The sequence below is a fragment of the Halomonas sp. M20 genome (genome assembly GCF_020622265.1).
Classification (GTDB): domain Bacteria; phylum Pseudomonadota; class Gammaproteobacteria; order Pseudomonadales; family Halomonadaceae; genus Modicisalibacter.
Genome location: NZ_JACNMQ010000005.1, coordinates 114,350 through 172,020, shown reverse-complemented (window position 1 = coordinate 172,020; position 57,671 = coordinate 114,350). Strand labels below are relative to the sequence as shown.

Below are 57,671 nucleotides of genomic sequence, written 5' to 3'. Positions count from 1 at the left end.
GCGTGGATGGCTACCCGGTGTTCACCCGCAAGGCCAATACCGATGTCGCCTATCTGGGCTGCGTGCATTTCCTGCTTTCGGAAAACACGCGCGGGCGCATCTTCCCGCAGTTCGCCACCCATAACGCTCATACCATCAGCACCATCCTGGAACTCGCCACCGAATCCACCCGGCCGTTCGAATTCCAGCGCCTGCATGGCATGGGCGAAGCCTTGTACGAAGCTGCGCTCAAGCGCGCACCTTCGGGCACTTACTGCCGCATCTACGCGCCAGTCGGCGCCCACAAGGATCTGCTGCCCTATCTGGTGCGCCGTCTGCTGGAGAACGGCGCCAACTCCTCCTTCGTGCATCAGCTGGTAGACCCCAAGGTGCCAGTGGAGTCGCTATGCGTGCACCCGGTTGAGACTCTCAGGCAGTACGACACCTACTACAATCCGCAGATCCCGCTGCCCCCGGATCTTTACGGCACCAAGCGACGCAATTCCAAGGGCATCAACCTGAACATCCGAAGCCAGTATCAGCCCTTGATGGACGCCATGGCCGAGTTCATGGACAAGACCTACGAGGTTAAGCCGCTGCTGGGTATCGACGTGGCCGATGACAAGGCACAGCGTCACGAGGTCAAATGCCCGTTTGATACATCCCGTCAGGTGGGCAGCGTGCAGTGGACCAGCGAAGAACAGGCGCGCAAGGCAATCGATGTCGCCTGGAGCGCTTTCCCGCGCTGGCGGGATACGCCCGTCGAGGAGCGGGCGCAGATCATCGAGCGCTTTGCCGATTCCCTGGAGGCTCACACCCCGGAACTGATGACCCTGTGCTGCCGCGAAGGCGGCAAACTCTTGACGGATGGGGTTGATGAGATTCGCGAAGCGGTCGATTTCTGCCGCTACTACGCCACTCGTGCCCAAGAGTTGTTCGGAGAGATCACGCTGCTCCCCGGCCCTACCGGTGAGGTCAACGAGCTCTCCATGAGCGGCAAGGGCGTTTTCGCCTGCATCAGCCCCTGGAACTTTCCGGTGGCGATCTTCTGCGGCCAGATGGTGGCCGCGGCGGTATCCGGCAACAGCGTCCTGGCCAAGCCTGCGGAACAGACTTCCCTGATCGCCCATCGCGTGGTCGAGTTGCTGCACGAGGCCGGCATGCCTCGGGACGTGGTTCAGCTACTACCCGGCGATGGCCCCACGGTCGGCAGCGTGCTCTCCTCGGATCCACGTATTACCGGTGTCGCTTTCACCGGGTCCACCGCCACCGCGAATCTCATCAATCGCGCCCTGGCAGCAAGAGAAAACGCCCCCTTGCCGGCGCTGGTCGCGGAGACCGGGGGGCTCAACGCCATGATCGTCGACTCCACGGCCCTGCCGGAACAGGTGGTCGTGGATGTCGTTCGCTCCTCGTTCCAGAGTGCCGGACAGCGCTGCTCGGCGCTGCGTATTCTCTATCTGCAGGAAGACGTGGCGGACCGGGTCATCGAGATTCTCAAGGGTGCCATGGCGGAACTTAGTATTGGTGATCCGCGCAACCTGGGCACCGATGTGGGGCCGGTGATCGACGACGAGGCACGCGAAGGGCTGCAAGCCTATATCGACAAGCTCAAGGGCGAAAATCGGCTGTTGGCAGAAACACCGTTGACCGGCGATCATATCGACCAGGGCAGGTTCATCGCACCGACCGCCTTTACCGTATCCGGTATCGAGGAGATGGAGAGCGAGCAGTTCGGGCCGATATTGCATATTGCCCGCTACAAGTCCGCGGATATCGACAAGGTCATCGAAACCATCAATGCCAAGGGCTATGGCCTTACCTTTGGCGTGCATAGCCGTAACGACTCCTTCGCCAAGACAGTTGCGGACAAGGTGCGTGCGGGCAACGTGTACATCAATCGCAACATCATTGGTGCCGTGGTCGGTGTGCAGCCTTTTGGCGGCCAAGGATTTTCCGGTACCGGCCCCAAGGCCGGCGGCCCACACTATCTATTGAGCTTCGCTACGGAAAAGACCCGTACCAACAATACCGCCGCACTGGGAGGAAATGCCTCGCTGCTTGCCCTGGGCGATGAATGAAGCCCGAGAGTAGAGATGACGAACACCCTGATGCAAAATCGAGAATAAATAACAACGGCTAGGAAAAACCCATGATCGAAAATAGTATGTCCATCGTCATAACCTTCGCCCTTTACCTGCTGCTGATGCTGGCAATCGGGTTGATCGCCTGGAAGCGCACGAACGACCTCTCGGACTATATTCTGGGCGGGCGTTCGCTGGGCCCCTGGACGACAGCGATTTCCGCCGGTGCCTCGGACATGTCCGGCTGGCTGCTGCTGGGCCTGCCCGGTGCCGCTTATATCAGCGGGCTTTCCGCAAGCTGGATCGCCATCGGCCTATTGGTGGGCACCTGGCTCAACTGGCTGATCGTGGCCAGGCGGCTGCGCATCTACAGCTTCGTGGCCAGCGATTCACTGACGCTGCCTGAGTTCTTTGCCCAGCGTTTTCGCGATAACTCGCATTTGCTGCGGGTCATTTCAGCCATCTTCATCCTGCTGTTCTTTCTGTTCTACACAAGCTCCGGGCTGGTGGCCGGCGGCAAGCTGTTCGAGACGGTGTTCAGCCTCGATTACCGTATCGCCGTCACCGTAGGCACGATCGCCATCGTCTCTTATACCTTTTTCGGGGGGTTTCTCGCGGTCTCCTGGACCGACCTCATTCAAGGCTTGATGATGGTGGCGGCGTTGGTGGTGGTTCCGGTGATCGCTCTGGTGGATATGGGCGGCTTTTCAGAAGCGGCCAGCCGTATTACCGCGGACAGCCCGCAGCTACTTTCCTGGTTCAAGGACGCCTCCACCGGGGAAACGCTATCGTTTATCGCGATCATAAGCTCCCTGGCCTGGGGTCTTGGTTATTTCGGACAACCACACATCCTCGCGCGTTTTGCGGCCATTCGTAGCGACAAGGATGTTCCTGTCTCGCGTCGTATCGCGGTGATCTGGTCCGCTATCGGTCTGGCCTGTGCCGTGGGTGTCGGCTTGCTGGGGTTGGCCTATGTGCCTCGGGATCTGGCTGACAGCGAGACCGTCTTCATGGTCATGGTCAATGTCATCTTCCACCCCCTCGTTGCGGGGATACTGCTGGCAGCCATTCTTGCAGCGGTCATGTCCACCGTGGATTCCCAGCTGCTGGTCTCCTCTTCGGCGCTGACCGACGACTTCTACAAGGCGATCTTCCGTAAGGATGCCTCTTCCAAGGAACTGGTCTGGGTGGGACGTTTTGCGGTCATCGGCATCGCCGTCATTGCTTACATTCTGGCGCTCAACCCGGACTCCACGGTGCTCGGGCTAGTCTCCTACGCCTGGGCCGGTTTCGGTGCCGCTTTTGGCCCGGCACTGATCATGGCGCTGTTCTGGCGGCGCATGAACCGCTGGGGCGCCCTTGCGGGGATCATCGTCGGAGGTGTGACCGTGGTGTTGTGGAGCATGGTCTCCGGGGGAATCTTCGATCTCTACGAAATCGTGCCCGGCGTGATCCTTGCCTACATTGCCATTGTCGTCGTCAGCATGGTCACGGGAGAACCGAGTACCGAGATCACGGCGGAGTTCGATAGCGTAAAAGCCACTTGAACCGAAAGGTAGCGGCGCACGAAAAGCGGGGCCAGGTTTCTGGCCCCGCTTTTTTATGACATCGTCTTGTCGACTTTTACTAGCTTCTTATCAATACGATTACATAAAAAAATAACAGCAGTACCCAGCACTGGGGAGCACCCAGCAGACTCTGCATCCAACCTCTTCGCACCAGCCCCATGCCATGAAAGAAGCCTGCCCCGACCGCCCAAACGCCCAGCAACCATATTGGAAGACGCCAGCCCAGGCTCAAGCCGCTGATGATCGCGGGATTGATCAGTAGCCATAGCGCCATGAATGACGCTGTCAATAACGATAGTAATTTACCCTGGCTGCCATAAGGGCTCCGGCGACCATACCTGTGTTTTGCCCTAATCATTGAAGCGGCTCCTTTCGCCACAATATTCAGCTATTTATGTACTAGTGAACGACAGAGCTTGTATTCCAGGCAATAAGGAAAAAGTGCTAATGAGTCCAATTAAACAACTTTAATAGTTTGATAACAAAAATCTACATGACAAGACGAACAGTGTTTCCTATACTTGTAACACGTAATGAAACAGCGTTTTTATTGGCAGTTGTATCAACGCACTCGCGTCTTGTGAGACGCGAAGAGCTCAAGGAGATTTTCATGTTCAGGACTAAATTGGTTTCTAGCGCAATCTTGGTTGGCGCCTTGTTCGGTGCTTCTCAGGCAGCCATGGCTTATGAAACAGGTGACATCCTGGTCCGAGGCAACGTAATCAAGGAAGACCCGGATAGTGGCCGGATCGATACCGACAAGACTTACGGTGGCAGCGTCGGTGTCATGGTCATGGATAAGCTGGGCGTAACCTTGGGTAGCAGCGGTGAGTTCGAGCACGATATCGACAGCGGTGACAGCTTCAGTAGCCAGCCCATCGATCTGATGGCTCAGTTTTATCCGCTCGGTGGTATGGACGCCCGTATTCAACCTTATGCTGGCCTCGGTGCCAACTACACACGCTTCTCTGACGAAAGCGATGGGCTTAGCCTCGACAACACCTGGGCACCCAAGGCCGAGCTAGGGGTCGATCTGATAATTACCGATTACCTGGCAGTCAACGGTTTCGTCAACTACACCGACATCAAGGTCGATTATTCGCAAGACACTGCAACTGGCCGCGTAAGCGATGATTTCGACTACGATCCCGTTGCCATAGGCGCTGGCGTAACATTCAGCTTCTAAGTAAGAGTTTTCTTTTTTTTGAGCGTCGGGCTTCGTGCCCGGCGTTTTTTTTGCCTGTCAGTTCGGCACAGGATAGATAGGAACACCCCAGCAAGGCACTCAAGCCTCTGTCACGATGCGGTCAATATCCGCAACTGCCTTGACCACCAGCGCCCGGGTGCTGGGCCTGGTTTGCTGCAGATAGACCTCGACGGCAGGCGCCACCTCACAACTGGCAGGTAACGTTGCCTTGGCGTCCACCAGCGCTTGCAATCGGGGAATGAAGACATAGCGTAGCCACTGAGGCAGTTCCATGGTGTCCACGCAGAAAGGCTCCTGGCTCTCGAAGGCCGCCGTCTCGGGCTGAGGCGTCCTCCATAGATCGACGCTACTCAGCGTCGCTTCAAGGCGCTCGAGTGCTTGAGCAAGTTCGGTATGCGGCGTCATGGCGACTCCGGATCAAAAATGTGCACCCATTATCCCTTGCGTAGAAAGCACTGGCCAGATGCGCTCCCCTTTTGTGCAAGAACGCTTACCAAGGTGCCTGGGTTGCCAATACCTTGCGCAGAAAGCTCTTGGTACGCTCGTCCTGAGGCGTCGAGAAGAGCTGCGACGGCGGCCCCTGTTCGACGATATGACCATCGCTCATGAAGATGACGCGATCCGCCACGTCTCGAGCAAAGCTCATCTCATGAGTGACTACCAGCATGGTCTGGCGCTCCCTGGCCAGCTGCTTCATTACCCCAAGCACCTCTTCGACCCATTCCGGGTCCAGGGATGAGGTCGGCTCATCGAACAGAATCACTTCTGCCTGGGCTGCCATCGCCCGGGCGATGCCGACGCGCTGCTGCTGACCACCGGAGAGCGAGGCAGGATAGGCGTTTGCCTTGTCTGACAACCCGACCCGTTCGAGAAGTTCCCCCGCCCGCTCCCGGGCCAGGGGTTTCTTCCAGCCATTGACGACGATCAACCCCTCGGCAACATTGTCGAGGGCCGTCTTGTTGGCGAATAGCGCGTAGTTCTGAAACACGAAGGCGGTTCGCCGACGCAGTGCGAGAATCTCTTTCCTGCTCGCCCGGGTCACATCGACACTCAGATCGCCTATCTGAATCCGGCCGCCGTCGGGCTGCTCCAGGAAATTCATGCAGCGCAGTAAGGTCGACTTGCCGGTTCCCGAAGGCCCGATCACGACGATGATCTCGCCCTGTTCGATAGACAGATCGACCCCGTCGAGAATCGTCTCATCGCCGAAACGCTTGATAAGACCTTGTAGCGCAATCATCGTTGGTAGGCCTTGTTGAGTCGGGTTTCAAGACTGCGCTGCAGCCAGGCCAGCAGCTCGACGACCCCCCAATAGATCAGCGCCACACTGATGAAAGCCTCGAAATAGAGAAAGCTGCCCGCCGCCTCCTTTTGCGTGGCCCCCATCAACTCGGTAACGCCCAGAGTAAATGCCAGAGAAGTCGCCTTGATCATGTCGATGAAGTAGTTCATCAGCGTCGGCACCGCTACCCGTGTCGCTTGAGGCAGTACGACACGACGCATCGTTTGCCCGCGGGTCATGCCAATGGACAAGGCTGCATCGGTCTGGCTACGATCGATGCCGACGATGGCGGCGCGAATCGACTCTGCCATATAGGCGGAAAAATGCAGCGTCAACCCCATGATAGTGGCGGTAACACCGTTGATTTGCGTCAGCGCGCTCATCAACTGGGGCAGCCCGTAATAGAACAGGAACAGCTGCACCAGTAGCGGTGTACCCCGGAAGAATGAGATGAAAAGCAGCGTGAAGGCATTGAGACCGGGGATCTTCAACACCCTCACCACCGCCATTAAACACGCAAGAATCAGCGCCAGCACCATCCCCGCAGCAGCCATTTCCAAGGTCAAAGGCAAATAGCTGAGCAGGATCGGCATCAGGCCCAGCATGTAGTCGATGTCCAGGGCATTCATCTAATTGTCGATCCTTGATTTTTGCAAAAGACATGGCCGATCAAGAGGTAATGGAGCCTGGCAAGAGGCTCATGGCTGGGTGATATCACTGCCGAACCACTCCTGGGATATCTTGCCGAGGGTGCCGTCTTCCTTGAGCGCGTTCAGCGCCTGATCGACGCGATCACGCATCTTGCGGCCTTCTTCGTCGTCTCGGAACGGCAGTGCATTGCGTATCTCCGAGAAAGGCTCGCCCGCCAGTTCAAGTGGCAGCGGTTTTTCCTTGATCACCTGGCTGGCGCTGACCCGGTCCATGACGAAGGCGTCGACCCTACCCAGCGCAGTATCCTGTTCGATGTTGCTATCGTAGGTGCGAATATCGATCTCATCGGAATAGGGCAATTCCCGCAGCAGCTGTTCGTAGTTCGAGCCCAGGTTGACCGCCACGGTCTTGTCACGCAAATCCTCGACCCCTGCGATATCGTCGTTACCGCGCCTCACCACGACTTGCGCGCCATCGTAGACATAGGGTTGGGTAAACACGTATTTCTGCTGCCGCTCCTCGGTAATGGTAATTTGATTGGCAATGGTATCGATACGCCCTGACCCGAGCATGCCGAACAGCCCCGAGAAGTTGGCGGTGACGTACTCGACATCGATCCCCAGCCGCTCGGCCACCGCATCCATAACGTCCACTTCAAAGCCCTTGAGGGTATCCTGCTCGACGAAGGTGAACGGAAAGTACCCCCCGGACATGCCGACCTTGAGCGTCTCGTCGTCATCTTGAGCAATGGCTTGCCCCGTTACGCCAAGCGAGGCACAGAGCAGCGCGGTTCGCAGCATATTACGCATGGTTATCTCCACTTGCTTGAAATCGAATAAGGAAACCGTTTGAGTATTCCTTTTGGTTACATAGCCTAAAGAAAAGCAGTGCCGATGACCAATAGAGTCTTTCAATTTTCCAGATCGTGCCTGGCCTTTGTTCAGTCATTCACACAAACCGTGCATCATCCTGTGGATAACCCCTGAAGTACTTTCGTTTGCTCCCGCATCATAACGACTTGTAAAAAACGCTTATTTTTTGATCAACCAACGACTGGTCAATAAATGCTTGTCGAGCTACAGTGCGTCCCTGACCATGGAGGATGCCATGCAACCGATACATTCTCTCGGTGATTTCTTTGGGCGCATTGGAGCACCTTCTCGCTTTTATGCCCTGGGCCGGCAAGTGACGCCCTGCCCTGCCTCTACTCTGGAAGCTTTCGAGGCAGGCGAACTTGCCTGGCCCTGGCCTTGGCTGGATCGCGCTCAGCTGGCCTGTGTCTTTCAAGTTGGCAATAACGACGATCCACTGATCTGGTTCTTGTCCTTACCCCTGGACGAACAGGGGCTACTGGATCCCGCACCTCGGGACGCGTTTCTCCAGCGATTGCTGGAGACGATCGGGCGCACCGCGTCACGGCAAAGCGATGACTCCGCCGAGCACGTCAACAATCTGATGCAAGACAATCCGTTGACGTTTACCCCCCACATGACCCAACGCGCCCTGTTGCATGCCTACGTAAGCGACGATCTGAACCGAGAGGCAAGCGAATATTTTGAGTTTGCCGAAGCCTATCTGACAGGCCAGCTAGCTGAAGTACAATGGCAAGCACTGGGGCTGCAGGGGCTTGCGGATTTCGTCGTGCGCCACGATGCCCAGCAAGGTGATGAGTTAGCCGCACAGCTCGACGCCTTGCCCCTGGAAGTGTTACGCCCGCTATGCCACTGTCTGGAGCACAGGTCTTTATCGACGGTATTGACGCAAGCATTGATTGCCCGGGGCGAACGCGCCGCTCAGGAAGGCGATATCGAGACTTTCTGTGACTGTGTCCGCGCCGTTGGCCAAGGCGATCGAGACATCGTGGGTGCCTGGTACGATGAATTGCTCGAGGATCAGGCAGCCTGCGGCCCGGACCTGTTTGCCGCCATCGCCGCACGGGGATGGCCACAACTCGAGGATGCGCAGCGTCTGCCACGCTTCATCGAACGACTGGCCGAAAATGAACACGCCGACTTTGCCGCCCTGATTCGCAGTCTGGCCGTGATTCCGCGCTTGCGCCTGCCTTTGCTGATCAGTTTGCGTCAGGCCGCCCCAGAAACACGGACTCGGCAGCGGTTGAGCGAACTTAGTTCTGGAAGAAACTGAATTATGAAAGCATTACCCTATCAAGCCAAGGCCGTCGTTGGCCGTCGAGAGATGGTGGAACTTCCCGAACTGGGCCTGGCCTTGTGCTGCAAGATCGATACTGGCGCGCGTACCTCCGCGCTGCATGCCGAAGACATCGACAGTTTCGAAGACAATGGCCATATGTGGGTCAGCTTCGTTACACGAGGTGGCGGGCCGGATAGCCCTGCGCACCCTGTCAAGATGCACTTGCATGACCGACGAAGAATCACCAGTTCCAACGGTCATTCTCAGTGGCGTTATGTAGTGAGAACTCATATGCTGCTGGGTGAGCTGGACTACCCAGTGGAACTGACTCTGGTCGACCGCCGCGAGATGCGCCACCCCATGCTGCTGGGACGTCGTGCGATGCGCCGTCTATTGGTTGCTCCGGGAGCGGCATTCCTGCACGGTGAACCCTGAGGAAGCGCCCATCGATTTGTTTGGCACTTCCTTGATGCTCTTTCTTGTCGGCTTGGAGAATTACATGCATATCGCCCTGCTATCGCGTAACCGCAACCTGTACTCTACGCGCCGCTTGATCGAGGCTGCGGAAAGCCGTGGTCATAGTGCTCGAGTAGTGGATACCTTGCGCTGCTACATGAACATCGCTTCCCATCGCCCCTCGATTCATTACAAGGGAGCGCAGCTGGAGCCCTTCGATGCGGTCATTCCGCGCATCGGTGCTTCAGTCACCTTTTATGGCTGTGCGGTACTGCGTCAATTTGAAATGATGGGCACTTACGTACTCAACGACAATGTGTCGATCACGCGCTCCAGAGACAAGCTGCGCTCTCTGCAGTTACTCTCTCGCAAGGGGCTGGGATTGCCGATCACAGGGTTTGCCCACTCACCTGACGATATTCCTGATCTGATCACCATGGTTCGGGGTGCCCCCCTGGTCATCAAGCTGCTTGAAGGTACACAGGGTATTGGTGTGGTACTGGCAGAAACCAATCAGGCCGCTGAATCGGTGGTTCAAGCCTTCATGGGCATGAAGGCCAACATCATGATTCAGGAGTACATCAAGGAGGCCAAAGGGGCCGATATCCGCTGCCTGGTCGTTGGCGACAAGGTGGTAGCGGCAATGAAACGCCAGGCAGCCGAAGGCGAGTTTCGCTCCAACCTGCATCGCGGCGGGAGCGCCACCGTGATTCGCATTACCCCGGAAGAGCGCTCGACGGCGATTCGAGCTGCCAAGGCCATGGGTCTGCAAGTGGCAGGTGTTGATCTACTGCGCTCGAATCATGGCCCGGTGATCATGGAGGTCAACTCCTCCCCGGGGCTTCAAGGTATCGAAACCTCCACCGGCAAGGACATCGCCGGATTGATTATCGAGCATATGGAAAAACATGCTGCCACGCCACGCAAGAAGCCTTCGAAGCCCAAAGGGTAGGTCATCGTTGGAGAGATTGAAGGGAGCCAAAAGATATAAACGTGCAAACAAAAAAATTCTTCATACAAAGGCTAGTAAAACACTGTTTCCCATCGCACAATCTGCATCACCGCAGGAGGTGATAGCTCATGTTTCTCGATAATCGCCAGGTGGCGATGGATAGTGTATTGGAAGCGCTGGCAGATAGTCTCGATTATTTTCAAGACAATCTCGAACGTCTACGCCCTTCGCTGCGCGATGCGCTGAAGCCGCATTACGAAGAGCGCGACAAGGCGATGCGCGAACTGCAAGCCCTGGCCAAGCAGCATCTCAACCTACTTCCCCGAGATGCGGATGTCGAACGTGACGATTATCTGTGGCTATGGAGTCGTCTCAAGAGTTTTGTCAGCGACGACGGCCAGGTACTGGTCAACGAGTTGCTGGAGCAAGAGCGCGTGCTGATGCAGGCCTTGGCCACGCTGCATACCCACCCGCTTCCGGATCCTATCGAGCCTATCATCGAGCGTTGCTGGAAGGGTTGCCGCGCACTGATACGCGAGCTGTATCGTTTGCAGAAAGACAAACCTAAACCGCGTCGACGGCGCTGAGCCATCCCGCTCTTTTTTCAGGTTTTCAGAAGATATGGGGTGGCTTTCTCTTCCAGGAACAATGTCATGCGAAAAACAGCGTTACTGTGTTTGACGTTGTTGACCGCAACGCCTGGGCTAGCGAGTCCAGCTGAGGGCACGTTCGGCTATCGCCAAGGCGTTCTCTCCTATAGCAAGTGCCTGCTTGGCCAACGTGACGATACACTGCCCGATAAAGCCTATATCGCACTTCTGGAACATGCCGACGAAGCGCTGGATCGCTCGCTCTATTCTGTCGTGGACAAGACGCAGCTACCCGCTAGCGGCAATCGCCACGACTATTTCAGCTTTGCCCCTTACTGGTGGCCCAATCCCGAAACCGACAACGGTCTGCCCTATGTCCAGCGGGATGGTGAATACAATATGGCGACTAAGACCAACGCCACGGACAAGCAGCGCATGATCAGCTTTGCCAAGGACGTACGCCAGCTGGCCCTTGCCTACTATTTTTCCGACAATATCGACTACGCCAATAAGGCCGCCCGGCAGATGATCAACTGGTTTGTCACGCCAGCCACCCGCATGGCGCCGAACATGGCCTACGCACAAGCCATTCCGGGGCGAGTCGATGGCCGCGATATCGGCATCATCGACAGCCGACTGCTCATCGACGTTGCCAACAGCGTGGAACTCCTCCGCGACACCCCCGCCTTGAGTCAAGACGAGTACACATCGATCAAGGGTTGGTACGCCGATCTTCTCGACTGGCTGCTTGAAAGCGGCAACGGCCGCGAAGAGGAGCAGGCAGATAACAACCACGGCACCTGGTACGACGCTCAGGTGGTTGCCTTTGCACTTTTCACCGATCAACCCGAGCTGGCACGAAAACAGCTCAATATTACCCAGCAGCGCATCGCCGAACAGTTCGATGCCCAAGGGCGTCAGCCGAGAGAACTTGAACGTACGCGCCCTTGGCACTACAGCAATTTCAACCTCGAAGCCTATGCTCGACTGGTCGACTATGCCCACAGGCTTGGCCTGCCACAATGGCAGGACGCAAATGTCGAGCGCGAACTGCGCCGCGGCTTCAACTTTGTTGCCGAGCACGTGCTACAAGATGAACCCTGGCCCTACCAGGAGCTCGATGGTTTCGAGCCTGGGACCGCTCTTGGTACCATGATGGCGGCCGCGCTGTTGTTCAACGACCCGGTGATAACCCAGGCAGCGGCGCAGCTTGCAAAGCAACAGCCAGGCGCAGTGGAACAACTGCTCTACTCTCCCTTTCCTGCCCTACCGAGAGTGACGGGGTGCATTCTACCCACGGCTAGGTAAAGGCATTAAAAAGGAGTTACCTGCAGCGGCTCCCGCGGCCCCAGAAAGTAGGGTTGGCGATCCCACAGGTAAAGATCGCCCAAGGTGCCGGCCCGTGCAAGCCACTCCCGAATTCTCAGACGCCAAGTGCCGGCGGTAGGATAGGTCGGAATTGCGCAGCCCTTGGCGTTCAACCCCAAGGCGTCGGCGATGAACAAGGCTCGCGGCAAGTGCCAATCCTGAGTGATGAGCAATACCCGATCCACGTCGAAGATCTTCTGGGCCCTGACCAGGCTGTCAAAGGTACTGAACCCGGCATAGTCCAGGGTCATATCCGCGTTACGCACGTTCGCCGAACGCAGATCCCGCCACATGGTCACCGGCTCGTTATAGAAGCGGGTACGATTGTCACCGGAGAGCAGCAGATGCTGTATGCGCTGCAAGCGCAGCAGGCGTGAGGCAGCGTCGATTCGCGCCGTATAATAAGGGTTGCGACCACCGCCCCGGGCCCAGTAGGACGTGCCGAAGACGAGGCCAACCGGCTCGGCGGAGCACAGGAAAAGATCGCTCTCGATGCGATCCTGGGTGCGCGCCACTATCCAGATATTGGCCGCAAGAATTGCGCCGCCAATCAAAAAAACCAGGGCAGTCAATCCAAGCGCACATTTTTTTAGTATCGACACTGCTGCCAGCCGCATCGCATTTCTCATCCAAGTCTACTCAAACGGCTGGGATAACAGTGATAAGTAAAACTCACAACTCTATGATTAGAACATGCCCAGTTCCAGCCGCGCCTCCTCGCTCATCATCTCCCGGTTCCAGGGAGGGTCGAACACCGTCTCGATATGCACCCGGGATATTTGCGGAGCGCCGAGAATCTTGCGGCGGGCGTCTTCTGCAATGACATCTCCCATACCGCAACCCGGAGCCGTGAGGGTCATGCGCACGGTCACGATTCGTTCTCCGGTCAAAAGGTGCTCGATGCGACAGCCATAAACGAGCCCCAGGTCGACGATGTTGACCGGAATCTCGGGATCGAAACAGGTACGCAGCTGATCCCAGACGAACTGCTCGATCTCCTCCTCACTGGCCTCGGGGGACAGCGTGGGCCGTGGCAAGGCCGGAAGACCCAAGGCATCGAAATCCCTGCCCTCGATCAAAAAAAGCCGCCCTTCGTGGGTAACGCTGATGGTGCTGCCCTTTGCCTGCATCACGGAAACGATGCTGTCTTCGGCAATTGTGACACTCTTGCCAAACGGGATCGAGATTGCCTCGACATCGCGCTGCAGGGGTAGCTGCTGCCCTTTGTAAAGTCTTTCTTGCTCCATGTCCGCTCCGTTTAACGCACCATGCCGATGACACGCTCGAGGGACTCGACGAAAAGATCGATTTCCTCGAGGGTGTTGTAGGCAGCAAAGGATGCGCGACAGGTCGCCTCGACGCCGAAACGCTGCAATAGCGGCTGCGCGCAGTGATTGCCGGTACGCACCGCCACCCCAAGCTGATCGATAAGAAGCCCGATGTCCTGAGCGTGAGCCCCTTCGACGACAAAGGAGATGACGCCGGCCTTATGGGGCGCAGTGCCCAGAATACGCATTCCCTCGATAGCCGTCATCTTCCGGGTGGCATGGGCCAACAGGTGTTGTTCCCAGGAACCGATCATGGCGATGCCGATATCGTTGACCCAATCGAATGCGCGGCCCATGGCGATGACCTCGGCAATGGACGGCGTACCCGCTTCGAACTTGTGCGGTATATCCGCGTAGGTGGTACCGGCATCGAAAGAGACCGTGCGGATCATCTCGCCGCCGCCTTGCCAGGGGGGCATGGCTTCGAGCAGCTCCGCCTTGCCATAAAGGACGCCAACCCCGGTCGGCCCATAGACCTTATGGCCAGAGAAGGCATAGAAATCCGCATCGATATGCTGTACATCCACCGGCTCATGAGGGGCCGCCTGAGCGCCGTCCACCACGATCAACGCGCCCTGCTGATGCGCGATAGTCGCCATCTCACGCACCGGGTTGATGGTGCCGAATGCATTCGAGACATGATTGACCGCCACCAGCCGCGTACGCTCGCTGAACAGCTCCCGATAGGCAACCATATCCAGTGCCCCCTGCTCATCCACCGGTATCACCCGAATGACGAGTTCGAGCTGCGCGGCAAGCAGCTGCCAGGGAACGATATTGGAGTGATGCTCCAGCTGGGATATCAGGATCTCGTCCTTGGGCTTCAGGTTGGCCCGGCCCCAGCTGTTGGCCACCAGATTGATGGCCTCGGTAGTACCGCTGGTGAAGATGATCTCGCGCCGGTCCGCGGCATTGATGAAATCCCGCGCCTTGTCCCGAGTCTGCTCGAAAGCCGCCGTCGCCTCGTCCGCCAGGGTATGCAGGCCCCGATGAATATTGGCATTGTAATGACGATAGTAGTGATCCAGCGTCTCGATGACCTGGCGCGGGGTCTGGCTGGTAGCCGCATTGTCCAGGTAGATCAGCGGCTTCCCATGTACCTGGCGCTCGAGAATGGGGAAGTCACGGCGCACCTGTATAACGTCTAGCGTCGGCTCGCTCAATGCGCTCATTACGGTCATGATGAACTCCTTGATTAAGCCTGGTCCGCGGTGGCCACGTCGACCAGATCACCCAGATTGAAACGCTCGGGCAGCTTGCCCGCGACGGCACGCTCGACCCGCTCGGCGACCGTATCCAACGCGACCATGTCCATGACCTCGCCGGCAAAGGCCAGGGTCAACAGGCCGCGGGCTGTCTGCTCGTCGATGCCCCGAGTGCGCAGCGCAAAGACCGCCTCTTCGTCGAGCTGGCCCGTGGTGGCGCCATGAGAGCACTTGACGTCGTCCGCATAGATTTCAAGCTCCGGCTTAGTATCGATCTCAGCGCGATCGGACAGCAGCAGGTTGGCGTTGCTCTGATGCGCCTCGATCTTCTGACTATCGCGCTTGACGATGACCTTGCCGTTGAACACGCCCCGCGCCCGATCGCCGAGAATGCCCTTGTAGTTCTCGTTGGAGAAGGTATGCGGCGCGTTGTGGTTGACCAGGGTGTGGTTGTCCACGTGCTGGCGGCCTTGCGCGAAGAACAATCCGAAGTAGTTGGCCTCCGCGCCTTCGGCATTGAGATCCGCCACCAGGTCGTTGCGCACCAGGGCACCGCCCAGATTGATGTTGAAAGAGGTGAACCGGCTGTCGCGGCCCTGATCGATATGCAGACTGGCAACGTGGGCGTCTTGTAGAGATCCTTCCTGCAGAATGTAATGTGAGAGAATCGCTCCTCGTTCGAGCAACACCTCGCTTACCACGTTGGTAAAATTGGCAGCCTCTGCTTCACCGACATAGTGTTCGATAATCGTGGCCTGGCTGCGAGCGCCGGCTTCGATCAACACTCTAGGATGGCTCATCACTGGCTGCGCATTGGCACGGGAATAAAACTGAAGGACGATGGGTTTTTCGACCACCACTCCTGAACCGATGCGAATCACCGCGCCTTCATCGGCAAAGGCAGTATTCAATGCCGTAAAGGGTGAGAACTCCACGCCAGCCAGACGCCCCAGGCTGCCACCCACGGCCTCGTGATTGGTATTCATCGCACTGGACAAAGGCTCGACGCCGAGCCCTGCAGGTAAGTCCGCCATGTCGGACAGTTTGGCGGAAAACACACCGTCGACAAAGCTCAAGCGGATCGCGTCAAGCGGCAAGCCCAGCGTTGCTGCCGTGGCGGGTGAAAAATCAGCATTTTGCGCCAGCGCGAAGTCGCCTTCGCTGATGCGACGCACGTCGGTGTATTTCCACGCTTCATCGCGCTTGGTAGGAAAGCCCAGCGCCTCGAAACGAGCCGTTCCCGCTTGACGCCGCGCCGCAACCCAGCTGGGTTCCGGCGTGGCGGCGGACTCACGACGACCAGCGATACGCTCTTCCAGACGATTGAGAAAGGTACGAGTTGCACTCATGCTGCGGACTCCTCCAACACCCATTCATAGCCGCGAGACTCGAGTTCCAACGCCAGAGCCTTGTCTCCGGACTTCGCAATGCGCCCGTCCACCAATACATGCACATAGTCCGGGGTGATATAATCGAGTAGACGCTGATAATGGGTGACCATCAGCACGGCACGCTCTTCACTGCGCAGAGAATTCACGCCGTCGGCGACGATCTTCATGGCATCGATATCGAGACCCGAGTCGATCTCGTCGAGCATAGCCAGCTTGGGTTCGAGCAATAACATCTGCAGGATTTCGTTGCGCTTCTTCTCGCCACCGGAGAAACCCTCGTTGACGGCACGCTGCAGGAAGCTCGCGTCCATCTTCATGAAAGCCAGCTTCTCCCTGACCAGCTTCATGAAGTCCGGTGCCGGAATCTCCTCTTCACCACGCGCCTTGCGCTGGGCATTGAGCGCCGCCTTGAGCAGATAAATATTCTTCACACCCGGGATTTCCACCGGATACTGAAAGCCCAGCAGCAATCCCGCCTGGGCACGCTCCTCGATCTCCATCTCCAGCACGTCGCGCCCTTCGAAGGTGATCGACCCGGCGGTCACCTCGTAGTCCTCCTTGCCGGCGATCACCGCGGACAAGGTGGACTTGCCGGAGCCGTTGGGCCCCATGATGGCATGAACCTCACCGGCATTGACCGTCAGCGACAAGCCCTTGAGGATTTCATTACCTTCTACCGTGACGTGCAGATCTTTGACTTCGAGCATGTTGATACCTGTTTTCTGTCGAGCCGCACTAAGTAAGCGGCTACCGAAAAATAGAATTCTTGACTACCTCGCGGAAACGCGCGAGCGGCGCCTGAACAAGGCGGCAGCGGGTGAGAGAAGCGGAGTTTACGACTGTAAATGAGCATTCTCGAGCCCGCTGCCAACGCCGTGCAGGCGTTGCGCAGCCGTTTCTTTAACCCACCGCGCCTTCAAGAGTAACGTTCAGAAGAGCCTCTGCTTCCACGGCAAACTCCATCGGCAACTCCTGGAACACATCCTTGCAGAAGCCATTGACGATCATGTTTACTGCATCTTCCTCGGAGATACCGCGCTGGCGGCAGTAGAACAACTGATCCTCACCGATCTTCGAGGTAGTGGCCTCGTGCTCGACCGTTGCTGTGCTGTTGCCGATTTCCTGGTAGGGAAAGGTATGGGCGCCGCTGCGATCCCCGATCAGCAGCGAATCACACTGGGTGAAATTGCGCGCCCGCTTGGCCCGCGGGCCGATCTTGACCAGACCACGATAGGACTGCTCGCTGTTGCCGGCGGAAATGCCCTTGGAGACGATTGTCGACTTGGTGCCTTCACCGATATGGATCATCTTGGTGCCGGTATCCGCCTGCTGGCGCCCGTTCGTCACCGCCACGGAGTAGAATTCGCCCACACTGTCCTTGCCGCGCAGCAGGCAAGACGGATATTTCCAGGTGATAGCGGAGCCGGTCTCGACCTGGGTCCAGGAGACCTTGGAACGATCGCCACGACAGTCAGCACGCTTGGTCACGAAATTGTAGATGCCGCCCTTGCCGTCCTCGTCGCCGGGATACCAGTTCTGTACTGTAGAGTACTTGATATAGGCATCTTCCAGGGCCACCAGTTCGACGATGGCTGCGTGCAGCTGATTCTCGTCACGCTGGGGCGCCGTGCAACCTTCAAGATAAGAAACCTGTGCTTGCTTCTCGCACACGATCAGCGTGCGCTCGAACTGGCCGGTATTGGCGGCATTGATACGAAAATACGTCGACAGCTCCATGGGGCAGGTCACACCTTCTGGCACGAAGACGAAAGACCCGTCGGTAAAGACTGCGGAGTTGAGTGCGGCGAAAAAATTGTCGCCCTGAGGCACCACGGTACCCAAGTACTTCTTGACCAGCTCAGGGTACTCGCGAATCGCCTCGGAGATCGAGCAGAAGATCACGCCGGCTTCGCCGAGCTTCTCCTTGAAGGTAGTGGTTACCGACACCGAATCGAACACCGCATCGACTGCTACGCCAGCCAAGGCCGCGCGCTCGTGTAGCGGAATGCCCAGTTTCTCGTAAGTCTCGAGCAGCTTGGGATCGACTTCATCCAGGCTTTGGGGCCGATCTTCCGGCTTCTTGGGCGCACTGTAGTAGGAGATCGCCTGATAATCGATGGGCGGATAATTCAGGTGCGCCCAGGAAGGCTCTTTCATCTTCAGCCACTGATGATAGGCCTCGAGTCGCCACTCCAGCATCCATTGCGGTTCCCCCTTTTTCTGGGAGATGAAAGCAATGACACTTTCATCCAAACCTGGCGGCACGGTATCGCTTTCGATATCGGTCACGAACCCTTGAGTGTATTCGCGACGAACAAGCTGTTCCATTTCCTCGGTAGCCATGTCTTCTCCCCTGTGGGCGTTATGCTAGTAGTCTTTTTCAACTTCAAAAGGGTGTTCGACCTCGACTGCTTCAGCCAATGTCACACTCTGTATAGGTAACTGAACGGGCAACTTGATCGGATTCGACTGTGCCAGGTGCGCTAGCGTGACACTGTCAAGCAGCGTACCTACCGCCAAGGACACACGCTGCCAATTGCTGGCAACACCACAACTATTGAAGAGCTCGCATTCGCCATCCGCGTGGCTGCATTCGGTCATCGCTATGGGCCCTTCGATCGCTGCGATGATATCGCTAGCACTTATCCGAGAAGCAGAGCGCGCCAACTGGTATCCTCCCTGAACCCCACGCTGTGATGTCAGCAATCCAGCGCGAGCCAACATCTTTAGTGTCTTGCTCACCGTTGGTCGTGGCAACCTGACCTTTTCAGCCAATTCAGTAGCCGCATGAGACTGTTCCGGATGACGAGCAATCTGAGCCATCACCACAGCGGCATAATCGGTTAATTTGGATAGCTTCAGCACGCGTGAACCTCGGCGAAGGACATAATAGGACCATTTTAGTCCTATATACACCAGAAGTGGAAGACCCGTGTGTCAACAATGCCAAAATTCGACGTGCTATCCATCGAAACAGGCAGGCATAACAAATATCAGTAAACATTATATAAAATGTTAATTTTAAATGTTCATGGATCAAATGACGCTTATCTGCGACGCTTTTCATTCCTGTTGTCTGCGACATGCTACATTTGACGTATTGACAGGATATCTCTACGCTAGCGCACCACATTGATCATGTACGCTCATGAATGGCGCTGTTCACCAGGCATTTATTGCTGAAGGCTTATCTAAAATATCTGATGCTGCGCATCGGTAACTACACATTACGATGTGATTTATTGTAAATAGATATCGAACAGTGTTAGCGAATTAATTGCTTATATATAAGCTCACTCAATAAATCTTGGAAAGATTATGAAAATCACCATCTTTGGTTCTGGATATGTCGGACTAGTAACAGGTGCTTGTTTGGCAGATGCAGGCCATGAAATCGTATGCGTCGATGTTGATGAAACCAAAGTCAACAGACTCAACAATGGGGAAGTCCCCATTTACGAGCCCGGCCTGGAACCAATGATCCGAACCAACATGGATGCGGGTCGTCTGAGGTTCACCACGGATGCTGAAATGGCCGTGCAGTTTGGTCGTCTTCAGTTCATCGCCGTTGGCACGCCCCCGGACGAGGATGGCAGCGCGGATCTGAAATACGTGCTGAAGGTTGCCGAGACGATTGCCGAGCACATGCAGGACTACAAGATCATCGTGGACAAATCCACCGTTCCGGTAGGTACCGCAGACAAGGTAAATGCCACCATCGGTAAAGTGCTTGAAAAACGCGGCGTCGAACTCGATTACGACGTCTGCTCCAACCCCGAGTTTCTCAAGGAAGGCGCGGCAGTCGAAGACTTCTCCAAGGGCGCCCGCTTCATCGTCGGCACGGACTCCGAAAAAGTAAAGAAGGCCATGCGCGAGTGCTACGCGCCCTATAACCGTAACCATGAAAAACTGATGTTCATGGATGTACGCTGCGCCGAGCTGACCAAATATGCCGCCAACGCCATGCTTGCGACCAAGATCAGCTTCATGAACGAGGTAGCCAACCTGGCTGAAAATCTGGGCGCAGATATCGAACAGGTGCGCCATGGCATGGGTAGCGATCCGCGCATCGGCTATCACTTTATCTACCCAGGCTGCGGCTATGGCGGCTCCTGCTTTCCCAAGGACGTTCAGGCACTTGCTCGCACCGCCAGCGATGTCGGTTACAACGCCGAACTGCTCAATGCAGTGGAGTCGGTCAACAAGCGCCAGAAGAGCAAGCTTTTCGAAAAGCTCATGCAGGCATTCGACGGCGATCTCAAAGGCAAGACGATCGCGGTATGGGGCTTGGCCTTTAAACCCAATACCGATGACATGCGAGAAGCGCCCAGCCGCGAACTGATAGAATCGCTTTGGCAGGCGGGAGCCAAGGTTCAAGCCTTCGATCCGGAAGCGATTGAAGAGTGTACGCGCATCTACGGTGAACGCGACGATCTCAAACTGACCGAAAAACGTGATGACACCCTCGAGGGGGCCGATGCTCTGGTCATCTGTACGGAATGGAAAGCATTTCGTACCGCTGACTTCGACAAGATCAGGCAGACGCTCAACATGCCCATCGTGGTCGACGGAAGAAATCTATACGACCCCGAGACAGTCAAGTCTGCCGGACTTCTCTACTATGCAATTGGACGCGGTGAATCGCTGCGTCGCAGTAAAAACTGAACCATTCGGTTCAAACTAGCTCACAAGCCCATCTTGACCATCAGGGTCGATGGGCCTTGTGCTTAGTAAGGGCAGCTGGTTTTCAGGGCATTATTTCAGGGAGCAACGATGCAGGCAGTAATTGCATTCACGATTGAGGATACGGCCAGATGAATGGCTATCAAAAAGGAAACTCCAAGACTCGCTGGATAACCGAACTTACCGCTTTTCTGGTGGCTATCGCGACGCTGGTCATCATACTGACCGAACTCCCCCCGGAAGTATTTTCCACAGAATCGGAAAGCTTCATTCTGGCAATTGGTATCATTGGCGCCTGGCGTTACTCCTGGTGGATGGTTCAAGCAGTACGCTCCGTATGGTATAACCGCGCTGTTTTCCCCGAGTTGCGCAAGAAGGCGGACGCCGTCAATGCCACGGAAAAACCCGACGCACTCTATGTGCTGTGCACCTCATTTCGTATCGCACCGGAAATCAACTTCGCGGTCTATGACGCACTGATCAAGGACGTGGTCGACTATGACGTGCCAACCCTGATCTTTGCTGCCATCTCGGATCGCAGCGATATCGATGTCATCGACCATGTATTGGCCGAAAACAACTGGCCTGGCAACATTGAAGTGCGATACATGTTCCAGAAAGGCGATGGCAAGCGCTCTGCCATGGCTGAGGTGCTCCGGGCCATCTCACGCCGCATGCCCTCCCATAACTCACTTCTCATCTCCATGGACGGCGATATTGAGATCGAGCCCGGCACTCTTTCTCGCTCACTGTCCTTTTTCCTTCTCGATCAAGGGCTTGGCGCACTCACTACCAACAACCGGGCCATCGTCAACGGTGGCGACGTCACGCGTGAATGGTATGACCTGCGCTATGCACAGCGTCACCTGGTAATGAGCTCCATGTCGCTCTCCGGGCGTTTGCTGGTATTGACCGGCCGCTACAGCGCCTTCCGTGCCGAGCTGGCCACGCACCCCGACTTCATCGATCTGGTCGAAAACGACTATGTTGATCACTGGCGCTTTGGCAAATTCAAGTTCCTTTCCGGTGATGACAAGTCTACCTGGTACTGGCTGCTCAAGAATCAGTGGAAAATGCTCTACATTCCCGATGTCTACGTGTCGGGCTTCGAGGAACTTCCCGACAAGGATCGCTTCTTTCACTCCACCATTGACCTGATGAAGCGCTGGTTCGGCAACATGCTGCGCACCAGTGGCCGCGCCATTGCCCTGGGGCCGCGGCGCATGGGTTTCTTTACCTGGTGGAGCCTGGTGGATCAGCGGCTTTCCATGTGGACGACGCTCATCGGGCCGACGGTGGCCATTCTAGTGACGATTTTCGTGCGCCCGTCGTTCATCTTCGCCTACATCATCTGGGTCATATTCACGCGTACCATCATTGCCTCGGTACTGGCGCTGCAGCGCAAGCGCTTCAGCATGCTGTGGGTCCCCCTGCTCTATTACAACCAGGTCGGAGGCGCGCTGCTCAAGACCTACATCAGCTTTCGTTTCAATCGCCAGTCCTGGTCGCGTCAAGGTATTTCTGCCGGTGAGCCAAGCGATCCAAAGGCAGCACGTCGACAGCGTATCGGCGGTCATCTGATTCATACGCTGTATATGGGAAGCATGCTGACAGTACTGATCATGGCAGTCGGCGTGATGGTGCCACCGGACAGCACATCGGTGTTCACCTTCGAGAAAGAGCTCGGCCTGCGGGACAGCGCGTCACATCGAGGCGACAGCTACTGGATCGCCCCTGCCCTAGCCGATGCTTTCCAGGGCGGCGAAGTTCGCCTGCCTCGAGGAAAGCACATTCTCGATGCGTCGCTATTCGATGAGATAGCCAAACTGCACACCGTTCGCGCGGCCAGCATCACCGGTGACGCTTCCAGCACGGCGCAGACCACCTTACTGGTAGCCCCCGAGATCGCTTCCAGCGTGCAGAATGACGAAGGGCAAACCTTGAGTGAAACAAATCCGCTGCAATGCGGCTCGCAAGGTGAATGCCTGCTGATGATCGAACAAAGCCCCATCGAATTACGCAATATGGAAATACGCATCGACCGCGACGCTTGATCTTTTTCCAACAACAGCTTGGCGCGACGCTGGTGCGGCGCAGTCGAACAGAATTCTACAGGAGATTCCATCCATGGCAGACAAGCACCGTCCTCGTGATAATCAGGACCGTAATGAGCCGACATTGGGCAACAGCGATCATCAGAAAGGCACGAGAAGTGAACCTCGCCAGCAAAAAGCACGCGAGACCGTTCGCGACAACGATTCTCAGGCCAGGCCTCAAGCGAATGACCAACCGACTCAGCAGTTGAATCACGAACGTCGCGACGAACGCCAGTTCGTACGCGTTAGTGCTCCCTTTCAGGTACAGCTGGAGGATGGTCATACGCTACCCGGAGAAGACATCTCTCTGGGCGGCTTCTCCGTGCATAGCGATCACTCATTCGAGCCCGATCAGGTCGTCAAGGTATCACTGCTGCTGATGGCGGGCTCTGCTGAGTTGATCGTGCCGGTAGTAGCCAAGGCATTACGCAACCATAAGGAACGCAGCGGTAACAGCCGTATTTCGGCTTTCGAGATCGTGCAGATCGATCAGCGTCACCGCGAGCTGCTACGCCGCATCGTACGCGCCCACCTGAGTGGGCGTTACACTGCCGTGGAAGATCTGATCGAACAGGAAGATCCGCAAACGCCGCGCAAGCGGAGAAGCGTGGCAGCTTCCACCGCTACCCAGGAGAAGGAAAAGAAGCCGCTGCGCCGCTATGCCGCACTGATTGCCGCCGCCGTCGTACTCTTCATCGTTCTCGCTGCCACGGTCTATCGCAATTTCATGTTGATCGAGCCGAGTTTTGCCGCCGTGACCGCACCGCGCATCGACATCCTTGCACCAGGAGCTGGCCAGTTGAGTGAGCACTCCCTCTCGGCAGGCGATCGAGTCAAGCGCGATGAGCTTCTGGCAAAAGTCAGCAACAGCAGTCTCGAAACCGATCTCATCCTGGCTCGCGCCGCCTATAACTACAATGCGCAGCTAATCGAAAATATGCGCGAAAGCTTTGGCGACCCCAACGTGGACGAGGTCAGCATGGCCCGCTCGACCACACCGGTCGATGGGCGTCCACCAAGCTTCGAGAACGTTTCACCGGAAATCGCCAAGATTCGTATCCAACAGTTCGAAACCGCCAAGGGCTATGAGAATGCAAGGGTCGATGCCCTGGACGCGCGCTTAGCGGCCAACAGCATCTACAGCCCCTGCGATTGCGTTGTCGCCTGGGCCTTGAGTAGCGCCGGCGGTACTTATATCAACGAAAGCGATCGTATCATGACCTTGATTCGTACCGACGACGACGATGTCATGGTCGAGGCCCTGGTACATATGAGCGATATTGCGGATATCCAGCCTCATCAGCGCGCCTATGTTGCCCTACCCAATGCCTCCGAGCCCATCGTGGCCCGGGTACGCTCCGTCGCACTGGACGTGGAACGTCAGCCTCGCGCCGGCTTCCCGGAATGGGTACGTCAGCAGCAGAACGTTGCCAGCGTGCTGCTGGTTCCTGAAGAACCGCTGTCCGCTGAGGCCGTGGGGCTTCCGGTAGACGTCCGCTTTTCCGAGACGCCACTGGTCGATGGCCCTGTCGAATGGGTCTGGCAGGGTGGTCGCGCCGTCATTCAGCAGGTACAGAATTTCTTCGGAGCCATCGCATCCTAGTGCGCCTTGTTTTGTCTAGTGCTTGCAACTTTTGTATCGCAACCAGGATCACATGCACGCGACACCACTCTTGCCTGTTCGCGTCACTCGCGACAGGCAGGTCAATAAAGGAAGCCGTCATGCAAATCAAGAAGCCTCATGTCTCGTCACGCTTTTCACCTGCTAGCTTCAAGGCAGCAATAGCGAGCACCAGTCTACTGATCGCCGCGGTCTCATCAGTCTCTCCCGCCATGGCAGAGGATATCGACGACGCTCTTAGCGTGCCTACCGTGCAGGCCTGCTCGTCCCGCTATCCCCTGCAGGCATCACCAACCCCTGAAACGAGCCTGAAAGATATAGAAGGCATCATTGAACGGACCTATCAGGCCCAAAAGAACTGGGGCCTGGACAAGAATGTCACCCTACTCTCCCCCGCCGAGTCAGGACTTGATACATCCAGCCTGCGTGTCAGCTACCCCGCGGGCACCTCCTCTCCCAGCGACCAGGGCGAAGGCGGCGCGGGCTTTTATGCCAGCCTCAAGGAACTACAGGGGGTGGAGCGCGCCTGTCTTCGCTACAAGATACGCTTCGAGCCCGGATTCGACTTCGTCAAGGGCGGCAAGCTGCCAGGCTTGTATGGCGGCGACGCCCCCAGCGGCGGGGAAGAAGTCACGGGCTACAATGGCTTTTCGATGCGCTTCATGTGGCGGGAAAACGGCCAGGGCGAACTCTACGAATATATCGCCAACTCGGATGAAGAGTATGGCCTTTCCGTGGGACGCGGTGACTGGTACTTCCCCACTGGGCGCTGGGTCACCGTCGAGCAGGAACTCATTCTCAACGACCCTGACCGCGAGAACGGAATTGCCCGGGTGTGGATCGACGGCCAACCCATTTTGGAACAGCAGAACATCGTCTACCGCAGAACGGGTGACCTGACAATCGATGGGGTGATGTTCTCTACCTTCTTCGGTGGTAACGGCAAAGAGTGGCGCACTCCCAGGGATCAAATCGCCGATTTCGGCGCCTTCGAGATTTACGCGCCAGATAGCTGATCTGTGATCGTTGTCCAATAGCCGAGAAATCTCGTTTGTCGCGCTATTGCACGTTTTTTCATCCAAGGGCATTTCATGTATTCAGCCTTAACTTCGTTGCGACAAGCTTCTCTGCCATGGCTATGCGGCGCCCTCCTGGGCGCCGTTAGCCTCTATGTCAGCACGCCCGCTCAGGCGTTGACCTATAAGGAGCGCCAGAAACTAGATCTTTCCTCTTATACGGTCACCGACACCGATGCTTCTTATTTCGACGTCAATCGGCGCCGCGCACTGCTGAAGACAACAGATAACCCCATTCTGATCAATCAGATGGATCAGCTCAGAAACGGGGAAAGCTGCCGTCAGCTGCTGGCCATACCCACCCTGGACGAGGAGATTCGCCTACCCGGCTTCTATCCCAGTCCGGATGCCTGGCGCCTGGCCTCCGAACCCATGTTTCAGTTCGAGGGCATGGTCTCGGACCTGGCGGGCAGCTACATGGCTACTGGTGACGACTACTATTCAAACTGTCTCGTCAAAGTGCTTGACCGCTGGGCGAAAAGCGATGCCCTATTCGATTTTCACTACTCCAGCGATGACCGACAAGCCTGGTACGCCACCGAATCGATGCTTTTCGCGGCCGCCATGGCCTACTCGATCGTGCGACCCGAAGTCGATGGCATGGAAAAAGAGAAATCCCGTATTAATGCGTGGCTCAATCGCCTCGCCCACAACCACTCGAGCATCCCCGGAGGCCTCGACGGCAGCTGCTGCAACAATCACTTCTACCGGCGAGCGGTTTATGCCTCGATGATTGGCGTATTGACCGAGGATGATGAGCTATTTCGTTTTGGGGTCAGTGCCCTTTATTCCGCCTTGCACGACCTCACCCCGGAAGGTGGATTACCACTCGAGCTGGAACGGGGGCGACGCGCCACCCACTATCAGAACTATGCCTTGCTGTATCTGATTACCAACATGCAGATCATCTTTCGCCAGGGCTATGACACCTTTTCTCTTGAAGTCAATGGCAACGATATTCACCCTGCCGTCGACTATGCCATGGCAATCATCGAAGACCCCACCAAGCTTGGCGACTATGCGCCCCACGAGCAATATCGTGGCTTCATGGAAGATGGCCAGTATTTTTCCTGGGCAGATATCTATCTGTCACATCACGACGATGCTGCACTCGAAAAATTCATACGGCCCTATCGGCCGTTAGAAAACCGCAGTGCAGGTGGTTACATCACTCTATATTTCCTGGATCCAGAGGCGCAACGATTGGAAATCGCCGATGACACGGTAGAGGAAAAAGCCGAGGTCATACTTCCAGATGCAGACTGAGTCGCTTGTTTCGCAACGATACAACCCGCTCCAAGAGGGCACGAAAAGTGAAACCCATACTTACGAAATTTAGCTATTTAGACAGCAACGTTACAAAGCAACTTACTTTGGTAGCGTCTCTGGCCCTGCTAGGCGGCTGCGCCGCTGGCGGAAGCAGCCATATGGACGAGGTACGCGCCAGCGTCGATCCTCAGTATTACGACTGGTTCGACGGTGGCACTCCGGCGGACATGAGTTCATTCGACTGGCAACACGTCGACTTTGCCTACCAGGCGTTAGAAAACGGCAATGTCAACGAAGCCACAAGCATCTTGCGCTCCATGCAGGCCCAAGGATTCCCGCCGGGCTATTATGAGCTTGGTCGCATATACGACGATGCCATCGGCGTGCCCCGCAACCCGAGCAAGGCGGCGAGACTCTATGGTGAATCGCTGCGTAATCCATCGAACATTCTGGATAACGCCTCCTTGCGCCTGGGCCGGCTTTATAGAGACGGTGACGGGGTAGAACGTAACCCTACCCTCGCGTACTTCTTGATACGCCAGGCGGTAGAACAGGCTGAAGGTGACAACTCCAGCGCCAAGGTAGACCTGGCCGAAATGCTACAGACCGGTCAAGGCGTCGAGGCTGATCCGGCCCGCGCCCAAGAGCTATACGAAGAAGCCGCAGAGGGCGACCAGGCTCGTGCCAGTATAGCCCTGGCCGAGGCATATGCGCCCGGTGGCTGGCTGGAAGAGAACCCGCAGCTTTCTCGAAAATACGCCGAACGCTACGCCAGGGCTCAAGAAGAACCCGCTCGAAACGGCGATCCCCGCGCCATGATCAATCTGGCCAGGGTATATGCAGAAGACGGTCTGCTTGGCCACCAGCCGGTACTGCATCGGCAGTGGTTGCTGGCCGCCGCCGATACCGGTGATCCCGATGCAATGGGAGAAGCCGGCGAACTATTACTGGCGAGCAAATCCGCCGAGGAGCGTCAGCAAGGCCTGGAACTACTGCAGCGCGCCGCTGAAGCAGGCGACCTGGAAGCCACGACCCAGCTAGGGCGTGCCTATCTAGGCAAAGGCACGATCGCAAAGGACCCCGCCAAAGCGGAACGCTGGTTAAAGGCCGCCGTCGACAAAGGCTCCACCAATGCTGCGGTATTCCTGGGCAAAGCCTACTTGGCCGGAGACGTGCTTGAACGCGACACGCAACAGGGTATCCGCTTGCTTGAGCAGACCGCCCAGAAAGGCGATCCCTTGGCCTATACCATTCTTGGCGACGTCTATCTCACTGGCGAGAGCGTTCCCGCGCAGCCCACGCGGGCTATCGGCTATCTGCAAAAAGGTCATGAGGGCGGTAACGAATACGCAACAGCCCTGTTGGGTAACGCCTACCTGAATGGCAACGGCGTGCCTCCGGACCCCGTTCGCGCTATCCAGTATCTCTCGGATGCCGCCCAACGCGGCCAGATATTCGCTACTCGCCTGCTTGGCGAAGCCTATCTCGAAGGCGAGGCGATGGAGCTCAATACCGTCGAGTCCGAACGTCTGCTGCGCAAGGCTGCTGCTGCCGGCGATACCTCGGCGGCCACCAAGCTGTCCGAAGCCTATCTGGACGGCACCATCAAGAGTGAACGCGCCAATGAGGCGGTTGGCATGCTTGAGGAGGCCGCCAAGCAAAACGACGCCTATGCCATGATCGTGCTGGGTCGCGCTTATCGAGAGGGCACCGGGGTGCCGCGAGATTTTCAGCGTGCAGAATATTGGCTCCAGCAAGCCCGCGATGCCAATCATCCCTCAGCGAAAGACGCACTGGCTCGCAATTATCGTGCCGAGGGTCAGCTGGGCGATATCAATGCGTTGCGCAAGGCGGCAGAACTGGGCGACGTGCCCGCCATGGCGGATCTGGGTCGTGCCTATCTCAATGGCATCGGCGTCGGGGCAAACTATTCTCAAGCCCGCCGCTGGCTGACTGAGGCAGCAGACGAAGGTCACGGCGGAGCCACCGCAACCTTGGGGCGCATGTACCTTCAAGGCAAGGGCGTGAATCAGAATTCTCAGCGCGGCATCAACTATCTGGAGCGCGCCATGGCCCAAGGTCACTCAGGTGCCAAAGCCGATCTGGGAGAGATACTGCTCAAGGGTGAGCTTGCCCCTGCCGATCCGCAGCGGGGCCTGGCATTGCTGGAATCCGCAGCGCCCTATGAATCTTCGGCGCGCATCGTTCTCGGCCAGGCCTATCTGACCGGGAACGGTGTCCAGCAAGATGCCGCCAAGGGCAAAGAGTACCTCGTCGAGGCCGCAGACGGCGGCGACCCTTACGCCGCCCAGTTACTGGGTGCTGCCTATATGCAGGGCAAAGGCCTTGAAGAAGATGGCGAACTGGCGGAAAAGTACCTCCAACAGGCGATTGCCGCCAACGATCAGACCGCACGTCAAGCTCTGGGGCGCGCCTTGCTGTACGGCAATCAAGCCGTCGAGCAGGATATCGAACGCGGGCGCACGCTGCTGGTCGAGGCCGCGGATTCGGGGCACGCGGGTTCCATGGCCACCCTTGGCCGCGAATATCTGCGCGGTAACATCCTGCCCCAGGACCGTGAAAAAGGTACCGAATATCTGTTTGAAGCGGCTCAAAAAGGGCATCCCACGGCGCGGCTCGCTCTCGCCAAAGCCTATCTGTGGGCTAATGGACTAGAGAATGCCAGCCAGGAGCAGGCGCTGGTATGGCTGGATACCGTGATCGATGGCGACAGCGGGAATGCCCTGGTGATCCTTCGTGAGCTTCTGACCGATAAAGAGGCGCTTGAGGCAGCGGCAGGAGAAAACCAGCAGATCTAAACGCTCATGACGCCTGCGACGGATTGGCCGCAGGCGTTGAAAGAAGCTGGATCGACTCAATTGAAAGCGCTGACTCAACCTGGTTGAGTCAGCGCTTTTTTTGTGAGCATCATGGATTTTTCAAATCAGCAACTTGCAGATCAGCTGGCTTGAAATGGGTTCCGCAACACGATGGTTTCGTTGCGATCCGGCCCCGTCGAGACGATATCGATCGGCGTACCGGTCTGCTCTTCCAAGAAGCTTATATACGCACGCGCATTGTCGGGCAGATCATCGAGTCGCTTGATGCCAAGGGTCGAGTCGTGCCAGCCAGGCAAGTCCTGATAGATGGGCTCTACCGCTTCATAGCCTTCCGAATCCACCGGTGTGTCGAGTTCGTCGCCGTTCTTGCTGCGATAGCCGGTGCATACCCGGATGGTTTCCAGACCGTCAAGCACATCAAGCTTGGTCAAGCAGATACCCGACACGGAATTGATCTGTACCGCGTGACGCAAGGCAACGGCATCGAACCAGCCACAGCGGCGTGGCCGCCCGGTGGTGGCGCCGAACTCGTGGCCACGTTCGGCCAGATGAAGACCGAACTCGTCGAACAGCTCCGTCGGGAAGGGCCCCGACCCGACCCGGGTGGTATAGGCTTTCGTGATACCCAGCACATAGTCGAGATACAAGGGCCCCACGCCAGACCCGGTCGCAGTGCCTCCCGCCGTGGTGTTGGAGCTGGTGACGAAGGGATAGGTCCCGTGATCGATATCGAGCAGCGATCCCTGAGCCCCCTCGAAAAGAATGTTGTCGCCGGCTTTGCGCATGGCATGCACCAGACTGACCGTGTCGCATACCATCGGGCGCAGCTCCTCGGCCATGCTCATGGCCTCGTCGAGGACCTGCTGAAAATCGACGGGTGGTTCACCGTGGTAATGCTGCAGCACGAAATTGTGATAATCCAGCACTTCACCGAGCTTCGAAGCGAAGCGCTCGCGATGCAGCATATCCCCTAGACGCAGCCCTCGCCGAGCCACCTTGTCCTCATAGGCTGGGCCTATGCCACGCCCCGTGGTACCGATCTTGGCCACGCCCCGCGCCTTCTCCCGAGCTTGATCGAGATGCACATGATAGGAAAGAATCAATGGACAGGCTGGCGACAGGCGCAGGCGCTGGCGCACCGGCACGCCCTTGGTCTCGAGTTCCCGTATCTCCTTGATCAACGCTTCCGGCGAAAGCACGACGCCATTGCCAATTACGCAAATCTTGTCATCACGCAGCACTCCCGAGGGAATCAGATGGAGTACGGTCTTTTCCCCGTCAATGACAAGCGTATGGCCTGCGTTATGTCCGCCCTGGAAACGTACTACCGCCGACGCCGATTCGGTGAGCAGGTCGACGACCTTGCCTTTGCCTTCATCGCCCCATTGGGTGCCCAATACCACTACGTTCTTGCCCATTGCTTCCTTCTCTTGATCGTCTGATCCGTCTTTTTACTGGAATGACCACTCGACTAACCTTGAATATCGCACTGGCAGCATAATTTCATTCGTTTAATGAAGAAACATGCCAACCATCCTTCGTCTCTACCAGGCGGCGATTGCAGCGATGTTCCGCAGGGCCGGTACTCTGCCCGGGAAGTGCCTGAACGATCCGCTCGCCTGCCTCTCGCAAGCGTCCGATCTGCTCGACCAGGCGCTGTCTGGCCGGCTCGGTCTCACATACCGGCGCCCAGATACCATCTTCTGCCGGCGGATGCTCCGCCAGGGACGCCAACAATTTCAGATCCATCGAAAATCCCGTCGCGGGGCGAGCCCTCCCGAATACCTGGCCGGTATCATCATAGCGTCCACCCTTGACCAATGCCTGCCCATAATGAGGCGCGTAGGCAGCAAATGTCATGCCGGTGTGATACTGATATCCGCGTAGATCCGCCAGATCCAGATAAAGCGTGACCTCCGGATAGCGATCTTTCACCCCTTGATATAACGCCTGCAGTTGATCGAGCGCCGTCATGATCGTATCGGAAGCGCCCGCAAACAGTGCACGCGCTTCATCCAGCACCTGTGCACCGCCATGCAGAGTCGTCAGTGTCTTGAGCAGTGTTGCCAGCTGTGCGTCCTGAATTTGCTTATCGACCTGTTTAGCCACATCACCGGGCGATTTGCGTTCAATTGCCTCGAACAAGGCGCGCTGACTCATGGGGTCCAGATCTACTGCCGAGATCAGGTCGCGATAGATGCCGATATGGCCCAGGGCCAGATGGATTTCCTCGGCGCCTGCGGTCGTTAAGCTCGACAGCGCCAGGTGCAGAATTTCCAGATCGGCTTCCAACCCGGCATGACCGAACAGCTCGACCCCTACCTGCACCGGGCTTCGTCCACCTTGATACTGATCCGCTTGGGCGCGCAACACCGAGTTGCAATAGCACAAGCGCGCTGGTCCCTTGCGGCTCAACGAGTGGGCATCCATGCGGGCGACCTGAGGCGTGACGTCAGCGCTCGCCCCCATCATGCGGCCGGTCAACTGGTCGGTAAGCTTGAATGTCTGTAAGTCAAGATCGGTTCCGATGCCGGTCAACAGCGAGTCGAGAAACTCCACCGGCGGCGGCATCACCAGATCGTAACCCCAGCGATAATAAAGATCGAGCAAGGCACGGCGCAGCTGCTCCATGCGTGTCGCCTGGGGCGGGAGCACTTCGTCCATGCCATCGGGAAGAAGCCAGCGGTCAGCGATGGTCATCGGTTCTATCCTGCCAGAAATGAATGGCCACAAAAAAACCGGGCCTCGCCCGGTTGAGAAAAGATTTTACCATGTTTGCTCTGCGGGTGTACCCCGCAGAGCCATGTCGCCGGCTACTCTCCGCTTGAACTGGAACCTGACCCCTGGGGCTTTGGCCCTTGCAGATAGCGGAAGAAGTCGCTGGAGGGGTCGAGTATGAACAAGTCGCTCTTGTTGGCGAAGCTCTCGCGATACGCGTTCAGACTGCGATAGAAACGGAAGAATTCCGCATCCTGCTGGTACGCATCGGAATAGATAGCAGCAGCTTCCGCATCTCCTTGTCCACGAAGCGTCTCGGCACGCGCCCTTGCTTCGGCAAGCAATACCTGTTGCCGGCGATCGGCGTTGGCGCGCACTTTCTCGGCCTGCTCCTCACCTTGAGCACGATACTCCCGGGCTTCGCGGTTACGCTCGGTCTGCATGCGCTCATAGACCGCTTGCGTTACCTGATCCGGCAAATCGATACGCTTGATACGAATATCGATGATCGCCACCCCAAGCTCGTCCCGCAGCAGCTTGTTGAGCTGCTCCGTGGGACCGGACATCAGGGCATCACGCTTCTCGGCAATGATTTGCTGGAGCTCGAGACGACCGAACTCGTTACGCAGGCTTTCGTCCACCCGAGGGGTAATCAGACGTTCGGCGGAAAGTTCGTCTCCCGAGGTTGCCTCGTAGTACCGGGTGGGATTGATGATCTGCCACATGACGAAGGAATCGACGATGACCGCCTTCTTTTCCAGGGTCAGATAGCGACTGGTATCTGTGTCCAATGTCTTGATACGCACATCGAAATTGCGAATCGTCTGGGTGACGGGCACCTTGAAGTGCAATCCCGGTTGAATGTCCTCTTCAATGATTTCACCGAAGCGCAGCTTCACTGCACGCTCGGTTTCATCGACGATATACAGACTGTTGCTGCCTACCCAAGCGACCACGGCCAGACCGGCGACGATGAGCAGGGAACGATTGTTGATCATTAACGGCCCTCCCTGCGGATGCTGTTGCTTGTTTGGGACTGGTTATTATTGCGCAAGCGGTCGAGCAGACGTGGGTCCATGCCCGCTTGGCCACCGGATTGTCGAGCTGTATCTTCGTTGCTCTCAGCCGAACCACCCTGGTTCTTCTGTAGCTGGTCCAGGGGCAACACCATCAAGGGGCTGCTTTCGCTGATATCCACCAATACCTTGCTGGTACTGCTGAGCACTTCGGACATGGTCTCGATGTACATGCGATCGCGCATTATCTGCGGCGCGTTGCGGTATTCGGATAGCAAGGAATTGAAGCGATTGGAATTACCCTGGGCGTCCGCAACGACGGATTCGCGATACCCCTGAGCCTGTTCAATCATGCGCTGTGCCTGACCCTGAGCTACCGGGATGATGGCATTGGCATAACCGATTGCCTGGTTGATGCTGCGCTGGCGATCCTCTCGCGCCTTGATGACATCGTCAAAGGCTTCCTGCACTGCATCCGGCGCCGAGGTCGACTCGACGTTGATCGTCTGGATCGTCACGCCAATATTGTAGTTGTTGAGATAGGTTTGCAGACGCGTGGATACCGTGTCCGCAAGCAACTCACGACCGGAGGTCAGGATCTGATCCATTTCCGTGCCCCCCACAACGTGGCGCAAGGCGGAATCCAGCGCGTTCTCGATGGTAATATCCGGATTACGCACATTGAGCACGAAATCAGCCGGATCCGCGACCCGATACTGAGCCGACATCTCGACTTCGACGATATTCTCATCCTGAGTCAGCATCGACTTGGTCTGTGTGATCGAGCGCACCCGCGTGACATTCACCATGCGAACATCATCGATCAATGGCGGGTTCCAGTGCAGCCCAGGATTAACGATCTCCTGAAATTTACCGAAGCGCAGCACGACGCCACGCTCCGATTGATCGACGAGATAAAAGCCGGTTGCCGCCCAGATGGCAAGGGCAACGATCAACAGCAGCCCGGGCAAGGCAAACACGTTACGCTTGCCTCCTCCCGTACCGCCATTACCACCGCCACCGCGCTTGCCTCGGCCACCACCTAGCATCTTGTTGATCTTGTCCTGAAACTTCTTCAACGCCTCATCCAGATCCGGCGGGCCCTGATTATTGCCACCGCCGTTGCCACCGCCGCCGTTACCGCTGCCGCGTCGGCCTCCGCCACTCCAGGGGTCGTGCTGATTGCCACCACCGCCAGGCTCATTCCAAGCCATACGTCGTCTCCACTAAACACTGTTTGCGATATGCATCGATTGTGTTGTTTTCAAGGCTCATACATACCCGCTAGGGCTGTTCTTGAGCCTCTTCAGACCACCCCATCGACTCCCTGTCCTGCGGTGGCAGGTAATCCTTGGCGTTTTCACCCAGCCGCGCAAGCAGCTGCATCAAATCGCGCCGTGGCAAGCGTATATCGAGCAGGATGCGCCCCTGCTCGTCAAAGGCCTCTTCGCGCACTGCGTCAAGGTCGTGCAGGCCAGCCCGCAATTTGCCTTGTTCCGGTAGCAAGGTGAGATGCGCCTCGATGACATCTTCAGCCAGGCGTTCGGATAGCGCTTGAGCCAATAGTTCAAGCCCCTGGCCTTTCTGTGCCGACAGCCATACGACCTCTGGCATTCCATCACCGTTGCGCTCGATACGCGGTGCACTACCCAGTAGGTCAATCTTGTTCATGACGCGCAGGCAGGGCACTTCCGAGGCGCCGATCTCCTCGAGAACGTTCTCCACTTCGGTAATATTGAGCTCACGATCCGGATCGGCAGCATCGATCACATGGATCAGCAGCGCTGCCTCATTGGCTTCCTGCAAGGTTGCCTGAAAAGCTTCGACCAGCTTGTGCGGCAAATGCCTGATGAAGCCTACCGTATCCGCCAGAATCACTGGCCCGACATCCTTGACTTCCAGCCGCCGAAGCGTCGGATCGAGAGTCGCAAACAGCTGATCCGCGGCATACACCTCAGCGTCAGTCATGGCATTGAACAGCGTCGATTTTCCCGCGTTGGTATAGCCCACCAGCGAAAGACTGGAAATATCCGCCCGGGAACGCGCGCGACGATTCTGTTCACGTTGGCTGCGCACCTTGTCGAGCCGCTTATGGATCGACTTGATCCGACCTCGCAATAGACGACGGTCGGTCTCGAGCTGGGTCTCCCCCGGGCCACGCAACCCGATGCCACCCTTTTGCCGCTCAAGGTGGGTCCACCCCCTCACAAGGCGGGTAGACATGTATTCCAGCTGCGCCAGTTCTACTTGCAGCTTACCCTCGTGAGTACGCGCACGCTGCGCGAATATATCCAGTATCAACCCAGTGCGATCCAGCACTCGGCACTTCAACGTGCGTTCGAGATTACGCTCCTGAGACGGACTCAGTGCATGATTGAAGATCACGAGTTCGGCAGCGTGAATGGAGAGCAATTCGCGTAGCTCCTCCACTTTACCGCTGCCTATGAAGGCACGTGGATCAGGTCGGCGCCGACTGCCCTGCAACAAAGTTGCCGGTTCGGCGCCGGCGGAACGCACAAGCTCCAGGAATTCTCCCGGATCTTCGCGCTCCTGCTCATCCTGAAAGTCGACATGGACGAGTACCGCCATCTCACCGGCGTCAGGTCGTTCAAAAAACAATCAAGGCCTCGCGATCGGTTATTCCTGCCCCACCATACTTGGGTCCTGGGCCGGCAAGCGTACGTTACGCGAGGGCACTACCGTCGAGATGGCATGCTTATAGACCATCTGACTGACAGTGTTACGCAATAAGATAACGAATTGATCAAAAGATTCGATCTGCCCCTGTAGCTTGATCCCGTTGACCAGGAAAATGGATACCGGGATGCGCTCCTTGCGCAGGATGTTCAGATACGGGTCTTGAAGGGACTGCCCTTTGGACATTTTGCTCTCCCTAACTGTCTCTATAATGTTGATATCGTTGTCGTCTAATTCGCTTGGGCAAGATACCCCACGGTTCGATAAAATCACTCACCACACCGTCCTTGCGAAAGTAGTATCTTACGCTAAGTACCGCTCTGGCGCACGATCTTCAAAACGTTTTGTAACGCTGTCGCTGCATTAGCATCCACCCAGTGAAGCCTAGGCCAACTGCGAAGCCAGGTCAGCTGGCGCTTGGCCAATTGCCGGGTGGCGACAACCCCTTTGCAAACCAGCTCCTCTTTATCGTAGACCCTATCCAGGTATTGCCAAACCTGGCGATAGCCTACGCTTTTCATCGCCGGCAGCCCCAGATGCAGGTCCTTGCGCGCCTTGAGTGCCGCCACTTCATCGATGAACCCTCTTTCAAGCATGAGGGTAAAACGACGTTCAATACGCTCATGCAGGACGCTGCGCTGAGCCGGCGCGAGACCAATGGACAACGTTTGCCAGGCAAAGGTTTCTTCACGTTGCTCACGCCACCACTCACTCAACGGTTTTTGACTGCTGCGCTGAACTTCCAGAGCACGCATCAAACGCTGAGGATCGTTGGGATGAATGCGTCGAGCGGACTCGGGATCGACTCTCTCAAGTTCGGCATGCAGCGCCCCAAGCCCTGCACTGGCGGCCCACTCCTCAAGCTCGGCACGAATCACCGGATCGGTGGCGGGAAGATTGCCCAAACCGCCGAGTAGGCTCTTGTAGTAGAGCATGGTGCCCCCTACCAGCAGCGGGATACTGCCTGCTGCGGTGATTCGTCGCATCTCTCCTTGCGCATCCTCCCGAAACTGAGCTGCCGAATAGGGTTCGGCAGGATCGCGAATATCGATCAAACGATGCGGCGCGCGCTCAAGTTCCGCAGGCGTGGGTTTTGCCGTGCCAATATCCAGGCCACGATAGACCATTGCGGAATCGACACTGATCAATTCAGCGCCCAGACGATTCTGCAGCGCCATGGCCAGATCGGTCTTGCCGGAGGCCGTAGGCCCCATCAGCAAGATGGCAAGCGGCCGATCCTCGTTCATGTCGGCACCCTCTTACTGCCCGCGTAGAAACAATTTATCCAGCTCCCGCATCGACATCTCGGTCCAGGTCGGGCGACCGTGATTGCACTGGCCGCTACGCTCGGTGCGCTCCATGTCGCGGAGCAGCGCGTTCATTTCGGCAATGCTCAGACGACGATTGGCCCGCACGCTGCCGTGACAGGCCATGGTGGAGAGCAACTCGTTAATATGCGCCTCAAGACGATCCGAACGCCCGTAGCGCTCGAGATCCGACAGCATATCGCGGATCAATGGTTCTACATCCGCCTGGGCCAGCAGACTAGGCACCTGACGTATAAGCAGGGTTTCCGGGCCCGCCACATCAAGTTCGACCCCCAGACGCGAGAACGCTTCACGGCTCTGCTCTGCGGTTTCCACCTCCGCGGCGCTCACGGCTAGCGATACGGGAACCAGTAAAGGCTGAGCATCCAGCGCCCCCTTGTTTCCAGCGTCATCGCTATCGGCGCCAAGAGTCTCGGCACCCAGGAATACCTGCTGCTTCATGCTTTCATAGGTAATGCGCTCATGGGCGGCATGCATATCCACGACCACCAGCCCTCGGGCGGTTTGAGCGAGAATATAGACGCCATGAAGTTGCGCGATGGCATAGCCTAGGGGCGGCGCCTGGGTTGGGTCGTCGTGCGGTAAGGTGGGTAGCGTTGGCGCTGTCGCATTGACCTGACCCTGATGGGGGCCTTCATGCGTCTCTTGCCCGTCCAAGACGGATGGCTGGGGCGTTAACAGGCGCTCTTCATGCTCCGGATGCAGGGCTTGATAGCCAGCCATGAACTCTCGAACCCGCTCGGCGCCTAGCCGAGCCCTGTCATCCTGGCCAGTTCGTAGCGCCATCTGCTGTTGCCAGCCTGGCTGTGCATGAGAAAAGCCGGGAGACGACGATACATGGGAATGATGGACCACCGTGTCCGAGGCCTGCTCGCTTTCGCTGTCATTTTCCGGGGAGGCGTGAACATTGGGCCGCGCCTCACCAAGCGCGCGATACAGGCTCGAAAACAGAAAATCGTGTACCAGGCGACCGTCACGGAAGCGCACCTCATGCTTGGTGGGGTGCACATTGACATCGACCACCATGGGATCGAGCTCCAGATAGAGCACGAACACCGGATGGCGACCGTGGAACAGCACATCGCGATAGGCCTGGCGAATGGCATGGGCAACCAGGCGATCCCGCACCACCCGACCATTGACGAAAAAATACTGCTGATCCGCCTGGGCCCTGGAATGCGTCGGCAATCCGACCCACCCCCATAACCGAAGGCCCGAGGCCTCAATATCAAGATGAAGCGCATTGTCGAGAAACTTGCTGCCAAGTAGCGCACTGATCCGGCGTTCACTTCCTGCTGCATCCTGGGCAGAACGCAGCTGATGCAGCGTCTTCTGATTGTGACGCAACGTCCAGCCAATGTCATAACGGGACAGTGCCAGACGCCGGAACACCTCCTCCACATGGGAAAATTCGGTCTTCTCGGTGCGCAGAAACTTGCGTCTTGCCGGGGTATTGAAGAACAGATCTCGCACCGCCACCGATGTGCCACGCGGGTGAGGCGCCGGGGTGACCCGGGACTCCATGTCACGGCCTTCGACCACGACCCGCCAGCCGGCAGTGGGATCGTCCGTGGCGTTGGACACAAGCTCGAGCCGGGATACCGAACTGATCGATGCCAGGGCTTCGCCGCGAAAACCGAGACTCGCGACCCCTTCGAGGTCTTCGAGGGAGTCGATCTTGCTGGTGGCGTGACGGGAAAGCGCCAGCGGCAGATCCTCTTCGCCGATACCGCCACCATCGTCACGAATCCGTATAAGCCGGGCGCCTCCCGCCTCTAGCTCCACTTCGATGCGTCGACTGCCGGCATCGATGGCATTCTCGATCAGCTCCTTGACTACCGAAGAAGGCCGCTCGACCACCTCGCCGGCAGCAATCTGGTTGGCCAATCGCGGATTGAGAACATGGATACGTTGCGTCTGGGTCATCTCGTCTCACTGAGAGGGGGTCTACAAAATGCCTGCACTCGGCAATACGGCGTTGAAATTGACCTTAAAATGCTCATTTACTCCAGTAAACTGCGCTTTTTCGTTCAATTTCGCCTTGTCTTGTCTTCGTTCGCCTGTTTTGTAACCCCCCCCTGACTATATTAGGGAAATGAATCAGCCTCGGGGAATATGCAACACCTGTCCTACCCGAATCACGTCGCCGTTCAACTCATTGGCTTGTCTTAGACTCTGCACCGGCACCGAATGCTGCGAGGCGATCTCGGACAGGGTGTCTCCGGGCTGGATACGATACTCGTTGGTTTCACCGCCGCGCTGACGATCCCGCTGCCAAGCCAACATACTGGCCGGTGGCGGGTTACGCCTGAAATGCGCATTAATGCCGGCAAAAATGGCCTTGGCTAGTGTGCGCTGGTAGTTCGAACTGCGCAGGCGCCCTTCTTCATCGGGATTGGAAATGAATCCCGTCTCGATTAGCAGTGAGGGTATGTCCGGCGACTTGAGTACGGCGAATCCCGCCTGCTCGACCCGGGGCTTATGCAGATTGTTGATCTGGCCCAGCTGATCGAGCACCTGACCGCCGACTGCCAGGGAGTCATTGAGGGTCGCGGTCATGGTCAGATCGAGCAGCACACCGCGCAGCACCTTGTCCTTGTCAGTCAGATCCAGATTGCCGTCGACGCCGCCGATCAGGTCAGACCGATTCTCACTGACCGCCAGCCATTTGGCGGTCTCCGAGGTCGCGCCACTCTGCGACAGGGCGAACACCGAACTACCGTTGGGGCGCGGGCTCTTGAACGCATCTGCGTGAACGGAAACGAAGAAATCCGCTTTCTGGTCCCGAGCCAACAGAGTGCGCTGGCGCAAGCCAACATAGTAGTCGCCGTCGCGAATCATCACCGCCTTGAAGCCGGGCGTACTGGAAATGATCTTCTCGAGTTGGCGAGCGATAGCCAGCACTATATCTTTCTCGCGAGTGCCTCGAGGCCCTATGGCGCCGGGATCTTCGCCACCGTGCCCAGCATCCACGGCAATGATGATGTCCCGCTTGGGATGTGGCATCGCCTTTTCCTGCGCTACCAACGTTGCCTGTGCATCGCGATCACCGCTTGCCTGGGCTTCCGCCAGGGCACGATCCGTTGCAATCTCCTGCTCGCGAATCTTGGCTTCGATAGGATCGATGGGATTTTGTATCGCGCTCGCGCCCGGGTATTCGAGATCGACAACCAGACGGTGACCATAGGTGTCATTGGGCGCCAGGGTGAAGTGCTTGGGATCAACCTCACGGCTGAGATCCAGTACCACTCGTAGATCGTCGCCATTACGCTTGCCGGTTCGAATGCCGCTGATGGCGCTTCCGCTCAGATCCAGGCGCGAGGTATCCAGCTGCAGCTGACTGTCGTCAAGGTCGATGACCAGACGACTCGGATTGTTCAAGGAGAAAACATTGGCCTTCGTCGCGCCGGACAGATCGAAGACCAGACGCGCGTGATCCGGAGCCGCCCAGATACGCAGATTATCCACATCACTCGCAAGCGCCGATAAAGGCGAAATCGTCAGCAACGCCGACAGCAGTAGCATGCCCGATCGCTTCGAGCGCGACCGAGCGCTTGAATAACACCGGTGACGAATCTTGTTCAACCATTTCATGAAGTGTTGCGGGTCCTTTCTATAGCTTGCATGTAGAACAAGCGCGCTAACACGACTGCGCCGGAACGAGCGCATCGAGCCGTGCAAGAACGTTTTCACCGAGGGGCGAGTTCGCCGTCAATCGAGCCTCGCGCCCAGCATCGATGACACACAATACAATGACAAGATCGGCAGCCGGCAGCCAACCTTGACCACGCACGGGCCATTCGATCAAATTCAGGCTGTTATCCTCGAATAGATCTCGAGCGCCGATGAACTCGAGCTCTTCCGGATCTCCAAGACGATACAGATCGAAATGATTTACCTGAATTGATCCAAGCTGATACGGCTCCACCAGGGTGTAGGTCGGACTCTTGACCGCTCCTTGATGCCCGTAGGCGCGCAATACCCCCCGAGCCAGAGTGGTCTTGCCTGCTCCCAGCTCACCCTGAAGATGTACCTGCCCACGCCCTTCCAATGCCTGGCCCAATGCCTTGCCAAAGGCGATCTGTTCAGTTTCGTCGTGCAGAATATAAGAGGCGTTCATTGTTCAGTCGGTCATACCGGGATTCGCCAGAAAACGTCCATAGGATGCCAGATCGCCTGCCAGCAGGCCACGTTCACCCGCATCGAAAGCGGCATGATCCGCTGCCAGTGCATGCAGGATGACACCCACTTGCGCGGCCTGCTCTATCTCGAGCCCCTGGGCAATGAGTGCGCCTAGCATGCCGGACAGAACATCCCCCATGCCACCGCTGGCCATGCCAGGGTTGCCATAAGGGCAGACCGCTACTCTATCCGGGCCTGCCACCAGGGTGCCGGCGCCCTTGAGCAGGATCGTGCCGCCGCGCTTTCGTTGCAGCGCCCGGATTGCCGACAGACGATCCGCCTCTATTTTCTTTGCACTGCTATCGAGAAGCCGCGCCGCCTCGCCGGGATGCGGCGTCAGCACCCAGTCGTCACGTTTTTCCTCGGGCCAGTGCGTGGCCAGCAGATTCAAACCGTCCGCATCCACTACCAACGGCTTGTCTGAGGCCAGGGCAGCTTGCAGCATGCCCTGGCCCCAGGCGCCCTGACCCAGCCCGGGCCCGATCACGATCACGCTAGCGTCTTCGAGCAGGGGTTTCACGTCGCTTACGCCACGCACACCCCGGGCCATGATCTCCGGGGTGCGTATCAGGCTTGCCCCGACATGCTCCGGCGCCGTTGCCAGGCTGATCTTGCCCGCCCCCAGGCGCGCTGCTGCTTCACTTGCCAGAAGCGCCGCGCCACCGAATCCGGGTGCGCCGCCAATGACCAGCACATGACCGAAATTGCCCTTGTGGCTGCCCCGCCTTCGGGGGGGGAGCGCCTTTGCGATCACTGATATTTTCAGCAACTCCGCCACCGGGGGCAGGTCCTGATGCATCTGTGCCTCGATATCCAGCGGGCGGAACACCACGTTGCCCGCATGATTGGCGGCTTGACCCGTATGAAGACCCAGCTTGTCGGCGATGAAGGTCACCGTGACGTCCGCGACTACCGCGCAGCCCAGCACCGCACCGGTATCCGCGGCGAGCCCGGACGGAATATCGATGGCCAGCACCGGCAGATCGCTTGCGTTGATCGTTTCGATCGCTGCCGTGTATGGCTCGCGTACCTCACCGCCGACCCCGGTGCCCAATAGTGCGTCGACGATGACATCGCCCTCGAGCGCTATATTCTCTTGCCATGGAACTGCATCGACACCGGCTGACTCGGCCATTTCGGCGGCGCGCGCCGCGTCGCCCTTGAGCTCCCGAGGGTCACGAAGGGCAACCAGTTGCACCGAGAGTCCACCCTGGGCCGCCAATGCCGCCATTACATAGCCGTCTCCGGCATTGTTCCCGGCGCCACACAGCACGCACAGGCGCTGCACGCCTGGCCAGCGCAGACGAATCTCATCATAGGCCGCCCTGGCGGCAAGCTGCATCAGATCGAAACCATCAAGACCCTTTTCCCTGTCGGCTGCGATCGTGCGTCGATCGATCTCGCGTACCTGCTCCGCAAGGTAAAGCGGATGTTCGTAATGCCGCGACATGTTGGCGTCCTTTTGAGATATGTCCATTCCACGCCATGATGGTAACGGCCTTTACGAGCGTTTTTCAGTAAAAACCGACTCATGTCGGTACTTGAACAGACTGACGGACAATGCGTATTAGTGTAGTGTGCATCGTATCGCATCGGCCTGATTCGCTTTCGCTTCCATCGTTTTTCCACGCTCGCGCTTGCCACTTTTTATACGCTCATGGCCTATCACTACACCCCCCTCGATACTGATTTTCATGCCCTCGCCCAGCGTATCAAGCACTGGGGCCGGGAGCTGGGGTTTCAGCAGGTCGGTATTACCGACACCGATCTCGAGAACCACGAACGCTACCTCGAGCGCTGGATTGCCGCCGGCCATCAGGGTGAAATGGGCTTCATGGCCAAGCACGGCACCAAGCGCACCCGACCCCAGGAGCTGGTGCCGAAAACGCTGCGAGTGATCAGCGTACGCATGGACTATTTGCCACCGGAAGTGGAAACCACCCGCGTTCTGGGCCAACCGAACAAGGCCTATGTCTCGCGCTATGCGCTTGGACGGGACTATCACAAGCTGATGCGCAAGCGCCTGGCCACCCTGGCCAAGACCATCGAGGAGGAAGTCGGCCCTTTTGGCTATCGCGCCTTCGTCGATTCCGCTCCGGTCATGGAGCGCGCCCTGGCGCAAAAGGCCGGGCTTGGCTGGTTCGGCAAGAATGCCATGCTGTTAAACCCCAAGGCCGGATCGCTGTTCTTTCTCGGCGAACTCTATACCGACCTGCCGCTGCCCATCGATGCCCCGTTCGAGAGCGAGCACTGCGGTAAGTGCTCCCAGTGCCGGATCGCTTGCCCCACCGGCGCCATCGTCGATGACAAGATCGTGGATTCAAGGCGCTGTATCTCTTACCTGACCATCGAGCTTCACGGCAGTATCCCGGAAGAGTTTCGCGAGGCCATCGGCAATCGGGTCTACGGCTGCGACGACTGCCAGCTGGTCTGCCCGTTCACCCGATTTACCCGGGTAAGCCGGGAAGAAGATTTCGCGCCGCGTCACGATCTCGACCGGGCGGAGCTGGTGCGCCTGTTCACCTGGAGCGAAGAGGAATTTTTAAGCAAGACCGAAGGCAGTGCCATTCGGCGTATCGGCTATGAGCGCTGGCTGCGCAATCTTGCAGTGGGGCTCGGCAATGCGCCCTGGAGCCAAGCAGTGGAAGCCGCGCTGCGCGCACGGCTGGCCTACCCGTCCGATCTGGTGCGCGAACACGTGCGCTGGGCCCTTGAGCGCCAGCACGAAAAATCCAGAGAGGTCATCACCGCAGTCTGACGTCGTACCGATGTCTGTCTATTCGTCTTTTGCGCTGGTTTCCAGTCGCAAGAACGTCTTGCGATAGTGCGCCAACTCATCCACGGATTCGTGAATGTCGTCCAGGGCCTTGTGGGTGTTACGCTTCTCGAAGCCTTTCAATGCCTGTGGATTCCAGCGCTTGGCCAGCTCCTTGACCGTGGAGACATCCAGGTTGCGATAGTGAAAGAAATCCTGCAATTCCGGCATTTCACGTTCGAGAAACCGCCGATCCTGATGCACGCTGTTACCGCAGACCGGTGAGCTGCCGGGCACGACGTAGGCCTTCAAGAATTCAAGCGTCTTGCGCTGCGCGTCGGCGGTATCGCTTTCGCTGGCCTTGACTCGCGCCACCAGCCCGGACTCGCCGTGGGTCTTGGTATTCCAGCTGTCCATGGCCTCAAGCAGGCTATCCGGCTGCTTGACGGCAATCACCGGTCCTTCCGCGATCAGTTTGAGATCGTTGTCCGTAATCAGTGTCGCCACCTCGATGATGCGCTCCTTGTTGGGATCGAGGCCGGTCATTTCCAGATCGATCCAGACCAGCAGATCCTTGCGCGGGGTGATGGCGTGTTCAAACATGTAGTGGCTCCGTGTGGAAGTAGTTAAGGCGAGAACCCGATTCGACGATTAGAATGAGCCATTGTACGCCCAGCAGAGGTTACATGAGCAAACGCAAGTTATCGCGTCAGCAGCGCTGGCGAATCGAGAAGATACAGGCTGAACGCACTGCCCGGGCCAGTAAACAGGCCGTGCGGGAGACCGAGTCCCTGGAAGCCGGCGAGTACGGCCCTGAAGTGGCCGGACGGGTGATCGCCCATTTCGGCCGCACTCTGGACGTTCAGTCCGCGGATGCCACCCTGCATCGCTGCCATGTGCGGGCCAATCTCGAGAGTCTGGTTACCGGGGATCGGGTCATCTGGCGCGAGGCCCAGGATGGCAGTGGCGTCATCGTCGCCCGGGATTCCCGGGACAACGTGCTAGAACGTCCGGACCCTTATCATCAGCTCAAGCCCGTCGCCGCCAACATCGATCAGATCCTCATCGTCTTCGCCGTCGAGCCGGCGCCCTTTGCCAATCTCATCGACCGCTATCTGGTGGCCGCCGAGGCTACCGGCATCACGCCGGTTCTGGTACTCAACAAGACTGATCTGCTACCGGAAGATGGCGGCGAGCTCGGCGCCCTGCTCACCCATTACGAACGTTTGGGTTATACGGTGGTGCGGGCCACAACTCAGCGCGACGATGGTCTGGATGCCCTGCATGAACGGCTCACGGATCGCACCTCGGTATTCGTCGGACAAAGCGGTGTGGGCAAATCGTCGCTTATCGATCGTCTGCTGCCGGACGAAGCCTTGCGTATCGGCGCGCTTTCGGAAGATTCCCGCAAAGGTACCCATACCACCACCACCGCGCGTCTTTACGCCCTTCCCGGCGGCGGCGAGCTGATCGATTCACCGGGTATTCGTGAATTCGGGCTCGTGCACCTCGATGAGCAGCAGGTCGCCGAGGGCTTCATCGAATTTCGCGATCTGCTCGGCCACTGTCGTTTCCGCGACTGCCGCCATCGCAACGAGCCCGGCTGCGCCCTGATCGATGCGGTGGAGCGTGGCGACGTTTCCCGGCAGCGCTTCGCCAGCTATCGCCGCATTCTCGAGAGCCTCAAGTCGCGCTAATTGGTCGCCGGGAGACGTAAAGCTATGTCATCATCTAAGCATCCCCGCTTGAGCAAGGAGTGAGCGTCATGCGTTCCGAAACGAACCTGTTACCGCTGATCGTCGAGCCGGAGCAACTCGCTGAACATCTGGACGACCCCCAGCTGTTGATCATCGATGTGCCACTCAAGGCAGAAAGCTACAAAACGGGCCATGTGCCCGGCGCCATTTTTCTCGATCATCGCCGATTGATGCTGGGTCAGGGCGACGTTCCCAACGATGTACCCGGCGACGAAGCCCTTTCCGAGCTGTTCTCGTCTTTGGGGCTGACCCGTGACACCCACGTGGTGGCCTACGACGACGAAGGCGGTGGCTGGGCAGGCCGACTGCTCTGGACGCTGGAGCTGATCGGGCACACTCGCTACTCCTATCTCAATGGCGGCATCCACGCCTGGCGCGCGGATGATCAGCCCGAATCGACGGAGGCCTCACAACCCAAACCCAGCGACTATCAAGCGGAAATTCTCAATCCCGGGGTCATGATCGAACGGGATGAGCTGGTCGAACGTTTGAGCGATAAAGGATTCGCCATCTGGGACGCGCGTGCGCCTCAGGAGTATCGCGGCGAAAAAGGTCAGAACAAGCATCTCGGCCATATTCCCGGCGCGGTCAATATGGAGTGGACCGAGGCCATGGACCCGGAACGTAACCTGCGCATTCGCGACTATGCGGAACTGGTGACGACCCTAGAGGCCCAAGGATTGACCCCGGACATGGAAGTCGTCACGCATTGCCAGAGCCATCATCGTAGTGGCTTCACCTGGCTGGTGGGCAAGGCTCTGGGGTTCGAGAAGATTCGCGGTTATGCGGGCTCCTGGCAGGAGTGGGGCAATCGCGACGACACCCCGATCGAGAAGTAATCCTGAGGAACATGCTTGCCTGCAGACGTTCATCGCGACGCGCAAGAACGAAACCCTGACATTGCAGATGCCGGCTTGCGTGTCGGCGTGGAACAAGATCCCTCTTGCCACGCCTCGATCGACATCCCTGTCGATCGCCACGCGCCGCCATCTGAATGTCAGCGTACTTGCTAATGTCGCTCTAAACGCTGCAGCCAGCAGCAGCCTACAAAGACTGGAAACCGATACTTGTGACTCAAGACAAACTCTTTTCTCTCATTCAATACCCCCTGCCCCATCACTTGATCTCGCGCCTGGCGGGCACACTGGCGGACTCCCGCACTCCGTGGTTGAAGAACATGATGATCAAGCGCTTCATCAGCACTTATGGGGTCGACATGGGGGAGGCACAACAACCTGACCCTACCGCCTACGCCTGCTTCAACGACTTCTTTACCCGAGCGCTTAAAAGCGATGCGCGCCCCATCGGCGATGGTATCGTCTCTCCCGCGGATGGCTTTCTGTCCCAGTTCGGGGACGTCGAGAATGGCACGCTGATTCAGGCAAAGGGCCAGACCTATTCCGTAGCCTCGCTGCTTGGCGGCGACGATCAGCGTGCCGCACCGTTCCAACAGGGAAGTTTTGCCACGGTCTATCTTTCCCCCAAGGACTACCACCGGGTACACATGCCGGTGACCGGCACCCTGCGGGAAATGATCTATGTGCCGGGGCGTCTTTTCTCGGTCAACCTGGCTACCGCAGATCAGGTATCGGGGCTGTTTGCCCGCAACGAGCGCCTGGTCTGCATGTTCGATACCGATCGCGGCCCCATGGCCATGGTACTGGTAGGCGCCATGATCGTTGCAGCCATCGAAACGGTCTGGGCAGGTCAGATCACGCCCTTGTCGAAGCAGATTCAGACGACCCGCTTCGATACGCCCATCGAGCTTGCCAAGGGTGCGGAGATGGGCCGTTTCAAGCTCGGTTCCACGGTCATTCTGTGCTTCTCCGACAGGGTCGCCTTTCGTGAAGGGCTGGGTGTGGATGAAAGCCCGATGCGCATGGGCAAGACACTAGGCGATTTTATCAGCCGCAGCTAGCTAGAAAGGACTCATTAAATGCCGATCAGACGCTTGAAGACAGCATGTGCGGTAGCAATACTCTTCATTGCAGTGACTGGAAATGCTAACGCCGCTGACGACAAGTTGAAGGTGGTGACCACCTTCACCGTATTGGCTGAAATGGCGCAAAACGTGGCGGGCGATCGCGCGGAAGTGGTGTCGATCACCAAACCCGGGGCAGAAATTCACGGCTACGAACCGACTCCTCAGGATATCGTTCGCGCTCACGGAGCGGACCTGATCCTATGGAACGGGCTGAATCTCGAGCTATGGTTCGAGCAGTTTCTGACCAATCTTGGCGACATGCCCTCGGTAACCTTGACTGAGGGCATTGAATCGATTTCGATTACCCAAGGCGCCTATGAAGGTCAGGCCAATCCGCATGCCTGGATGGGTCTCGATAACGCCATGGTCTACGTCGACAACATCGCCGCGGCGTTTGCAAAGTACGACCCGGATAATGCGGAGGCCTATAGAGACAATGCCGACGCTTACAAAAACGAGATTCGTAGCACGATCGAACCCTTGCGCAGGCAAATCGCTCGGATACCGGAAGACAAACGCTGGCTCGTTACCTGCGAAGGCGCCTTCAGCTACCTGGCTCGGGATTTTGATATGAAGGAACTCTATCTCTGGCCGATGAACGCGGATCAGATCGGCACACCTCAGCAGGTACGCAGCGTCATCGACGGCGTGGTGGAAAACAATATTCCCGTCGTGTTCTGCGAAAGCACCGTCAACACCTCCCCGGCCAAGCAGGTGGCGCGGGAAACCGGTGCTGCCTATGGCGGTGTGCTTTATGTGGACAGTCTCAGTAAGCCCGGTGGCCCGGTACCGACTTATATCGATCTATTACGCGTCACATCCCAGACAGTCGCGGACGGATTGAAGAAAAACATGAATCGGTAGTTATAACAGGTAGCTACGATAGGAGACCCCGTTTTTGCACGCATCGAAGCAAACGCAGATTCAGTCTGAAGACAGCAGCGGAGGCATCCTGGCACAGGATGTGACAGTCACCTACCGCAATGGACATACTGCATTACATAACGCTAGCTTCGAGATTCCGCGCGGCACCATCACGGCTCTGGTGGGTGTCAACGGCGCGGGCAAGTCGACGCTGTTCAAGGCGATCATGGGGTTCTTGCCTTTGGCAAGAGGTGACATCCGCTTACTCGATCGAACGGTAAAGGACGCCCTGCGAGAGAATCTCGTTGCCTACGTGCCGCAATCCGAGGAGGTCGACTGGGCGTTTCCGGTACTCGTCGAAGATGTGGTGATGATGGGCCGCTACGGCCACATGGGCTTTCTGCGCCGTCCCCGGCGGGCCGATCATGCTGCCGTCGATAAAGCTCTCGAGCGCGTGAACATGAGCGACTTTAGCCAGCGCCAGATCGGCGAGCTTTCCGGAGGGCAGCGCAAGCGGGTTTTTCTGGCCCGGGCACTTGCCCAGGAAGGGCGCGTGATCCTGCTTGACGAACCCTTCACCGGCGTCGATGTGAAAACGGAAGATCAGATCGTGGCACTGCTGCGGGAGCTACGCGACGAGGGCCGGGTGATGCTGGTATCGACCCACAACCTGGGTTCCGTATCGGATTTCTGTGACCGCACCGTTCTAGTCAAGGGCACGGTACTGGCCTCTGGCCCCACGGAAACCACCTTTACCCGAGAGAACCTCGAGCTTGCCTTTGGCGGTGTACTGCGTCACTTCACTCTCGGCGGCACCGATCTGCACGATGACGACGACCCGCGAGAAGTGCGTATCATCACCGACGACGAGCGTCCCTTCGTGCAATACGGCGATAGCCGCGACCCAAAGAGCAGCATTAAGACGATACCCAGCACGGCCAGACAAGGCTCTCTTCCCGATGAGAGCAGCAAGGCAGACAAGTCGTGATCGACACTCTGCTCGAACCGTTCAATTATGGCTACATGAACAATGCCATGTGGGTGTCCGCTCTCGTTGGCGGGGTCTGCGCCTTTCTTTCATCCTATCTCATGCTCAAGGGCTGGTCGCTGATCGGTGACGCGCTGTCGCATTCCGTGGTACCCGGCGTCGCAGGCGCCTATATCTTCGGTCTGCCCTTTGCACTCGGCGCCTTCATTGCCGGTGGTCTCGCGGCAGGGGCGATGCTGTTCTTGTCCGGACGCTCGGGGCTCAAGATCGATGTCATCATAGGCATCATCTACACATCGTTCTTTGGGTTGGGGCTGTTCATGATCTCCCTAGACCCGATGGCGGTCAGTATCCAGACGATCATCATGGGCAATATCCTGGCCATCACCCCGGAAGATACCCTACAGCTCGCCATCATCGGCTTCGTCTGCCTGGCGGTTCTGCTGGCCAAATGGAAGGATCTGATGGTGGTGTTCTTCGATGAGAACCACGCGCGCTCCATCGGTCTGCGCCCGGACATGCTGCGAGTGATCTTCTTCGCCCTGCTCTCCGCGGCTATCGTGGCGGCAATGATCACCGTTGGCGCCTTTCTCGTCATTGCCATGGTGGTAACCCCAGGCGCCACGGCCTATCTGCTGTGCGACCGCTTCCCTCGTCTCATTGCGCTTTCAGTGTTGATCGGCACCGCGACCAGCTTCGTCGGGGCCTATGCAAGCTATTTCCTCGATGGGGCAACCGGGGGCATCATCGTCATCCTGCAAACCCTTATCTTCCTCGTTGCGTTCGTCTTCGCACCGAAGCATGGTCTGCTCGCTGCCAGACGCAAGGCAGCCAAGGCGTTGGAGCCGTCATTTGACGCCGAGTCGGCCTCCGTCAGGGAAACCCACCGATGACCCTCGATGCGTTACTGATGCCCTTTCAGTTTCCCTTCATGCAGAACGCCTTCTGGATCGTGCTGTTGGTCGCGCCGCCCACGGCCCTGCTGTCTTGCTTTCTGGTACTCAAGGGCTGGGCGCTGATGGGCGACGCGGTCAGCCATGCCACGCTTCCGGGCATCGTGCTGGCCTGGATTCTTGGACTACCGCTGATCATCGGTGCTTTCGTCGCCGGCATGGCGTGCGCCCTCGCCACCGGATACTTGTCTCACAACAGCCGTATCAAACAGGACACGGTCATGGGGGTGGTGTTTTCCGGCATGTTCGGACTGGGCATCGTCATGTACACCTCAATCCATACCAACGAACACCTCGATCATGTCCTGTTCGGTAACATGCTTGGTGTCGGCAGCCGGGATCTCTGGACCTCCGGCCTGATTGCCGTCATTGTCTCGGGGCTTTTACTGTTGAAGTGGAAGGACCTGTTGTTGCACGCCTTCGATCCAGCCCAGGCCCAGGCGGTAGGACTCAACACCAAGCTCTTACATTACGGCCTGCTGGCGAGCCTTTCGCTGACCATCGTGGCCACCCTGAGTTCCGTAGGCCTGATTCTCGCCGTGGCGCTGCTCGTCACACCCGGTGCCATCGCGTTTCTGGTCGTGCGCAGCTTTGGCCCCATGCTGGTTGTTTCCGTGATAATTTGCACGATCTCGATGCTCGCGGGCACCTATGCGAGCTTCTTTCTCGACAGCGCCCCTGCGCCGACGATCGTATTGATCCTGACGGGGCTGTTCATCCTGGCGTTCATCTATCGCTTGGGGGTCACTCGCAGGAGTTCACGACGCCTCACAGCTCGCTAGCGTTCTTTTCAGGCGACCGGCGTGGCGAACGCCATGACCTCCGCCACGCGCTGCTTACCCAACGCCAATTGAATCAGCCGGTCGACGCCCAACGCCACACCACTTGCATCCGGCATACCGGCGTTTAACGCAGCCACCAGCCGCTCATCGACATCGACGAGTGGTTTGCCCATATTCTCACGCTCGATGTTGTCCGCGGTGAAACGCCGGGCCTGTTCATCGGCATCCGTGAGTTCGTCATAGCCGTTGGCCAGTTCCAGGCCTTGCACATAGACCTCGAAGCGCGCCGCCACCTCGGTGCCGTCCTCGGAATCGCGATGCTTGCGCGCCAGCGCTGCCTGACTGGCCGGGTAGTCGATTACCACGTCGATGACCCCCTGCCCCAAAGTCGGCTCGATGACCTGGCTCATCAGCAAGTCCAGGCAGTCGTCGCGGGGGCTACCCATCATATCCAGAGCGCCTTTCTCGCTCGCTAGGCGTTGCAGTTCACTCAGCGGCGCGGTGAAAGGATCTACTCCCAGAGGGTCGCAAAACAGCTCTCGATAGCGCCTTAATCGTCTGGACCCCGCGTAAGGCAGCAGCAGATGAATCAGCGCCTCGGTTTCGTCGATAAGATCCTCCAGCGAGAATCCCGGTCGATACCACTCGAGCATGGTGAACTCGATATTGTGTCGCCGCCCCATCTCGCCGTCGCGAAAGCTGCGCGCCAGCTGGAAGATCGGCCCGCTGCCGGCTGCCAGCAGGCGCTTCATGTGGAACTCCGGGGAGGTCTGCAGCCACAGTGGTTCACGACCTGCCGGTGTATTGGCGGTCAACGATAGCGAATCGAGATGCAGGTCGGTGCTACCGCCATGCCCAAGCACCGGGGTTTCCACTTCCAATACACCGCGCTCGGCGAAGAAATTGCGAATATCGGCGATACAACGCGCCCGCTCGCGCAGCGACTCGATAGTGGCGGTGGGCTGCCAGTTGATTTCATCCATTAGAAGTTCCAATCTAGCAAAAAAACGCCGAGCGCTAAGCTCGGCGTTTCAATATGCTGAAAATCCTGCTTCGAGCGAAGATCAGGGAAGGCGAATTTTGGCGAAGCAGCGGAGTTTACTTTAGTAAATGAGCATGCTGAGCCAGAATTCAACGACGCATGATCTAGCGCAGAAAGGATTTAGGCGCGAGAGACGTATTCACCGCTCCTCGTATCAACTTTCAACACCTCACCCTGGTTGATGAACAGCGGCACCTTGACCACCGCCCCAGAGGAGAGCGTTGCCGGCTTGGAGCCACCCTGAGCGGTATCGCCCTTCAGCCCTGGATCGGTCTCGGTGACTTCGAGTTCGATGAAGTTGGGGGGCGTCACACTAATGACATTGTCGTTCCACAAGGTAACGGTATAAGCGACCTGCTCCTTGAGCCATTTTTCGGTATCGCCTAGCGCCTTCTTGGCGACCGGATACTGCTCGAAAGAGCCATCGGTACGCATGAAGTACCACATATCGCCGTCGTTGTAGAGATATTCCATCTCGAGATCGAGCACATCGGCGCCTTCCAGGGATTCGCCGGACTTGAAAGTGCGCTCCCAGACGCGCCCGGTATTCAGGTTGCGCAGCTTGACCCGGTTGAATGCCTGGCCCTTACCGGGTTTGACGAATTCGTTCTCGACGATGTTACAGGGGTCGCCATCCAGCATCACCTTCAGACCGGCCTTGAATTCGTTGGTAGAATAGTTCGCCATGCTTCCTCGCTAATGATCTTGACGCGGCAGGCTAGTTCGGTACCGCGCAAATGAACTCGATTTTGGTGCACAGATGATAACCCGAAGCCCGGCCAGTTTGCAGCGCGTTATTCCCGCGACCATAGAGAAGGGCGATTCGAGCTGGCAAGCGCAGCTCAGTGGCGCGCTGCGCGATCCACGTGTTCTTCTTTCGCGCCTGAAGCTGGACGAAGCGCTGCTGCCGGGTGCCGAGGCCGGTCATGCGCTGTTCGAGGTACGCGTTCCCGCCGCTTACCTTGCACGTATTCGCCCCGGTGACCCGAATGATCCGCTACTGCGCCAGATACTGCCCTTGAGCGCTGAAAGCGACACCGTGCAAGGTTTTGTCAGCGATCCCCTGGAAGAAGCCGAGCATACACCCCACCCAGGGCTGATTCATAAGTACGCCGGGCGGGTTCTGTTGATTGCGAGCCCTATTTGCGCCATCAACTGCCGCTACTGTTTTCGGCGTCATTTCCCCTACGGTGAGAATTCGCCGTCCAGAGCACAGTGGAACGACGCCCTGAATTACATGAGAAATGATACGTCTATCCAGGAAGCGATCCTCTCCGGCGGCGATCCGCTGGCTTCAAGTGACAAGCGCCTGTCCTGGCTGGTGAAGCGCCTGGAGGAGATACCTCATCTCAAACGGTTGCGCATTCATACTCGTCTGCCGGTTGTGATCCCGGACCGGATCGACGGCACCCTGCTCGACTGGCTTGGCGCGACCCGGCTGCAGAAAGTCATGGTGTTGCACATCAACCATGCCAACGAGATCGACGATGCGGTCATCAAAGCCTGCGCTCGTCTGCAATCGATCGGCGTGACCCTGCTCAACCAGAGCGTGCTGCTACGCGGAGTGAACGACAGTGTCGAGGCCCTGGCAGCGCTTTCCGAACGGCTATTCGAGGCTGGCATCCTGCCCTACTACCTGCACGTGCTCGACCCAGTGAGCGGTGCTGCACACTTCGATGCGCCGGACGACGAAGCAGTTATCTTGGTGGAGGCACTCCGCGAGCGCTTGGCAGGCTTCTTGATGCCACGGCTAGTGCGAGAAGTTCCGGGAGAGAAGAGCAAGTCGCCGTTGTCGTTACGCAGTCCTTGAGACTAATAGGTGATTACTTTTCTCTTATGTGAAGGCGAATACCGACTACTATTTAGCCGTGGGACCAATGAACTTGTATGAATCAACTGTAACAAGGAACCGACGACATGGAAGATTATCGATCCAATAGAACAGACAAGGACGCCTCGTCTTTGCGACGCATTTCATGGGGGGCCATTCTAGCGGGTGTTGTCATCGCCCTGGTGATTCAACTATTGCTCAACATGCTTGGACTTTCCCTTGGTGCAGGCGTCGTTGATCCAGCCACAGAGAAAAACCCGTTGAGCGGTATTGGTATGGGAGCAGGGATATGGCTTGCCATCAGCAGCTTGATCGCTTTGTTCGCCGGTGGCTGGGTGGCAGGACGCCTAGCGGGCATGCCGCAAACCATCGACGGTATCATACACGGTGCCGTGACCTGGGGTTTGATGACGCTATTGACCTTCTGGCTCATGGGTTCGGCAGTGGGTAACGTGCTTAGTGCGACTACCAGTGTGATCGGTCAAGGCTTTTCCCTGGCGGCACAAGGTGTTTCAGAATTGGCCCCGGAAGCCAAACAAGCCGCAAAGCAGGCACTTCAACAGCAAGACACAAGCTTCCAGAGTATCAAACAAGAAGCTCGACAGATGCTGCAGCAGACTGATACCCAGGATCTACAGCCAGGTGAACTACGTGAAGAAGGCCAAGAGGCAGCGCAGACCGCTCAGCAGACCGCAAAGGATATTGCGAAAACGCCCGGAGACGCCATCAGCGATATCGATCAATCCCTTGATAAAATGTTTTCGTCGCTGCAGCAAACGGCTCAGGAAGTAGATCCCGAAGCCTTGGCCAGCGTCATCGCGGATCGTACCAATAAAAGCCCCGAGGAAGCTAAAAATATCGCCAATCGCTGGATACAACAGTCGCAGAAGGCAGTTAATCAGGCCCAGGAGGCTGCGAAGCAAGCCAAGCAAAAAGCCATTCAGGCAAGTGACGCTATGGCATCCGCCATTTCCTCGGCGGCTCTGTGGGCCTCCATCGCCATGATCCTTGGTGCCATCGCAGCAGCTGTCGGCGGCATGATCGGAAGCCCGAAACACCTACCTGCCGCTGGCGTGCGTCACTGAAACGCGCGCTAATGATAGTCCTCGAATAGAAGTTTCTAAGTAGTAGTTCTTACACAGCCAGTCCCTGCAGACTATTCCACAGGGACTGGTTTGCAGAAGAGCTTCAGTCCTACAAAAGAACCTTGATTGCTTGCTATTATTCCCGACATCGAGAAACTCAAATCAAGTATTGGAGTCAGCGCTTGCAGCAGAATTGCTAGGGGATGTGGATGCAGTCTTGAAAATGGTCAATAGATCCTGGGCCTGCGTTGCGGCGTCACGCCCAAGGCCAGTGAGATAGCCGCCATCTGCCTGAGTCACCAGACCGCGCTCGTACAAACGCTGTGCCGCCTCTATCTTGGCGGGTTCGGCACTGGAGTGAACCTTGATGCCCTCCTGGGTCGTCGACAGATTGAATAGACAAAGCACGTTTAATTCTTCCAGTATTTCCTGGCTGTAGCGCATGACCACCTCGATGAGTCTAGGTTAGTGAAGACGTATACTTAATCTAGGCTAAAATTTCGAATTAAACCTCCTCTTCCGAACGAGTGCCGCGTCGTTTACTGATCGCCATTGGCCGGCATGCCGCTTTTCCATAGCGCAATCAGCGCCTCAGGTGTCTCTTCTTCATTCAAACTCAGAGACCACACGCAGAAATCGGGTTCTGCCGCATCCTGATGTTGTGGTTCTTCGACATGAACATGAAATACACGACGGTCGGCGCCGGGGGCGGGTGTATCGCTACTGGTGCGTGCTGCCAGATTCAGCACGTCTTCCAGCTCCCGACGCTGCTCATCCGTGCAATCGGCACATTGGATCTTGCGTGGCTTCATCAAGCCGGGGAAAGCTGCTACCCCGCCTTCACGACGAATGGCAACGACACTCTTCGTTTTCAACTGAGCTTTCTTCAGTTCGTCTGGCGATTTTTCATTCATGGGATCACCCCTACTGCCTGCCAGGCCTCGCGTATCACGGTGGACTCTCGGCTTCCGGAGCCAAAGCGGCGATCGGCGTTTTCAACGATCAATGCAGCGAAGGTGACAAAGTCGCTCTCAGGCATCAAGCGCGAATCCAGCAAGGTGTCATACCAGACGAGGCCGCAAGTCTCCCAAGCATACCCTCCCAGAGCCATAGCCGCTAAATAGAAAGCATGATTGGGAATGCCGGAGTTGATATGTACGCCACCGTTATCCTCTTCCGTCTCGACGAAATCGTTCATGTGCGAGGGCTGAGGATCCTTGCCTAGAACGGGATCGTCATAAGCCGTGCCCGGCGCCGCCATGGAGCGCAGCGCACGCCCCTGAACACGATCGGTCAGCAGCTCCGCGCCGATCAACCAATCCGCCTCAGCGGCCGTTTGTTCGAAATGATATTGCTCGGTTAGGCTGCCGAAGACATCCGCAAGGGATTCGTTGAGCGCCCCTGATTGATAGGTATAGACAAGCCCCGCTTCTCGTTCGATGACACCATGGGCCAGTTCATGGCCTACTACGTCCAGTGCTTTGGTGAACCGATTGAAGAACTCGCCGTCACCGTCGCCGAACACCATCTGGGCGCCATTCCAGAAGGCGTTTTCATAATCCCGACCATAGTGCACCGTGCCCAGTAGCGGCATACCCTGGTTATCGATGGAGTTGCGCTGCAGCGCATCCCAGAAAAAACGATAGGTCACCCCGAGCCAGCGATAGGCTTCATCGACGGCAGGATCCCCGGTCTCATCCTGGCCTTCTTCTCGCACCAGGGTTCCGGGCAGTACCTCTTGATACTCGGCAGAGTAGATATAGCGGGCTGCTTGGCCGGGTTGCGGGCTGCCCAGGGGCATGGCCATTGCACTGGCGACATCCGGCTTTCGCTGGTCGCGAAAGTAACGATCCATTTCAAGAGTTCGCTGAACACGGCTCTGAAGTTGCGTA

At 57.5% G+C, this 57,671-nt stretch carries 53 protein-coding genes (2 of these 53 running past the window's edge); 24 read left to right on the top strand and 29 right to left on the bottom strand.

Annotation, left to right across the window (positions count from 1 at the left end):
* Both putA and putP read left to right on the top strand, forming a co-directional pair.
* On the top strand, nucleotides 1–2,060 hold the 3' portion of the coding sequence (putA, locus tag H7850_RS13935; RefSeq protein WP_227370280.1) for a bifunctional proline dehydrogenase/L-glutamate gamma-semialdehyde dehydrogenase PutA. The gene continues 1,132 nt to the left of window position 1, outside the view; the window shows 2,060 of its 3,192 coding nt (coding positions 1,133–3,192); the start codon falls outside the window, past its left edge; the stop codon is at nucleotides 2,058–2,060.
* Nucleotides 2,061–2,131: 71 nt separating this feature from the next.
* A complete protein-coding gene (gene putP / locus H7850_RS13930; RefSeq protein ID WP_227370194.1) occupies nucleotides 2,132–3,610 on the top strand; it encodes a sodium/proline symporter PutP in 1,479 nt (492 codons plus the stop codon).
* Nucleotides 3,611–3,689: 79 nt separating this feature from the next.
* Here the strand turns inward: putP and H7850_RS13925 are convergent, their stop codons facing one another.
* Nucleotides 3,690–3,989, bottom strand: a complete 300-nt coding sequence (locus H7850_RS13925) for a cyd operon YbgE family protein (RefSeq protein WP_227370193.1) — start codon at nucleotides 3,987–3,989, stop codon at nucleotides 3,690–3,692.
* Between the two features lie 252 nt (nucleotides 3,990–4,241).
* On the opposite strand from H7850_RS13925, the gene H7850_RS13920 reads away from it, so the two are divergent.
* Nucleotides 4,242–4,817 carry an OmpW/AlkL family protein gene (locus H7850_RS13920; protein ID WP_227370192.1) on the top strand — a complete coding sequence of 192 codons (576 nt, stop codon included), beginning with the start codon at nucleotides 4,242–4,244 and terminating at the stop codon, nucleotides 4,815–4,817.
* Between the two features lie 99 nt (nucleotides 4,818–4,916).
* On the opposite strand, the gene H7850_RS13915 is transcribed toward H7850_RS13920, so the two are convergent.
* The 4 genes from H7850_RS13915 to H7850_RS13900 all read right to left on the bottom strand — a co-directional run bounded on the left by H7850_RS13915 (nucleotide 4,917) and on the right by H7850_RS13900 (nucleotide 7,580).
* The gene (locus tag H7850_RS13915) at nucleotides 4,917–5,243 is read right to left on the bottom strand and encodes a YqcC family protein (RefSeq protein ID WP_227370191.1); all 327 of its coding nucleotides are present in this window, start codon (nucleotides 5,241–5,243) and stop codon (nucleotides 4,917–4,919) included.
* 85 nt (nucleotides 5,244–5,328) lie between these two features.
* On the bottom strand, nucleotides 5,329–6,078 hold the full coding sequence (locus tag H7850_RS13910) for an amino acid ABC transporter ATP-binding protein (protein WP_227370190.1): 750 nt from the start codon (nucleotides 6,076–6,078) through the stop codon (nucleotides 5,329–5,331).
* Nucleotides 6,075–6,749 (bottom strand): amino acid ABC transporter permease, encoded by a 675-nt coding sequence (locus tag H7850_RS13905; RefSeq protein WP_227370189.1) that lies wholly within the window; start codon nucleotides 6,747–6,749, stop codon nucleotides 6,075–6,077. Before H7850_RS13905 ends, H7850_RS13910 begins: the two co-directional genes overlap by 4 nt.
* A 69-nt stretch (nucleotides 6,750–6,818) precedes the next feature.
* Nucleotides 6,819–7,580, bottom strand: a complete 762-nt coding sequence (locus H7850_RS13900; protein WP_227370188.1) for an amino acid ABC transporter substrate-binding protein — start codon at nucleotides 7,578–7,580, stop codon at nucleotides 6,819–6,821.
* A 298-nt stretch (nucleotides 7,581–7,878) separates the two neighbouring features.
* Here H7850_RS13900 and H7850_RS13895 point away from each other — a divergent pair, with 298 nt between their 5' ends.
* The 5 genes from H7850_RS13895 (at nucleotide 7,879) to H7850_RS13875 (ending at nucleotide 12,228) form a co-directional block, all read left to right on the top strand.
* On the top strand, nucleotides 7,879–8,916 hold the full coding sequence (locus H7850_RS13895; protein ID WP_227370187.1) for a DUF3549 family protein: 1,038 nt from the start codon (nucleotides 7,879–7,881) through the stop codon (nucleotides 8,914–8,916).
* A 3-nt stretch (nucleotides 8,917–8,919) separates the two neighbouring features.
* The gene (locus H7850_RS13890) at nucleotides 8,920–9,357 is read left to right on the top strand and encodes an ATP-dependent zinc protease (protein WP_227370186.1); all 438 of its coding nucleotides are present in this window, start codon (nucleotides 8,920–8,922) and stop codon (nucleotides 9,355–9,357) included.
* 64 nt (nucleotides 9,358–9,421) lie between these two features.
* Nucleotides 9,422–10,330 carry a 30S ribosomal protein S6--L-glutamate ligase gene (gene rimK, locus H7850_RS13885; RefSeq protein WP_227370185.1) on the top strand — a complete coding sequence of 303 codons (909 nt, stop codon included), beginning with the start codon at nucleotides 9,422–9,424 and terminating at the stop codon, nucleotides 10,328–10,330.
* Nucleotides 10,331–10,458: 128 nt separating this feature from the next.
* Nucleotides 10,459–10,917 carry a hypothetical protein gene (locus H7850_RS13880; protein ID WP_227370184.1) on the top strand — a complete coding sequence of 153 codons (459 nt, stop codon included), beginning with the start codon at nucleotides 10,459–10,461 and terminating at the stop codon, nucleotides 10,915–10,917.
* Nucleotides 10,918–10,983: 66 nt separating this feature from the next.
* Nucleotides 10,984–12,228, top strand: coding sequence for an alginate lyase family protein (locus H7850_RS13875; protein ID WP_227370183.1), 1,245 nt, complete (start codon nucleotides 10,984–10,986; stop codon nucleotides 12,226–12,228).
* A gap of 5 nt (nucleotides 12,229–12,233) precedes the next feature.
* Here the strand turns inward: H7850_RS13875 and H7850_RS13870 are convergent, their stop codons facing one another.
* From H7850_RS13870 to H7850_RS13840, 7 genes are all read right to left on the bottom strand, one after another.
* A complete protein-coding gene (locus H7850_RS13870) occupies nucleotides 12,234–12,860 on the bottom strand; it encodes a vancomycin high temperature exclusion protein (RefSeq protein ID WP_227370182.1) in 627 nt (208 codons plus the stop codon).
* A 114-nt stretch (nucleotides 12,861–12,974) separates the two neighbouring features.
* Nucleotides 12,975–13,535, bottom strand: a complete 561-nt coding sequence (sufT, locus tag H7850_RS13865) for a putative Fe-S cluster assembly protein SufT (RefSeq protein ID WP_227370181.1) — start codon at nucleotides 13,533–13,535, stop codon at nucleotides 12,975–12,977.
* A gap of 11 nt (nucleotides 13,536–13,546) precedes the next feature.
* On the bottom strand, nucleotides 13,547–14,797 hold the full coding sequence (locus H7850_RS13860) for a cysteine desulfurase (RefSeq protein WP_413614162.1): 1,251 nt from the start codon (nucleotides 14,795–14,797) through the stop codon (nucleotides 13,547–13,549).
* A gap of 14 nt (nucleotides 14,798–14,811) precedes the next feature.
* Entirely contained in the window at nucleotides 14,812–16,170 is a 1,359-nt protein-coding gene (gene sufD / locus H7850_RS13855) for a Fe-S cluster assembly protein SufD (protein WP_227370180.1), read from the bottom strand.
* Nucleotides 16,167–16,919, bottom strand: a complete 753-nt coding sequence (gene sufC / locus H7850_RS13850; protein ID WP_227370179.1) for a Fe-S cluster assembly ATPase SufC — start codon at nucleotides 16,917–16,919, stop codon at nucleotides 16,167–16,169. The genes sufD and sufC overlap by 4 nt, the downstream gene beginning before the upstream one ends.
* A 193-nt stretch (nucleotides 16,920–17,112) precedes the next feature.
* Complete coding sequence (gene sufB, locus H7850_RS13845) at nucleotides 17,113–18,555, bottom strand: Fe-S cluster assembly protein SufB (RefSeq protein ID WP_227370178.1); 1,443 nt, start codon at nucleotides 18,553–18,555, stop codon at nucleotides 17,113–17,115.
* 24 nt (nucleotides 18,556–18,579) lie between these two features.
* Entirely contained in the window at nucleotides 18,580–19,077 is a 498-nt protein-coding gene (locus tag H7850_RS13840) for an SUF system Fe-S cluster assembly regulator (protein ID WP_227370177.1), read from the bottom strand.
* 453 nt (nucleotides 19,078–19,530) lie between these two features.
* On the opposite strand from H7850_RS13840, the gene H7850_RS13835 reads away from it, so the two are divergent.
* From H7850_RS13835 to H7850_RS13810, 6 genes are all read left to right on the top strand, one after another.
* Entirely contained in the window at nucleotides 19,531–20,877 is a 1,347-nt protein-coding gene (locus H7850_RS13835) for a UDP-glucose dehydrogenase family protein (protein WP_227370176.1), read from the top strand.
* Nucleotides 20,878–21,026: 149 nt separating this feature from the next.
* Nucleotides 21,027–22,949 carry a glycosyltransferase gene (locus H7850_RS13830; protein WP_227370175.1) on the top strand — a complete coding sequence of 641 codons (1,923 nt, stop codon included), beginning with the start codon at nucleotides 21,027–21,029 and terminating at the stop codon, nucleotides 22,947–22,949.
* 73 nt (nucleotides 22,950–23,022) lie between these two features.
* Entirely contained in the window at nucleotides 23,023–24,594 is a 1,572-nt protein-coding gene (locus H7850_RS13825) for an alginate biosynthesis protein Alg44 (protein WP_227370174.1), read from the top strand.
* 119 nt (nucleotides 24,595–24,713) lie between these two features.
* Nucleotides 24,714–25,628, top strand: a complete 915-nt coding sequence (locus H7850_RS13820) for a polysaccharide lyase (protein WP_227370173.1) — start codon at nucleotides 24,714–24,716, stop codon at nucleotides 25,626–25,628.
* Nucleotides 25,629–25,703: 75 nt separating this feature from the next.
* Nucleotides 25,704–26,954 (top strand): alginate lyase family protein, encoded by a 1,251-nt coding sequence (locus H7850_RS13815; protein WP_227370172.1) that lies wholly within the window; start codon nucleotides 25,704–25,706, stop codon nucleotides 26,952–26,954.
* Between the two features lie 161 nt (nucleotides 26,955–27,115).
* A complete protein-coding gene (locus H7850_RS13810) occupies nucleotides 27,116–29,776 on the top strand; it encodes an SEL1-like repeat protein (protein ID WP_227370171.1) in 2,661 nt (886 codons plus the stop codon).
* A gap of 140 nt (nucleotides 29,777–29,916) precedes the next feature.
* On the opposite strand, the gene H7850_RS13805 is transcribed toward H7850_RS13810, so the two are convergent.
* From H7850_RS13805 to H7850_RS13755, 11 genes are all read right to left on the bottom strand, one after another.
* Complete coding sequence (locus H7850_RS13805) at nucleotides 29,917–31,215, bottom strand: adenylosuccinate synthase (RefSeq protein ID WP_227370170.1); 1,299 nt, start codon at nucleotides 31,213–31,215, stop codon at nucleotides 29,917–29,919.
* Between the two features lie 85 nt (nucleotides 31,216–31,300).
* Nucleotides 31,301–32,497 (bottom strand): ATP phosphoribosyltransferase regulatory subunit, encoded by a 1,197-nt coding sequence (locus H7850_RS13800; RefSeq protein ID WP_227370169.1) that lies wholly within the window; start codon nucleotides 32,495–32,497, stop codon nucleotides 31,301–31,303.
* A gap of 113 nt (nucleotides 32,498–32,610) precedes the next feature.
* A complete protein-coding gene (gene hflC, locus H7850_RS13795) occupies nucleotides 32,611–33,513 on the bottom strand; it encodes a protease modulator HflC (protein WP_227370168.1) in 903 nt (300 codons plus the stop codon).
* Nucleotides 33,513–34,745: an FtsH protease activity modulator HflK gene (gene hflK / locus H7850_RS13790; RefSeq protein ID WP_227370167.1), complete on the bottom strand. Its 1,233-nt coding sequence runs from the start codon at nucleotides 34,743–34,745 to the stop codon at nucleotides 33,513–33,515. The genes hflC and hflK overlap by 1 nt, the downstream gene beginning before the upstream one ends.
* Nucleotides 34,746–34,815: 70 nt before the next feature.
* Complete coding sequence (gene hflX / locus H7850_RS13785; protein WP_227370166.1) at nucleotides 34,816–36,150, bottom strand: ribosome rescue GTPase HflX; 1,335 nt, start codon at nucleotides 36,148–36,150, stop codon at nucleotides 34,816–34,818.
* An 18-nt stretch (nucleotides 36,151–36,168) separates the two neighbouring features.
* Entirely contained in the window at nucleotides 36,169–36,414 is a 246-nt protein-coding gene (hfq, locus tag H7850_RS13780) for an RNA chaperone Hfq (protein ID WP_048308298.1), read from the bottom strand.
* Nucleotides 36,415–36,536: 122 nt separating this feature from the next.
* Entirely contained in the window at nucleotides 36,537–37,475 is a 939-nt protein-coding gene (gene miaA / locus H7850_RS13775; RefSeq protein WP_227370165.1) for a tRNA (adenosine(37)-N6)-dimethylallyltransferase MiaA, read from the bottom strand.
* Nucleotides 37,476–37,487: 12 nt separating this feature from the next.
* Nucleotides 37,488–39,482: a DNA mismatch repair endonuclease MutL gene (gene mutL, locus H7850_RS13770; RefSeq protein WP_227370164.1), complete on the bottom strand. Its 1,995-nt coding sequence runs from the start codon at nucleotides 39,480–39,482 to the stop codon at nucleotides 37,488–37,490.
* Nucleotides 39,483–39,656: 174 nt separating this feature from the next.
* Nucleotides 39,657–41,081, bottom strand: coding sequence for an N-acetylmuramoyl-L-alanine amidase (locus H7850_RS13765; RefSeq protein WP_227370163.1), 1,425 nt, complete (start codon nucleotides 41,079–41,081; stop codon nucleotides 39,657–39,659).
* A 115-nt stretch (nucleotides 41,082–41,196) separates the two neighbouring features.
* Nucleotides 41,197–41,676, bottom strand: coding sequence for a tRNA (adenosine(37)-N6)-threonylcarbamoyltransferase complex ATPase subunit type 1 TsaE (gene tsaE / locus H7850_RS13760; RefSeq protein WP_227370162.1), 480 nt, complete (start codon nucleotides 41,674–41,676; stop codon nucleotides 41,197–41,199).
* Between the two features lie 3 nt (nucleotides 41,677–41,679).
* Nucleotides 41,680–43,188, bottom strand: coding sequence for an NAD(P)H-hydrate dehydratase (locus H7850_RS13755; RefSeq protein ID WP_227370161.1), 1,509 nt, complete (start codon nucleotides 43,186–43,188; stop codon nucleotides 41,680–41,682).
* 207 nt (nucleotides 43,189–43,395) lie between these two features.
* Here H7850_RS13755 and queG point away from each other — a divergent pair, with 207 nt between their 5' ends.
* A complete protein-coding gene (gene queG / locus H7850_RS13750; protein WP_227370160.1) occupies nucleotides 43,396–44,496 on the top strand; it encodes a tRNA epoxyqueuosine(34) reductase QueG in 1,101 nt (366 codons plus the stop codon).
* 18 nt (nucleotides 44,497–44,514) lie between these two features.
* Here the strand turns inward: queG and orn are convergent, their stop codons facing one another.
* Nucleotides 44,515–45,096, bottom strand: coding sequence for an oligoribonuclease (gene orn, locus H7850_RS13745; protein ID WP_227370159.1), 582 nt, complete (start codon nucleotides 45,094–45,096; stop codon nucleotides 44,515–44,517).
* An 83-nt stretch (nucleotides 45,097–45,179) separates the two neighbouring features.
* Here orn and rsgA point away from each other — a divergent pair, with 83 nt between their 5' ends.
* The 7 genes from rsgA (at nucleotide 45,180) to H7850_RS13710 (ending at nucleotide 51,821) form a co-directional block, all read left to right on the top strand.
* On the top strand, nucleotides 45,180–46,190 hold the full coding sequence (rsgA, locus tag H7850_RS13740; protein ID WP_227370158.1) for a small ribosomal subunit biogenesis GTPase RsgA: 1,011 nt from the start codon (nucleotides 45,180–45,182) through the stop codon (nucleotides 46,188–46,190).
* Nucleotides 46,191–46,258: 68 nt separating this feature from the next.
* Nucleotides 46,259–47,089: a sulfurtransferase gene (locus tag H7850_RS13735; protein ID WP_227370157.1), complete on the top strand. Its 831-nt coding sequence runs from the start codon at nucleotides 46,259–46,261 to the stop codon at nucleotides 47,087–47,089.
* Nucleotides 47,090–47,319: 230 nt separating this feature from the next.
* Entirely contained in the window at nucleotides 47,320–48,168 is an 849-nt protein-coding gene (asd, locus tag H7850_RS13730) for an archaetidylserine decarboxylase (protein WP_227370156.1), read from the top strand.
* A gap of 18 nt (nucleotides 48,169–48,186) precedes the next feature.
* Nucleotides 48,187–49,098, top strand: coding sequence for a metal ABC transporter substrate-binding protein (locus H7850_RS13725; protein WP_227370155.1), 912 nt, complete (start codon nucleotides 48,187–48,189; stop codon nucleotides 49,096–49,098).
* 34 nt (nucleotides 49,099–49,132) lie between these two features.
* Complete coding sequence (locus H7850_RS13720; protein ID WP_413614161.1) at nucleotides 49,133–50,086, top strand: manganese/iron ABC transporter ATP-binding protein; 954 nt, start codon at nucleotides 49,133–49,135, stop codon at nucleotides 50,084–50,086.
* Nucleotides 50,083–50,979 carry a metal ABC transporter permease gene (locus H7850_RS13715; RefSeq protein ID WP_319799285.1) on the top strand — a complete coding sequence of 299 codons (897 nt, stop codon included), beginning with the start codon at nucleotides 50,083–50,085 and terminating at the stop codon, nucleotides 50,977–50,979. Before H7850_RS13720 ends, H7850_RS13715 begins: the two co-directional genes overlap by 4 nt.
* On the top strand, nucleotides 50,976–51,821 hold the full coding sequence (locus tag H7850_RS13710; protein ID WP_227370154.1) for a metal ABC transporter permease: 846 nt from the start codon (nucleotides 50,976–50,978) through the stop codon (nucleotides 51,819–51,821). Before H7850_RS13715 ends, H7850_RS13710 begins: the two co-directional genes overlap by 4 nt.
* Nucleotides 51,822–51,829: 8 nt before the next feature.
* On the opposite strand, the gene epmA is transcribed toward H7850_RS13710, so the two are convergent.
* Nucleotides 51,830–52,804, bottom strand: coding sequence for an EF-P lysine aminoacylase EpmA (gene epmA, locus H7850_RS13705; RefSeq protein WP_227370153.1), 975 nt, complete (start codon nucleotides 52,802–52,804; stop codon nucleotides 51,830–51,832).
* A gap of 179 nt (nucleotides 52,805–52,983) precedes the next feature.
* Nucleotides 52,984–53,550 carry an elongation factor P gene (efp, locus tag H7850_RS13700; RefSeq protein ID WP_227370152.1) on the bottom strand — a complete coding sequence of 189 codons (567 nt, stop codon included), beginning with the start codon at nucleotides 53,548–53,550 and terminating at the stop codon, nucleotides 52,984–52,986.
* A 73-nt stretch (nucleotides 53,551–53,623) separates the two neighbouring features.
* Between efp and epmB the strand changes: the two genes are divergently transcribed.
* Nucleotides 53,624–54,673, top strand: a complete 1,050-nt coding sequence (epmB, locus tag H7850_RS13695; protein WP_227370151.1) for an EF-P beta-lysylation protein EpmB — start codon at nucleotides 53,624–53,626, stop codon at nucleotides 54,671–54,673.
* Between the two features lie 107 nt (nucleotides 54,674–54,780).
* The gene (locus tag H7850_RS13690; protein WP_227370150.1) at nucleotides 54,781–55,779 is read left to right on the top strand and encodes a hypothetical protein; all 999 of its coding nucleotides are present in this window, start codon (nucleotides 54,781–54,783) and stop codon (nucleotides 55,777–55,779) included.
* Nucleotides 55,780–55,941: 162 nt separating this feature from the next.
* Here H7850_RS13690 and H7850_RS13685 read toward each other — a convergent pair whose 3' ends face one another.
* The 3 genes from H7850_RS13685 to H7850_RS13675 all read right to left on the bottom strand — a co-directional run.
* Entirely contained in the window at nucleotides 55,942–56,223 is a 282-nt protein-coding gene (locus H7850_RS13685) for a TIGR02647 family protein (RefSeq protein ID WP_227370149.1), read from the bottom strand.
* A 95-nt stretch (nucleotides 56,224–56,318) separates the two neighbouring features.
* On the bottom strand, nucleotides 56,319–56,693 hold the full coding sequence (locus H7850_RS13680; RefSeq protein WP_227370148.1) for a protealysin inhibitor emfourin: 375 nt from the start codon (nucleotides 56,691–56,693) through the stop codon (nucleotides 56,319–56,321).
* A protein-coding gene (locus H7850_RS13675) for a M4 family metallopeptidase (RefSeq protein WP_227370147.1) crosses the window boundary here: on the bottom strand, nucleotides 56,690–57,671 show its 3' portion. The gene runs 83 nt beyond the window's last position; the window shows 982 of its 1,065 coding nt (coding positions 84–1,065); the start codon falls outside the window, past its right edge; it ends in the stop codon at nucleotides 56,690–56,692. The genes H7850_RS13680 and H7850_RS13675 overlap by 4 nt, the downstream gene beginning before the upstream one ends.

Bases quoted from the DNA above. Each gene is read 5' to 3' on its own strand.
- H7850_RS13895 (WP_227370187.1), top strand. From the start codon at position 7,879: ATGCAACCGATACATTCTCTCGGTGATTTCTTTGGGCGCATTGGAGCA.
- H7850_RS13835 (WP_227370176.1), top strand. From the start codon at position 19,531: ATGAAAATCACCATCTTTGGTTCTGGATATGTCGGACTAGTAACAGGT.
- sufB (WP_227370178.1), bottom strand. From the start codon at position 18,555: ATGGCTACCGAGGAAATGGAACAGCTTGTTCGTCGCGAATACACTCAA.
- H7850_RS13905 (WP_227370189.1), bottom strand. From the start codon at position 6,749: ATGAATGCCCTGGACATCGACTACATGCTGGGCCTGATGCCGATCCTG.
- rsgA (WP_227370158.1), top strand. From the start codon at position 45,180: ATGAGCAAACGCAAGTTATCGCGTCAGCAGCGCTGGCGAATCGAGAAG.
- H7850_RS13830 (WP_227370175.1), top strand. From the start codon at position 21,027: ATGAATGGCTATCAAAAAGGAAACTCCAAGACTCGCTGGATAACCGAA.
- H7850_RS13890 (WP_227370186.1), top strand. From the start codon at position 8,920: ATGAAAGCATTACCCTATCAAGCCAAGGCCGTCGTTGGCCGTCGAGAG.
- H7850_RS13860 (WP_413614162.1), bottom strand. From the start codon at position 14,797: ATGACCGTAATGAGCGCATTGAGCGAGCCGACGCTAGACGTTATACAG.
- hfq (WP_048308298.1), bottom strand. From the start codon at position 36,414: ATGTCCAAAGGGCAGTCCCTTCAAGACCCGTATCTGAACATCCTGCGC.
- sufD (WP_227370180.1), bottom strand. From the start codon at position 16,170: ATGAGTGCAACTCGTACCTTTCTCAATCGTCTGGAAGAGCGTATCGCT.
- H7850_RS13690 (WP_227370150.1), top strand. From the start codon at position 54,781: ATGGAAGATTATCGATCCAATAGAACAGACAAGGACGCCTCGTCTTTG.
- epmB (WP_227370151.1), top strand. From the start codon at position 53,624: ATGATAACCCGAAGCCCGGCCAGTTTGCAGCGCGTTATTCCCGCGACC.
- H7850_RS13880 (WP_227370184.1), top strand. From the start codon at position 10,459: ATGTTTCTCGATAATCGCCAGGTGGCGATGGATAGTGTATTGGAAGCG.
- H7850_RS13900 (WP_227370188.1), bottom strand. From the start codon at position 7,580: ATGCGTAATATGCTGCGAACCGCGCTGCTCTGTGCCTCGCTTGGCGTA.
- sufC (WP_227370179.1), bottom strand. From the start codon at position 16,919: ATGCTCGAAGTCAAAGATCTGCACGTCACGGTAGAAGGTAATGAAATC.
- queG (WP_227370160.1), top strand. From the start codon at position 43,396: ATGGCCTATCACTACACCCCCCTCGATACTGATTTTCATGCCCTCGCC.
- H7850_RS13765 (WP_227370163.1), bottom strand. From the start codon at position 41,081: ATGCTACTGCTGTCGGCGTTGCTGACGATTTCGCCTTTATCGGCGCTT.
- H7850_RS13820 (WP_227370173.1), top strand. From the start codon at position 24,714: ATGCAAATCAAGAAGCCTCATGTCTCGTCACGCTTTTCACCTGCTAGC.
- H7850_RS13825 (WP_227370174.1), top strand. From the start codon at position 23,023: ATGGCAGACAAGCACCGTCCTCGTGATAATCAGGACCGTAATGAGCCG.
- miaA (WP_227370165.1), bottom strand. From the start codon at position 37,475: ATGAACGAGGATCGGCCGCTTGCCATCTTGCTGATGGGGCCTACGGCC.
- hflC (WP_227370168.1), bottom strand. From the start codon at position 33,513: ATGATCAACAATCGTTCCCTGCTCATCGTCGCCGGTCTGGCCGTGGTC.
- efp (WP_227370152.1), bottom strand. From the start codon at position 53,550: ATGGCGAACTATTCTACCAACGAATTCAAGGCCGGTCTGAAGGTGATG.
- H7850_RS13680 (WP_227370148.1), bottom strand. From the start codon at position 56,693: ATGAATGAAAAATCGCCAGACGAACTGAAGAAAGCTCAGTTGAAAACG.
- H7850_RS13685 (WP_227370149.1), bottom strand. From the start codon at position 56,223: ATGCGCTACAGCCAGGAAATACTGGAAGAATTAAACGTGCTTTGTCTA.
- H7850_RS13920 (WP_227370192.1), top strand. From the start codon at position 4,242: ATGTTCAGGACTAAATTGGTTTCTAGCGCAATCTTGGTTGGCGCCTTG.
- H7850_RS13805 (WP_227370170.1), bottom strand. From the start codon at position 31,215: ATGGGCAAGAACGTAGTGGTATTGGGCACCCAATGGGGCGATGAAGGC.
- mutL (WP_227370164.1), bottom strand. From the start codon at position 39,482: ATGACCCAGACGCAACGTATCCATGTTCTCAATCCGCGATTGGCCAAC.
- H7850_RS13910 (WP_227370190.1), bottom strand. From the start codon at position 6,078: ATGATTGCGCTACAAGGTCTTATCAAGCGTTTCGGCGATGAGACGATT.
- sufT (WP_227370181.1), bottom strand. From the start codon at position 13,535: ATGGAGCAAGAAAGACTTTACAAAGGGCAGCAGCTACCCCTGCAGCGC.
- tsaE (WP_227370162.1), bottom strand. From the start codon at position 41,676: ATGAACGCCTCTTATATTCTGCACGACGAAACTGAACAGATCGCCTTT.
- epmA (WP_227370153.1), bottom strand. From the start codon at position 52,804: ATGGATGAAATCAACTGGCAGCCCACCGCCACTATCGAGTCGCTGCGC.
- H7850_RS13810 (WP_227370171.1), top strand. From the start codon at position 27,116: ATGGACGAGGTACGCGCCAGCGTCGATCCTCAGTATTACGACTGGTTC.
- H7850_RS13925 (WP_227370193.1), bottom strand. From the start codon at position 3,989: ATGATTAGGGCAAAACACAGGTATGGTCGCCGGAGCCCTTATGGCAGC.
- H7850_RS13915 (WP_227370191.1), bottom strand. From the start codon at position 5,243: ATGACGCCGCATACCGAACTTGCTCAAGCACTCGAGCGCCTTGAAGCG.
- rimK (WP_227370185.1), top strand. From the start codon at position 9,422: ATGCATATCGCCCTGCTATCGCGTAACCGCAACCTGTACTCTACGCGC.
- H7850_RS13800 (WP_227370169.1), bottom strand. From the start codon at position 32,497: ATGACCATCGCTGACCGCTGGCTTCTTCCCGATGGCATGGACGAAGTG.
- H7850_RS13710 (WP_227370154.1), top strand. From the start codon at position 50,976: ATGACCCTCGATGCGTTACTGATGCCCTTTCAGTTTCCCTTCATGCAG.
- orn (WP_227370159.1), bottom strand. From the start codon at position 45,096: ATGTTTGAACACGCCATCACCCCGCGCAAGGATCTGCTGGTCTGGATC.
- H7850_RS13815 (WP_227370172.1), top strand. From the start codon at position 25,704: ATGTATTCAGCCTTAACTTCGTTGCGACAAGCTTCTCTGCCATGGCTA.
- putP (WP_227370194.1), top strand. From the start codon at position 2,132: ATGATCGAAAATAGTATGTCCATCGTCATAACCTTCGCCCTTTACCTG.
- H7850_RS13735 (WP_227370157.1), top strand. From the start codon at position 46,259: ATGCGTTCCGAAACGAACCTGTTACCGCTGATCGTCGAGCCGGAGCAA.
- hflK (WP_227370167.1), bottom strand. From the start codon at position 34,745: ATGGCTTGGAATGAGCCTGGCGGTGGTGGCAATCAGCACGACCCCTGG.
- H7850_RS13755 (WP_227370161.1), bottom strand. From the start codon at position 43,188: ATGTCGCGGCATTACGAACATCCGCTTTACCTTGCGGAGCAGGTACGC.
- H7850_RS13725 (WP_227370155.1), top strand. From the start codon at position 48,187: ATGCCGATCAGACGCTTGAAGACAGCATGTGCGGTAGCAATACTCTTC.
- H7850_RS13875 (WP_227370183.1), top strand. From the start codon at position 10,984: ATGCGAAAAACAGCGTTACTGTGTTTGACGTTGTTGACCGCAACGCCT.